Origin of the sequence: Micromonospora echinospora (genome assembly GCF_014203425.1) — a bacterium.
Lineage (GTDB): Bacteria > Actinomycetota > Actinomycetes > Mycobacteriales > Micromonosporaceae > Micromonospora > Micromonospora echinospora_A.
In genome coordinates, this window is sequence record NZ_JACHJC010000001.1 from 6385702 (window position 1) to 6443372 (window position 57671).

General features: G+C 72.6%; 48 protein-coding genes and 1 pseudogene (1 of these 49 running past the window's edge). 20 read left to right on the forward strand and 29 right to left on the reverse strand.

The features are described 5' to 3' along the window. Positions 1-333, reverse strand: partial view of a PucR family transcriptional regulator gene (locus FHU28_RS28735; protein WP_184687919.1) — the beginning only. Its footprint begins 1311 nt before the window's first position; 333 of the gene's 1644 nt are visible here — the first part of the coding sequence; its start codon is at positions 331-333; its stop codon lies beyond the left edge, outside the window. Between the two features lie 106 nt (positions 334-439). Here FHU28_RS28735 and FHU28_RS28740 point away from each other — a divergent pair, with 106 nt between their 5' ends. The 5 genes and pseudogenes from FHU28_RS28740 (at position 440) to FHU28_RS28760 (ending at position 6885) form a co-directional block, all read left to right on the forward strand. Then, positions 440-1972 carry a CoA-acylating methylmalonate-semialdehyde dehydrogenase gene (locus FHU28_RS28740; RefSeq protein ID WP_376700844.1) on the forward strand — a complete coding sequence of 511 codons (1533 nt, stop codon included), beginning with the start codon at positions 440-442 and terminating at the stop codon, positions 1970-1972. A 16-nt stretch (positions 1973-1988) separates the two neighbouring features. Further along, positions 1989-3323 (forward strand): annotated as a pseudogene (locus FHU28_RS28745) (aminotransferase class III-fold pyridoxal phosphate-dependent enzyme); the annotation flags it as partial. Positions 3324-3438: 115 nt separating this feature from the next. Further along, positions 3439-4569: a thiamine pyrophosphate-dependent dehydrogenase E1 component subunit alpha gene (locus FHU28_RS28750; protein ID WP_184687925.1), complete on the forward strand. Its 1131-nt coding sequence runs from the start codon at positions 3439-3441 to the stop codon at positions 4567-4569. A 28-nt stretch (positions 4570-4597) separates the two neighbouring features. After that, positions 4598-5572, forward strand: coding sequence for an alpha-ketoacid dehydrogenase subunit beta (locus tag FHU28_RS28755; protein ID WP_184687927.1), 975 nt, complete (start codon positions 4598-4600; stop codon positions 5570-5572). 14 nt (positions 5573-5586) lie between these two features. Next, positions 5587-6885: a dihydrolipoamide acetyltransferase family protein gene (locus tag FHU28_RS28760; RefSeq protein ID WP_184687929.1), complete on the forward strand. Its 1299-nt coding sequence runs from the start codon at positions 5587-5589 to the stop codon at positions 6883-6885. Between the two features lie 75 nt (positions 6886-6960). Here FHU28_RS28760 and FHU28_RS28765 read toward each other — a convergent pair whose 3' ends face one another. From FHU28_RS28765 to pdxR, 9 genes are read right to left on the reverse strand one after another with little or no spacing between them, the layout of a single operon-like run. After that, on the reverse strand, positions 6961-9261 hold the full coding sequence (locus FHU28_RS28765) for an arylsulfatase (RefSeq protein ID WP_184687931.1): 2301 nt from the start codon (positions 9259-9261) through the stop codon (positions 6961-6963). An 8-nt stretch (positions 9262-9269) separates the two neighbouring features. Continuing rightward, entirely contained in the window at positions 9270-10025 is a 756-nt protein-coding gene (locus FHU28_RS28770) for an SDR family NAD(P)-dependent oxidoreductase (RefSeq protein ID WP_184687933.1), read from the reverse strand. Further along, positions 10022-10846 carry an ATP-binding cassette domain-containing protein gene (locus FHU28_RS28775; RefSeq protein WP_184687935.1) on the reverse strand — a complete coding sequence of 275 codons (825 nt, stop codon included), beginning with the start codon at positions 10844-10846 and terminating at the stop codon, positions 10022-10024. Before FHU28_RS28775 ends, FHU28_RS28770 begins: the two co-directional genes overlap by 4 nt. Then, positions 10843-11829, reverse strand: a complete 987-nt coding sequence (locus tag FHU28_RS28780) for an ABC transporter ATP-binding protein (RefSeq protein ID WP_311773671.1) — start codon at positions 11827-11829, stop codon at positions 10843-10845. The genes FHU28_RS28775 and FHU28_RS28780 overlap by 4 nt, the downstream gene beginning before the upstream one ends. Before the next feature lie 5 nt (positions 11830-11834). Further along, positions 11835-12719 carry an ABC transporter permease gene (locus FHU28_RS28785; protein WP_184687939.1) on the reverse strand — a complete coding sequence of 295 codons (885 nt, stop codon included), beginning with the start codon at positions 12717-12719 and terminating at the stop codon, positions 11835-11837. Beyond that, positions 12716-13660, reverse strand: coding sequence for an ABC transporter permease (locus FHU28_RS28790; protein WP_073830544.1), 945 nt, complete (start codon positions 13658-13660; stop codon positions 12716-12718). Before FHU28_RS28790 ends, FHU28_RS28785 begins: the two co-directional genes overlap by 4 nt. A 22-nt stretch (positions 13661-13682) precedes the next feature. After that, positions 13683-15125 (reverse strand): aldehyde dehydrogenase family protein, encoded by a 1443-nt coding sequence (locus FHU28_RS28795; RefSeq protein ID WP_184687941.1) that lies wholly within the window; start codon positions 15123-15125, stop codon positions 13683-13685. Next, positions 15122-16366 carry a M20 family metallopeptidase gene (locus tag FHU28_RS28800; protein WP_184687943.1) on the reverse strand — a complete coding sequence of 415 codons (1245 nt, stop codon included), beginning with the start codon at positions 16364-16366 and terminating at the stop codon, positions 15122-15124. The genes FHU28_RS28795 and FHU28_RS28800 overlap by 4 nt, the downstream gene beginning before the upstream one ends. Before the next feature lie 11 nt (positions 16367-16377). Further along, positions 16378-17904: a MocR-like pyridoxine biosynthesis transcription factor PdxR gene (pdxR, locus tag FHU28_RS28805; RefSeq protein ID WP_184687945.1), complete on the reverse strand. Its 1527-nt coding sequence runs from the start codon at positions 17902-17904 to the stop codon at positions 16378-16380. 186 nt (positions 17905-18090) lie between these two features. Here pdxR and FHU28_RS28810 point away from each other — a divergent pair, with 186 nt between their 5' ends. The 3 genes from FHU28_RS28810 to FHU28_RS28820 all read left to right on the forward strand — a co-directional run bounded on the left by FHU28_RS28810 (position 18091) and on the right by FHU28_RS28820 (position 21785). Next, positions 18091-19179: a 3-isopropylmalate dehydrogenase gene (locus FHU28_RS28810; protein WP_184687947.1), complete on the forward strand. Its 1089-nt coding sequence runs from the start codon at positions 18091-18093 to the stop codon at positions 19177-19179. A gap of 7 nt (positions 19180-19186) precedes the next feature. Then, positions 19187-20140 (forward strand): formylglycine-generating enzyme family protein, encoded by a 954-nt coding sequence (locus tag FHU28_RS28815; RefSeq protein ID WP_184687949.1) that lies wholly within the window; start codon positions 19187-19189, stop codon positions 20138-20140. A gap of 124 nt (positions 20141-20264) precedes the next feature. Beyond that, positions 20265-21785: an ABC transporter substrate-binding protein gene (locus FHU28_RS28820; RefSeq protein ID WP_184687951.1), complete on the forward strand. Its 1521-nt coding sequence runs from the start codon at positions 20265-20267 to the stop codon at positions 21783-21785. 642 nt (positions 21786-22427) lie between these two features. On the opposite strand, the gene FHU28_RS28825 is transcribed toward FHU28_RS28820, so the two are convergent. From FHU28_RS28825 to FHU28_RS28840, 4 genes are all read right to left on the reverse strand, one after another. Beyond that, positions 22428-23882: a P1 family peptidase gene (locus FHU28_RS28825; RefSeq protein WP_184687953.1), complete on the reverse strand. Its 1455-nt coding sequence runs from the start codon at positions 23880-23882 to the stop codon at positions 22428-22430. Between the two features lie 191 nt (positions 23883-24073). Beyond that, entirely contained in the window at positions 24074-24790 is a 717-nt protein-coding gene (locus FHU28_RS28830; protein WP_311773672.1) for a FadR/GntR family transcriptional regulator, read from the reverse strand. Positions 24791-24904: 114 nt separating this feature from the next. Then, positions 24905-25315, reverse strand: coding sequence for an Asp23/Gls24 family envelope stress response protein (locus FHU28_RS28835; RefSeq protein ID WP_184687957.1), 411 nt, complete (start codon positions 25313-25315; stop codon positions 24905-24907). Positions 25316-25407: 92 nt separating this feature from the next. Next, positions 25408-27546, reverse strand: a complete 2139-nt coding sequence (locus tag FHU28_RS28840) for an ABC transporter permease (RefSeq protein ID WP_221453320.1) — start codon at positions 27544-27546, stop codon at positions 25408-25410. Positions 27547-27692: 146 nt separating this feature from the next. On the opposite strand from FHU28_RS28840, the gene FHU28_RS28845 reads away from it, so the two are divergent. Further along, a complete protein-coding gene (locus FHU28_RS28845) occupies positions 27693-28337 on the forward strand; it encodes a TetR/AcrR family transcriptional regulator (protein WP_184687959.1) in 645 nt (214 codons plus the stop codon). A 39-nt stretch (positions 28338-28376) separates the two neighbouring features. Here the strand turns inward: FHU28_RS28845 and meaB are convergent, their stop codons facing one another. After that, positions 28377-29312 (reverse strand): methylmalonyl Co-A mutase-associated GTPase MeaB, encoded by a 936-nt coding sequence (meaB, locus tag FHU28_RS28850; RefSeq protein ID WP_260413690.1) that lies wholly within the window; start codon positions 29310-29312, stop codon positions 28377-28379. 78 nt (positions 29313-29390) lie between these two features. Next, positions 29391-30584, reverse strand: coding sequence for an acetyl-CoA C-acetyltransferase (locus FHU28_RS28855; protein WP_184687963.1), 1194 nt, complete (start codon positions 30582-30584; stop codon positions 29391-29393). A gap of 61 nt (positions 30585-30645) precedes the next feature. On the opposite strand from FHU28_RS28855, the gene mce reads away from it, so the two are divergent. From mce to FHU28_RS28880, 5 genes are all read left to right on the forward strand, one after another. Further along, positions 30646-31110: a methylmalonyl-CoA epimerase gene (mce, locus tag FHU28_RS28860; RefSeq protein ID WP_184687966.1), complete on the forward strand. Its 465-nt coding sequence runs from the start codon at positions 30646-30648 to the stop codon at positions 31108-31110. A gap of 300 nt (positions 31111-31410) precedes the next feature. Then, positions 31411-32766 carry a crotonyl-CoA carboxylase/reductase gene (gene ccrA, locus FHU28_RS28865; RefSeq protein WP_184687968.1) on the forward strand — a complete coding sequence of 452 codons (1356 nt, stop codon included), beginning with the start codon at positions 31411-31413 and terminating at the stop codon, positions 32764-32766. 263 nt (positions 32767-33029) lie between these two features. Further along, a complete protein-coding gene (locus FHU28_RS28870) occupies positions 33030-34280 on the forward strand; it encodes a DivIVA domain-containing protein (RefSeq protein WP_184687969.1) in 1251 nt (416 codons plus the stop codon). A 172-nt stretch (positions 34281-34452) separates the two neighbouring features. After that, entirely contained in the window at positions 34453-36552 is a 2100-nt protein-coding gene (locus tag FHU28_RS28875; RefSeq protein WP_184687973.1) for a coiled-coil domain-containing protein, read from the forward strand. 303 nt (positions 36553-36855) lie between these two features. Then, the gene (locus FHU28_RS28880) at positions 36856-38100 is read left to right on the forward strand and encodes an AI-2E family transporter (RefSeq protein WP_184687975.1); all 1245 of its coding nucleotides are present in this window, start codon (positions 36856-36858) and stop codon (positions 38098-38100) included. A gap of 4 nt (positions 38101-38104) precedes the next feature. Here FHU28_RS28880 and FHU28_RS28885 read toward each other — a convergent pair whose 3' ends face one another. The 7 genes from FHU28_RS28885 to FHU28_RS28915 form a co-directional block, all read right to left on the reverse strand. Then, positions 38105-38914, reverse strand: a complete 810-nt coding sequence (locus FHU28_RS28885; RefSeq protein WP_184687978.1) for an alpha/beta hydrolase — start codon at positions 38912-38914, stop codon at positions 38105-38107. 67 nt (positions 38915-38981) lie between these two features. Continuing rightward, positions 38982-39314 (reverse strand): hypothetical protein, encoded by a 333-nt coding sequence (locus tag FHU28_RS28890; protein WP_184687980.1) that lies wholly within the window; start codon positions 39312-39314, stop codon positions 38982-38984. Between the two features lie 57 nt (positions 39315-39371). Beyond that, entirely contained in the window at positions 39372-40448 is a 1077-nt protein-coding gene (locus FHU28_RS28895; protein ID WP_184687982.1) for a hypothetical protein, read from the reverse strand. After that, complete coding sequence (locus tag FHU28_RS28900) at positions 40445-40939, reverse strand: SigE family RNA polymerase sigma factor (RefSeq protein WP_184687985.1); 495 nt, start codon at positions 40937-40939, stop codon at positions 40445-40447. Before FHU28_RS28900 ends, FHU28_RS28895 begins: the two co-directional genes overlap by 4 nt. Positions 40940-40980: 41 nt before the next feature. Next, positions 40981-42771, reverse strand: coding sequence for a 3-hydroxyacyl-CoA dehydrogenase family protein (locus tag FHU28_RS28905; protein WP_184687989.1), 1791 nt, complete (start codon positions 42769-42771; stop codon positions 40981-40983). Between the two features lie 123 nt (positions 42772-42894). After that, positions 42895-43959, reverse strand: a complete 1065-nt coding sequence (locus FHU28_RS28910; RefSeq protein WP_184687992.1) for an alpha/beta fold hydrolase — start codon at positions 43957-43959, stop codon at positions 42895-42897. Positions 43960-44162: 203 nt separating this feature from the next. Then, a complete protein-coding gene (locus FHU28_RS28915; RefSeq protein WP_184687994.1) occupies positions 44163-44609 on the reverse strand; it encodes an FHA domain-containing protein in 447 nt (148 codons plus the stop codon). 218 nt (positions 44610-44827) lie between these two features. Between FHU28_RS28915 and FHU28_RS28920 the strand changes: the two genes are divergently transcribed. Beyond that, positions 44828-46330 (forward strand): aldehyde dehydrogenase family protein, encoded by a 1503-nt coding sequence (locus tag FHU28_RS28920; RefSeq protein ID WP_184687997.1) that lies wholly within the window; start codon positions 44828-44830, stop codon positions 46328-46330. Positions 46331-46339: 9 nt separating this feature from the next. Here FHU28_RS28920 and nucS read toward each other — a convergent pair whose 3' ends face one another. After that, entirely contained in the window at positions 46340-46999 is a 660-nt protein-coding gene (gene nucS, locus FHU28_RS28925; protein ID WP_116511659.1) for an endonuclease NucS, read from the reverse strand. Positions 47000-47070: 71 nt separating this feature from the next. Between nucS and FHU28_RS28930 the strand changes: the two genes are divergently transcribed. Both FHU28_RS28930 and FHU28_RS28935 read left to right on the forward strand, forming a co-directional pair. Next, the gene (locus FHU28_RS28930) at positions 47071-47688 is read left to right on the forward strand and encodes a DUF4126 domain-containing protein (RefSeq protein WP_073830519.1); all 618 of its coding nucleotides are present in this window, start codon (positions 47071-47073) and stop codon (positions 47686-47688) included. A gap of 60 nt (positions 47689-47748) precedes the next feature. Next, complete coding sequence (locus FHU28_RS28935; protein ID WP_043328704.1) at positions 47749-48045, forward strand: DUF1540 domain-containing protein; 297 nt, start codon at positions 47749-47751, stop codon at positions 48043-48045. Between the two features lie 96 nt (positions 48046-48141). Here the strand turns inward: FHU28_RS28935 and FHU28_RS28940 are convergent, their stop codons facing one another. From FHU28_RS28940 to FHU28_RS28955, 4 genes are all read right to left on the reverse strand, one after another. After that, the gene (locus FHU28_RS28940; RefSeq protein ID WP_184687999.1) at positions 48142-50145 is read right to left on the reverse strand and encodes a protein meaA; all 2004 of its coding nucleotides are present in this window, start codon (positions 50143-50145) and stop codon (positions 48142-48144) included. A 101-nt stretch (positions 50146-50246) separates the two neighbouring features. Further along, positions 50247-52400: an FtsX-like permease family protein gene (locus FHU28_RS28945; protein ID WP_184688002.1), complete on the reverse strand. Its 2154-nt coding sequence runs from the start codon at positions 52398-52400 to the stop codon at positions 50247-50249. Beyond that, positions 52397-53077 (reverse strand): ABC transporter ATP-binding protein, encoded by a 681-nt coding sequence (locus FHU28_RS28950; RefSeq protein WP_184688004.1) that lies wholly within the window; start codon positions 53075-53077, stop codon positions 52397-52399. The genes FHU28_RS28945 and FHU28_RS28950 overlap by 4 nt, the downstream gene beginning before the upstream one ends. Next, positions 53074-53598, reverse strand: a complete 525-nt coding sequence (locus FHU28_RS28955; protein ID WP_184688007.1) for a PadR family transcriptional regulator — start codon at positions 53596-53598, stop codon at positions 53074-53076. Before FHU28_RS28955 ends, FHU28_RS28950 begins: the two co-directional genes overlap by 4 nt. A gap of 86 nt (positions 53599-53684) precedes the next feature. Here FHU28_RS28955 and FHU28_RS28960 point away from each other — a divergent pair, with 86 nt between their 5' ends. Further along, positions 53685-54533 (forward strand): ABC transporter ATP-binding protein, encoded by an 849-nt coding sequence (locus FHU28_RS28960; protein WP_184688008.1) that lies wholly within the window; start codon positions 53685-53687, stop codon positions 54531-54533. Continuing rightward, positions 54530-55375 carry an ABC transporter permease gene (locus FHU28_RS28965; RefSeq protein WP_116508288.1) on the forward strand — a complete coding sequence of 282 codons (846 nt, stop codon included), beginning with the start codon at positions 54530-54532 and terminating at the stop codon, positions 55373-55375. Before FHU28_RS28960 ends, FHU28_RS28965 begins: the two co-directional genes overlap by 4 nt. An 18-nt stretch (positions 55376-55393) precedes the next feature. Here FHU28_RS28965 and FHU28_RS33155 read toward each other — a convergent pair whose 3' ends face one another. Continuing rightward, complete coding sequence (locus FHU28_RS33155) at positions 55394-56287, reverse strand: ArsR/SmtB family transcription factor (protein WP_221453323.1); 894 nt, start codon at positions 56285-56287, stop codon at positions 55394-55396. A gap of 118 nt (positions 56288-56405) precedes the next feature. Between FHU28_RS33155 and FHU28_RS28975 the strand changes: the two genes are divergently transcribed. After that, positions 56406-57623 carry an MFS transporter gene (locus FHU28_RS28975; RefSeq protein WP_184688012.1) on the forward strand — a complete coding sequence of 406 codons (1218 nt, stop codon included), beginning with the start codon at positions 56406-56408 and terminating at the stop codon, positions 57621-57623. Positions 57624-57671: the final 48 nt, after the last annotated feature.

Here is a 57671-nt window from a genome sequence, read left to right on the forward strand (position 1 = left end):
CGCGACGAGCGGCAGGTTCCGGCTGCGGGCCTGCTCGACGAGCGCGGCCGGCAGCGTCCCGCCGAACCGGCGGCCCAGCTCGACCACGACCCCGGCCGCGCCGACCGCCGCCAGGCCGTCGATCCACCGGCGCAGCCCGTCGTCGTCCGGCGGCAGGCCGATACCCGTGGTCAGCACCAGCTCCCCGCCTCGGAGCAGGTCGGCGATCTCCGGGATCTCGGCGACGTGCACCCAACGCACCGGCGCGTCCAGACGGTCCCGCCCGGCCATGACACGCGGCCCGGCCTGCTGCAACGCCGGCAGTTCGAGCACGTCACGAACCGTCATCGGCATCAGACCGTCTCCCTCCTCGCTCCGGCGCACAGTATGTGTGCTTCTCCAGGGCGGGAACGACACAGTGCCCATTGTCCGGGCCTGGGGAAGCGCAGATGATCCGGGCATGACCCAGACAGCACCCGGCACCGCGCCCGCTCCCATTCCGCTGGAGCGGGTGACCCACTGGATCGACGGCAAGCCGTTCGCCGGCGTCACCGAGCGTACGGCCCCAGTCTACGATCCGGCGCTGGGCACGGTCCGGACGGAGGTGCCGCTGGCTTCCGTCGACGAGGTGGACCAGGCCGTCGCCTCCGCCGCCGCCGCGTTCGCCTCCTGGCGGGCGTCGTCGCTGACCAAGCGCACCCAGGTGCTGTTCGCGTTCCGGGAGCTGGTGAACCAGCACAAGCAGGAACTGGCCGAGCTGATCACGGCCGAGCACGGCAAGGTCGTCTCGGACGCCCTGGGCGAGGTCACCCGCGGTCTGGAGGTCGTCGAGTTCGCCTGCGGTATCCCGCACCTGCTCAAGGGCGGCCATTCCGAGGGCGTGTCCACGAACGTCGACGTCTACTCCATCCGGCAGCCGGTCGGCGTGTGCGCCGTCATCTCCCCGTTCAACTTCCCGGTGATGGTCCCGATGTGGTTCGTGCCCATCGCCATCGCGGCCGGCAACACCGTCGTCCTCAAGCCCAGCGAGAAGGACCCGTCCGCGTCGCTGCTCGTCGCCCGGCTCTGGGAGCAGGCCGGCCTGCCCGCGGGCGTGTTCAACGTGGTGCACGGCGACAAGGTGGCAGTCGACCGGCTGCTGGAGCACCCCGAGGTCAAGGCGGTGTCGTTCGTCGGCTCCACCCCGATCGCCAGGTACGTGTACGAGACCGGCACCCGCAACGGCAAGCGCGTACAGGCCCTCGGCGGCGCGAAGAACCACATGGTGGTGCTGCCGGACGCCGACCTCGACCTGGCCGCCGACGCGGCGGTCAACGCCGGGTTCGGCTCGGCCGGCGAGCGGTGCATGGCGATCTCCGCCCTGGTGGTCGTCGAGCCCGTCGCCGACGACCTGGTGTCGCGCATCCGCGAGCGCATCGCCGGCCTGAAGATCGGTGACGGCCGCCGCTCCTGCGACATGGGACCGCTCGTCACCAGGGAGCACCGCGACCGGGTCGCGTCGTACCTCGACGCGGGCGTCGAGGCGGGCGCCGAGCTGGTGGTGGACGGCCGGCAGGTGCAGGTCGACGGCGACGAGGCCGGGTTCTGGCTCGGGCCGAGCCTGCTGGACCGGGTCTCGCCGGAGATGAGCGTCTACACCGACGAGATCTTCGGGCCGGTGCTGTCGGTGGTGCGGGTCGGCAGCTACGACGAGGCGCTCAAGCTGGTGAACTCCAACCCCTACGGCAACGGGACCGCCATCTTCACGAACGACGGCGGCGCGGCCCGCCGGTACCAGAACGAGGTCGAGGTCGGCATGGTCGGCATCAACGTGCCGATCCCGGTGCCGATGGCCTACTACTCGTTCGGCGGCTGGAAGGACAGCCTCTTCGGCGACTCCCACGCCCACGGCGCCGAGGGCGTGCACTTCTTCACCCGCGGCAAGGTGGTCACCTCCCGCTGGCTCGACCCGAGCCACGGCGGGATCAACCTCGGCTTCCCCGAGAACGACTGAGCAGCGGAGAGAGGCCACCATGAGCACCAGCGCACGCCGCACCTACGAACTCGACCGCGCCCACGTCTTCCACTCCTGGTCCGCCCAGTCCCTGCTCGACCCGATGGTGGTCGAGCGCGCCGAGGGCTCGTACTTCTGGGACGGCGACGGGAACCGCTACCTGGACTTCTCCTCCCAGCTCGTCAACACCAACATCGGCCACCAGCACCCGGCGGTGGTCGCGGCGATCCAGGAGCAGGCCGCCAAGCTGTGCACCATCGCGCCGTCGTACGCCAACGACGCCCGCAGCGAGGCGGCCCGGCTGATCGCCGAACGGGCGCCGGCGGGCCTGGAGAAGGTGTTCTTCACGAACGGCGGCGCGGACGCGATCGAGCACGCCGTCCGGATGGCCCGGCTGCACACCGGCCGGCCCAAGGTGCTGTCCCAGTACCGCAGTTACCACGGCGGCACCCAGACCGCGGTGAACCTCACCGGCGACCCGCGTCGCTGGCCCAGCGACAACGGCACCGCCGGGGTCGTGCACTTCTTCGGCCCGTTCCTGTACCGGTCGGAGTTCGGCGCCACGACCGAGGAGGAGGAGAGCGCGCTCGCGCTGCGCCACCTCGAACGCGTGGTGGAGATGGAGGGACCGTCCACCATCGCCGCGATCGTGCTGGAGACCGTGCCGGGCACCGCCGGCATCATGCCGCCGCCGCCGGGCTTCCTGGCCGGCGTACGCGAGCTGTGCGACAGGCACGGCATCCTCTACATCGCCGACGAGGTGATGGCGGGGTTCGGGCGTACCGGCGCCTGGTTCGCCATTGACCACTACGGCGTGACGCCCGACCTGATCACCTTCGCCAAGGGCGTGAACTCCGGTTACGTCCCGCTCGGCGGTGTGGTGATCGCCGACCACGTCGCCGACACGTTCGCCACCCGCCCCTACCCCGGCGGGCTGACCTACTCCGGTCACCCGCTGGCCACCGCCGCCGCCGTCGCGACCATCAACGCGATGCGGGACGAGGGCATCGTCGAGAACGCCGCCCGGATCGGCGAGGACGTGCTCGGCCCGGGGCTGCGGGAGATCGCCGAGCGGCACCCGAGCGTCGGGGACGTACGCGGGCTCGGCGTCTTCTGGGCGCTGGAACTGGTCCGCGACCGCGAGACCCGGGAACCGCTGGCGCCGTACGGGTCCTCGTCGCCGGAGATGAACGACGTGCTGGCCGAGTGCAAGCGCAACGGCCTGGTCGTGTTCGCCAACTTCAACCGGATCCACGTGGTGCCGCCCTGCACCGTGTCGGAGACGGAGGCCAAGGCGGGACTGGCGGTCCTCGACGAGGCGCTGACACTCGCCGACCGGCACACGGTCTAGACGTACACCCATCACCGCCCGCCGGGTCCACCCCGGCGGGCGGTCCCATATCCGAGATCCGCGAGACGGCCGGCGACCCCGGCGACGCGGAGACCCCGCACCCAGAAGGTGACGAATGACTACCGTAGATCTCGCCGACCCACCGGTCACCAACCCCTTCACCGGCACCACCGACCTTCCGCGCGCCGCCGAGGGCTGGACCCAGCTCGTCACCCCGGACGGACGCCTGCACCCGGACGTGGACGTCGACCGCGACGCCCTCGGCCACCTCACCCGCGACCTGTACCGGGGGATGCGGCTCGCCCGCCGCCTCGACGACGAGGCGTTCGCGTTGCAGCGGCAGGGCGAGCTGGGCCTGTGGTTGCAGTGCCGCGGACAGGAGGCCGCACAGGTCGGCTCCGTCGCGGCGGTACGCGCCGACGACTACGTCTTCCCGAGCTACCGCGAGCACGCCGCGGCGCTGTGGCGCGGCATCGGCCCGGCCGACCTGCTCCGGCAGTGGCGGGGCGTCGCGCACAGCGGCTGGGACCCGGAGCCGTACTCGTTCCACATCTACACGCTGGTCCTGGCGGCCCAGCTGCTGCACGCCACCGGGTACGCCCTCGGGGTGCAGCGCGACGGCAGCGACATGGTCGTCGTGACGTACTTCGGGGACGGGGCCGCCAGCGAGGGCGACGCGAGCGAGGCCATGAACATCGCCGCCGTCAACAACGCCCCGATGGTGTTCTTCTGCCAGAACAACCAGTGGGCCATCTCCACGCCGGCGGCGTCGCAGACCCGCACGCCGATCCACCGGCGCGGCGCCGGATTCGGCCTGCGCAGCGAATGGGTCGACGGCAACGACGTGCTCGCGGTGTACGCGGTGACGTCCGCGGTGACCGAGCACGCCCGTGCAGGCTCCGGCCCCGCGATCGTCGAGGCCACCACGTACCGGATGGGCGGGCACAGCACGTCGGACGACCCGACCCGGTACCGCACGGACGACGAGCTGGAGGCGTGGCGGGCGCGGGACCCGCTGGCCCGGGTCGAGGCGCTGATGCGCGCCGAGGGCTGGAGCGACGAGGCGTTCCTCGGCCAGATCCAGGCCGAGGCGGACGAACTCGCCGACCGGACCCGCCGGGAGTGCCTGGCCCTGGCGGCGCCGGACCTCGCGGACGCCTTCGCCACGGTGCTGTCCGACGTGCCCCAGCTTCTGCGGGAGGAGCGCGACGCGTTCGTCGCCTACCGCGCCTCCTTCCTCGACTGACGCCAGCCCCGATCGGAGAACTCGTTTCATGCTCACTCTCTGTCAGGCACTGAACAGCGGCCTGCGCCGCGCCATGGAGGACGACGACAAGGTCCTCCTGATGGGCGAGGACGTCGGCCGCCTCGGCGGCGTCTTCCGGGTCACCGACGGTCTCCAGAAGGACTTCGGCGAAGCCCGGGTGGTGGACACGACCCTCGCCGAGTCCGGGATCATCGGCACCGCCATCGGCCTGGCGCTGCGCGGGTACCGCCCGGTCTGCGAGATCCAGTTCGACGGCTTCGTCTACCCCGCGTTCAACCAGATCGTCTCGCAGCTGGCCAAGATGCGGGCCCGCACCGGCGGCCGGACCAGCCTGCCGGTGGTCGTGCGGATCCCGGTCGGCGGCGGCATCGGCGCGGTGGAGCACCACAGCGAGTCGAACGAGGCGTACTTCGCGCACACCGCCGGGCTGCGGGTCGTCTACTGCGCCAGCCCGGACGACGCGCACTGGATGATCCGGCAGGCCGTCGCCGGTGACGACCCGGTGATCTTCTACGAGCCGAAGCGCCGCTACTGGGTCAAGGGCGAGGTGACACCGGAGGACGCCGGGCCGCCGCTGCCGCTGGACCGCGCCCGGGTCGTGCGCCCCGGCGCCGACGTGACGCTGCTGACGTACGGCGGCACTGTCGCCACCTGCGTCGCCGCCGCCGAGGCCGCCGCACAGGAGGGACGTGACATCGAGGTGATCGACCTGCGGTCCATCTCCCCGCTCGACGTGGCGACAGTCGAGGAGTCCGTCCGCCGTACCGGGCGGGCGGTGGTGGTCCACGAGGCCCCCACGTTCGCCGGATTCGGCGCCGAGGTCGTCGCGCAGGTGACGAGCCGGTGCTTCTACTCGCTGGAGGCGCCGGTCGAGCGGGTCGGCGGCTTCAACCTGCCGTACCCGCCGGCCAAGGTCGAGGAGGAGTACCTGCCCGACCTGGACCGGATCCTCGACGCCGTCGACCGCGTCCTCGCCGCCTGAAGGGAGAGGTACCCGTGACCGTTCAGCAGTTCCGCCTTCCCGACGTCGGCGAAGGGCTCACCGAGGCCGAGATCGTCACCTGGCGGGTGGCACCGGGCGACCCGGTCCGCCTCAACGACATCCTGGTGGACATCGAGACCGCCAAGGCCGTCGTCGAGCTGCCCAGCCCGTACGCCGGTGTGGTGGACCGCCTCCTCGCCGAGGAGGGCCAGACCGTCGACGTCGGTTCGCCGATCATCGCGATCCGGGTGGCGGGCGACGGCCCGGCGGCCACGCCCGCCGACGAGCCCGCCGCCGAGCCGCCGACCGGCGACGAACCGACCGCCGACGAGCCGGCGGCGGAGCGCACCGCGGTGCTCGTGGGCTACGGGGTGTCCGCCCAGGCGCGGACCCGCCGGCCACGCCGCGCCACGCCGTCCGTCCGCCCGGCCGAGCCGGCCCGCGGGCCGCACACGTCCCGGCCGCCGGTGCTCACCAAGCCTCCGCTGCGCAAGCTCGCGAAGGACCTCGGTGTGGAACTGGCCGACGTCCGCGGCAGCGGCCCCGGCGGTCTCATCACGCGCCAGGACCTGCTCGACCACACCACCGTCCGGACGCCGGTGGCCGACCACCGGCGCGACGAGCGCCTGCCCGTACGCGGAGTGCGCAAGGCGACGGCGGCCGCCATGGTCGCCAGCGCGTTCACCGCGCCGCACGTCACGGAGTTCCTCACCGTCGACATGACCGGCACCGTCGAGTTCGTGGCCCGGCTGAAGCAGGACCCGGCCTTCCAGGGCGTGAAGGTCAGCCCGCTGCTCGTGGCGTCGCTCGCAGTGCTGGACGCGATCCGCCGGTACCCCGACGTCAACGCCCGGTGGGACGAGGAGAACCAGGAGATCGTCCGGTTCGCCGACGTCAACCTCGGTATCGCCGCCGCGACGCCGCGCGGCCTGCTGGTGCCGAACGTCAAGGCCGCGCAGAACCTGGCCGTACGGGATCTCGCGGTCGCTCTGAACGAGCTGGCGGGCACCGCGCGGGAGGGCCGCACCCGTCCCGCCGACCTGTCCGGCGGCACCATCACGATCACCAACATCGGTGTGTTCGGGGTGGACGCCGGCACCCCGATCCTCAACCCCGGTGAGGCGTCGATCCTCTGTCTCGGCGCGCTGCGCCGCATGCCGTGGGTCGTCGACGAGCAGGTCGTTCCCCGGTGGACGGTGCAGTTGTCGCTGTCCTTCGACCACCGGCTCGTGGACGGGGAGCTGGGCAGCCGGGTGCTCGCACACGTCGGGCGGTTCCTGGAGGACCCGCTGTGGGGCCTGGCCCTGCGCTGAGGCCCCGGCAGACAGACGGCGCGTGGACGGACAACGAGGTCCGTCCACGCGCCGTCGCCGTACGCGCCGCGCGCGTCAGTCCACGACTTCGAACCCGACTCCGGCCGACGGCCGCGGCGCGACGTCGTCCGCCGTCGCGATGGGCTCGCCGACCTCCTCGGACGCGGCCAGCCGGAACCGCACGTACTCCAGTTCGCCGGAGAACTCGTGCCGGGCCGGGTAGCTCGGCGACACCGGCGAGTGGATGCTGCGCCCGACGTCCATGCCCGCGAACCCGTGGAAGAACGGCAGCAGCTGCGGGAACAGCGCCTCGCCCGCCGCCTCGCCGTCCACGTACAGCCGGCCGACGCCCTGGCAGTCGGCGGTCTTCGTCAGCTCGAAGGTCAGCTCCACCGGCCCCAGCGGCAGCTCACCCTCGGACCGCAGCACGTGGTGTGCGCCGAGGTGGTTGTACTCGTACACCAGGTGGTTGTCCTTGATGTGCAGCACGTACCCGCCGCTGACGTTGCCGAGCACCACGATCACGCCGCCCTGCGCCGCGTCGGTGCGGCGCACCCGCGCGGTGATCGCGTGCGAGCGGTTCATCGTCGGCGGCACCGCCGCGCCGGAGACCGTCGGTACGCCCGCCAGGTAGGTGAAGATCAGCCGGTCCCGCACCGACCCGGGGCGTGGCACCCGGGCCCGGATCGCGAATCCCCTGTCGTCCAGCGGCAGCACGTCGTAGCGGGCCGCCTCGATCCAGAACTCCTCGACGAGACGCCGCAGCACCTCCGGGTGCTCGGCGGCGAGGTCACGGCTCTCGGTCGGGTCCTCGTCGATCCGGTACAACTCCCAGCGGTCCTCGTCCCACGAGGTGCCGCGCTCGTGGAACGCGACAGCCTTCCAGCCCTGGTGGTAGATGCCTCGGTGGCCGAACATCTCGAAGTACTGGCGGTCCCGCGACGGCGGCGCCGCCGGATCACGCAGCCCGTCGCGGAAGCTGCGGCCGTGCAGCGGCATCTGCGGTACGCCCCGGCGCACCGCTGGCGGCCGCACCCCGACGAGGTCGAGCACCGTCGCGGTGACGTCGATGCTGTGCTGGAACTGCGTCCGCACCTGCCCGCCGGGCACGTCACCGGCCGGCCAGCTCAGCACGAACGGCACCCGGACCCCGCCCTCGTGGGTGTGCTGCTTGTAGCGGCGGAACGGGGTGTTGCTGACCTGCGCCCAGCCCAGCGGATAGTTGCTCTGCGCCCGCGGGCCGCCGATCTCGTCGATCCGGTCCAGGCTGTCCTGGAGGTTCTCCGGCACCCGGTTCTGGAAGGCGGTGGGGTTGAGCGTGCCGAGCGGCGTGCCCTCGGGGCTCGCCCCGTTGTCCGACATGACCACGAAGATCGTGTTGTCGAGGCGGCCGATGCGCTCCAGGAAGTCGACCAGGCGCCCGAGCTGGGCGTCGGTGTGGTCGACCATCGCCGCGTACGCCTCCTGCATCCGGGCGAACAGGCGCCGCTGCTCCGGCGGCACGTCGTCCCACGGCACGACGCCGGGGTTGTGCGGTGGCAGCGGCGCGTCCGGCGGGATGATGCCCAGCCCGATCTGCCGCCGGTGCCGGTCCGCGCGGATGACGTCCCAGCCCTTGTCGTAGCGGCCCCGGTACTTCGCCAGGTACTCCGGCGGCGCCTGGTGCGGCGCGTGCGCGGCGGCGTACGCCAGATAGAGGAAGAACGGCTTCTCCGGCGTGAACGAGGTCTGGTCCCGGACGAACCCGATGGCCCGGTCGGTCAGGTCCTCGGTGAGGTGGTAGCCCTCCTCCGGGGTGGCCGGCGGGTCCACCTGGTGGTTGTCGTAGACCAGCTCCGGATAGAAGTTGTCGGTCTCGGCCTCCAGGAAGCCGTAGTACCGCTCGAAGCCGCGGCCCAGCGGCCACTGGTCGTACGGCCCGGACGGCGTGGTGTGCTCCAGCGGCGCGACGTGCCACTTGCCGACCGCCATGGTGTTGAACCCGGCGTCGGCGAGCATCTCGGCGACGGTGGCGGCGGCGTGGGTGATCCGGCCCCGTCCACTGGGGAAGCCGCTGTCGAAGTTGGACAGCATGCGCATGCCGACGCTGTGGTGGTTGCGGCCGGTGAGCACGCTGGCCCGGGTCGGCGAGCACAGCGGCGAGGTGTGGAAGTTGGTGTACCGCAGCCCGGACGCCGCCAGCCGGTCGATCGTCGGAGTGTCGATCTCGGCGCCGAAGCAGCCGAAGTCGGCGAACCCGACGTCGTCCAGCAGCACGTACACCACGTTCGGGGTGCCCGCGGCGGCCGACGGCGGCGCGCTCCAGTGCTCCGTCGACTCGTGGTAGGTGCGTCCGATCGTGCCCTCGTACGGAGGGTCCGCCAGCGAACTGGTCACGGTACGCCTCAGCCGGCCGTCGTGCCGCCGTCGAGGACGAGCGTGTGGCCCGTCACCATCCGCGCCTCGTCGCTGGCGAGGAACACCACCGCGTCGGCGGAGTCGCGCGGCGTCGCCATGCGTCCCAGCGGGATCGACGCCCGGAAGTTCTCCCGGGCGCTGTCCGGCACGTCGCCCATGCCGCCCAGGAACGCCGAGAGCATCGGCGTCTCGGTCGCCGCCGGGGCGATCGCGTTGACCCGGATGCCGTGCGGCGCCAGTTCCAGCGCCAGCGCCTTCATCAGGCCGATGACGCCGTGCTTGGCGGCGGTGTACGGCGCGTACCGGGGGCGGGCGATGACGGCCTGAAGGGACGCGGTGAACACGATCGAGCCGCCGCCGGCCTCGATCAGCGCGGGCGCGGCGGCCTGCGCGGTCCAGAACGCGCCCTTGAGGTTGACGTCGACCACGCGGTCCAGCGTCGCCTGGTCCACCTCGTCCAGCGGGCCGGTGAACGGCGTACCCGCGTTGGCGTGCATGAGGTCGAGCCGCCCGAACCGCTCGACGGCGGTCTCGACGGCGGCGCGGCAGTCCTCGGCCCGGGTGACGTCGCAGGCCACGCCGACGACGGCGGACCCGAAGCCGGCGGCCGCCTCGGCGGCGCGGTCGCCGTCGAGGTCGGCGATGACGACGCGCGCGCCCTCCTCGACGAGCCGGCCGACGGTCGCCAGTCCGATGCCGCTGGCGCCTCCGGTGACGACGGCGACGCGGTCAACCAACCTCATGTGCTGCTCCTGTTGAATCGGTCCAGGAGGTCGCCGCTCAGGGTGGGCACCGCGGACAGCAGCCTCTGGGTGTAGGGGTGCTGGGGGTCGGAGTAGATCGATTCGGTGTCACCCGTCTCGACGATCCGGCCCTGGTTCATCACCGCGATCCGGTCGCAGAGGTACCGGACCACGGACAGGTCGTGGGAGACCAGGATCAGGGTCAGCTTGAACTGCTCGGCCAGGTCGGTGAGCAGGTTGAGGATCTGCGCGCGCACCGACACGTCGAGCGCGCTGACCGGCTCGTCCCCCACGATGACCTTCGGCCCGGCCGCGAGGGCGCGGGCGATCGCGATGCGCTGCCGCTGGCCGCCGGAGAACTGGTGCGGGTAGCGGGTCACCGCCTCTTCGGGCAGGCCGACGGAGTGCATCAGCTCGGCCACGCGGGCCCGGTGGTCGCCCGGCAGGCGCAGGGCACGCATCGGCTCCGCGATGATGTCCGCGACGCGCATCCGTGGGTTCAGCGACGACATCGGGTCCTGGAGCACCATCTGCACGTCGCGCCGCAGGAACGCGAGCCGCCGCTCCGGTACGCCACTGATGCGCTGGCCGTTGTAGAACGCGGTGCCCGACGTCGGCCGGTCGAGAGCCATGAGGATGCGCGACAGCGTGGACTTGCCGGAGCCGCTCTCCCCCACGATCCCGAACGCCTCGCCCTCGTGGACCTGCACGCTCACGCCGTCCAGTGCGCGGATCGGCTGCCCGGGCGTCCGCAGGGATCGCCGGGGGGACCGGTACTCGCGCACCACGTCGACGGCTTCCAGCAACGGGGTCGTGGTCATGCGCTGGCCTTCCCGCTTCCTAGGGGCTGGTCGCTCTCGATCGGGTGGTGGCACGCGGCCCGCTGCGTGCTGCCGGGCGGCGCCGTCAGCAGCGGCACGGTGCGGCAGACGTCGTCGGCGCGCGGGCAGCGGTTGCGGTACACGCAGCCGCCGGGGAAGGACCCGAGCGACGGGACCCGGCCCGGGATGGTCGACAGCCGGCCGCTGCCGTCGGTGCTCTCCAGCACGGTGGACGCCCGCAGGCCCGCCGTGTACGGGTGCCGGGGCGAGTCGAAGACGGTGGCCACGTCGCCGTGCTCGACGATCGAGCCGCCGTACATGACGAGCAGTTCCTGGCAGATGCTGGCGACCACCGGCAGGTCGTGCGTGATGAGCAGCAGGGACGCGCCCTCCTCCCGCACCAGCGTGTCCATCAGCCGCAGCATCTCCGCCTGCACGGTGACGTCGAGCGCCGTGGTGGGCTCGTCCGCGACCAGCACGGCGGGGTCGCACGCCAGCGCGATGGCCAGCACGACGCGCTGCCGCTGGCCGCCGGAGAGCTGGTGCGGGTACTTGCGCGCGGTGCGGTCGGGCTCGGGCAGCTGGACCCGTTCGAGCAGTTCGACGGCGCGTGCGGAGGCCGCCGCGCGGCTCATCCCCTTGTGCAGCCGCAGCGACTCGGCGACCTGGTTGCCGACCCGCATCAGCGGGTTCAGCGCCGTCATCGGCTCCTGGAACACCATGGCGATGTCGTTGCCGCGGACCGCGCACATCTGCCTGTCGGACAGGTCGAGCAGGTTCCGGCCGTTGAGCAGCACCCGCCCGGACGCCGTGACGCCGTGCGGCAGCAGGCCCATCAGGGCGAGCGCGGTCAGCGACTTGCCGCAGCCGGACTCGCCGATGAGCCCCATCCGGCGGCCCCGCCCGATCTCGAACGAGACGCCCTTGACGGCCTGGATGTCGTGGACCTTGACGACGAGGTCCTCCACCACGAGCCCGCTCACGCCGGTCACCGTCCTCTCAGCCGCGGGTCGAGGGCGTCGCGCAGCCCGTCGCCCATGAGGTTGAAACCGAGCACCGACAGGGCGATGGCCAGGCCGGGCCAGACGGCGAGCATCGGCTGCACGACGAAGTAGTTCTGGGCCTCCTGGAGCATCCGGCCCCAGGTGGGGGTCGGCGGCGGGGTGCCGTACCCGAGGTAGGACAGCGCCGCCTCCGCGAGCACCGCGTGCGCGAACGACACCGACGCCTGGACGATCAGCAGCGCCGCGATGTTGGGCAGCACGTACCGCACCATGAGCACCACGCCCCGGCGGCCGTAGCTGCGCGCGGCCAGCACGAAGTCACTCTGCAGCACCTGCATCGCGCCGGCCCGGGTGAGGCGGCCGAACACCGGGACGTTGGCGACGCCGATCGCGATCATGCCGGTGAGCGTGGAGGCGCCGAAGCCGGCCGCCAGGATGATCGCCAGCAGGATGGCCGGGAAGGCGAAGACGATGTCCAGCGCCCGCATCACCGGCTCGCTGAGCCAGCGGTGCCCGGCGGCGGCGAGCAGACCCAGCGGTACGCCGACCGCCGCGGCGATCGCGACGGCGACCACACCGACGAACAGTGTGGTCCGCGCGCCGACGAGGAGCTGGCTGACGATGTCCCGGCCGAAGTGGTCGGTGCCGAGCCAGTGCTCGCCGCCCGGGGAGAGCAGCGTCTGCGACGGGTCGACCCGGGTGGGGTCGTACGGCGTCCAGAAGAACGACACCAGCGCGGTGAGGACGACCAGGCCCACCAGGCCGGCGCCGATCACCAGCGTGAGGTTCCAGCGGCGGCGCGGCTTACCGGGGCCGGCCGCGACGACGTCGGCGGTGGCGTCCGGTGGGGCGTCGGCGACTGATGTCATGCCTTGCTCCTCAGCCTGGGGTCGACCGCGTGGTAGACCACGTCGACGACGAAGTTGATCAGAAGCACCGCGGCCGTCAGCACCATCACCGTGCCCTGCACCTTCAGCAGGTCACGGTTGCCGACGTCCTGCAGCAGCATCCGGCCGAGACCGGGCAGGCCGAAGACGTTCTCGATCACGACGGTGCCGATGAGCAGCGTCGCCAGTTGCAGACCGAGGACGGTGATGACCGGGATGGCCGCGTTGCGCAGCGCGTGCCGGGTCAGCGCCTGCGAGCGGCTGAGACCCTTGGCCCGCGCGGTCTGGATGAAGTCCTCCTGCATGACCTCGACCACCGCGGACCGGACATAGCGCATCAGGATCGCGCCCTGCGCCACGCCGAGGACCAGCGCCGGCATCAGCAGGGCCCGCACGGCGCCGCCGAAGTCGTCCCACCCGGTGAACCCGCCGGCGGGCAGCCACTGCAGCTTCACCGCGAACACGGTGATGAGCAGGATGCCGAGCCAGAACGACGGAACGGCGATGCCGACCTGGCTCAGCGCCGACAGCGCCGTCCCGATCGCGGTGCGGCTCTTCACCGCGGCGAGGATGCCCAGCGGTACGGCGATGAGCAGCGCCAGCGTCATCCCGGCCAGGATGAGCGGCACGGTGACGCCGAGCTTGTCGGAGATCTCCGAGCCGACCGACACCCCGCTGAGCGGCGAGATCCCGAAGTCACCGCGGATCAGGCCGCCGGCCCACTCCATGTACCGCTCGGTGAACGGCCGGTTCGTCCCGAACTGCTCCCGCAGCGCCTCCAGCGCCTCCGGGGTGGCGTTGACGCCGAGCATCGCCTGCGCCTGGTCGCCCGGCAGCAGCGACAGCATCGTGAAGACGAGGATCGACGCGGCGAACAGCGACACCGCGAGGATGGCCAGCCGCCGGACGAAGTAGATCACCATGCGTGTGTGCTCCCACTCCGAGTCATGGCCTGATCATCACCATCTTGGTCACGGTCAGCTCCTCCATGGCGAAGCGCGGTCCCTCCCGGCCGATGCCGGAGTCCTTGACGCCGCCGTACGGCATGTTGTCGGCACGGAAGCCGGGCACCTCGTTGACCAGCACGCCACCCACGTCGAGGCGGCGTACGACGTCGAGGGCCACCGCCAGGTCGCGGGTGAAGACGGCGGCCTGGAGCCCGTAGCGGGACCGGTTGACCAGCTCGACGGCCGCGTCCATGTCCGGCACCGACCGGACGCACACCACCGGCCCGAAGATCTCCTCCGCCCAGCACTCGGCGTCCTCGGGGACGTCGACGAGCACAGTCGGTTGCAGCACCCGGCCCTGCGCCGTACCGCCGGCCAGGCAGCGCGCGCCGCCCGCGACCGCGCGGTCCACCCACGAGTGGACCCGCTCGGTGGACGCCTCGTCCACCAGGGCGGACACACGGGTGTCGGCGGACCGGGGGTCGCCGGTGGTGACCGTCTTCAGCAGCGGCTCGAGACGCTCCAGCAGCGCCTCGCGGACCGGCTCCTCGACGATCACCCGCTGGACGCTGATGCACGCCTGGCCGGAGGCGTAGAACCCGCCCCGTACGACTGCTTCCGCGGCCCGGTCGAGGTCGGCGTCGCGGCCGACGATGAGCGCCGCGTTGGACCCGAGTTCCAGCAGCACCTTGCGCGGGGCCGCGGCGCGGGCGATCTGGTGGCCGACGTGCGCCGACCCGGTGAACGACACGGCGGCGACGCGCGGGTGGGTGGTCAGGAGCTTGCCGACCTCGACGCCGCCGGTGACGAGCTGGACGCCGGCGGCCGGGCAGCCCGCCTTGCGGAACAGGTCGATCAGCACCAGCGTGGCCAGCGGCGTGTTCGGTGCCGGCTTGACGATCACCGGGCAGCCCGCCGCCACCGACGGCGCGACCTTGTGCGCGGCCAGGAGCAGCGGGTAGTTGAACCCGGTGATGCCGACGACGACACCGACCGGGCGGCGCACCCAGAAGCCGAGCATGCCCTCGCCGGCCGGCTGCATGTCCAGCGCCACCGTCTCGCCGGTGAGGTGGCCCACCTCCTCGGCCGCCGTCTCCAGCGTGACGAGCGTGCGGGCGACCTCGACCCGGCAGTCGACAAGCGGCTTGCCGGTCTCCAGGACGAGCAGTTCGGCGAGGTCGTCGGCGCGGGCGCGGAGCTCGGCGGCGACGGTCGTCAGGATGGCGCGCCGCCGGTGGCCGGGCAGGCCGGCCATCTCCGCGGCGACCTCGTGCGCGGCCTCGACAGCCGCTTCCGCGTCGGCGGGGTCACCCCAGGGCGCCTGGGTCACGGTGCTGCCGTCGTACGGGAAGCGCACCGGCGCGGTCTGCGCGGTGGTGGCCCAGCCGGCGCCGATCGGCAGTCCGGCGGGCAACGCGGCCAGCAGCTCCTGCGCGGTCACGACGCCTCGCCCGCCCGCGCGCCGGTGGCGCCGGTCAGGAAGGCCAGCGCCGCCTCGGCGTAGACCCTGGTCTTGCGGACGATGTCGTCGACCTCGACGTACTCGTCGGGCTGGTGGGCGATCCACTTCGGGCCGGGGCCGTACACCACGTTCGGGATGCCGCTGTCGCGCCACAGGATGGTGCCGTCGGTCGCGCCGGGCACGCCGCCGAAGACCGGCGCCGTACCGGTGACGGCGCTGTGCGCCCGCGCCACGGCGAGCGAGATCGGGTGGTCCTCCGGGGTGACCGCGCACGGCCGGTCGTCGACGACCTCGACGGCGAAGCTGACACCGTGCCGGGCGCCGATGGCGTCGGCGTCGGAGCGCACGCGCGCGGCGAGGGCGGCATGGTCGACACCGGGGACGGTCCGGCAGTCCACGCCGAGCACGGCGCGGCCGGGGATGACGTTGAGCTGGTCGGCGGAGCCGGCGTCCAGGACCGTGGGGGTCAGGAACGTCAGGCCGAGGTGCTCGTGCTCACCCGGGTCGGCCTGCAGCTCCTTCTGGAACCGGCCGAGCGCGGCGACCAGCTCGGCCACGGCGGGAACGGGGTTGCGGCCGTGCTGCGGCATCGCGCCGTGCGCCATCTTGCCCGTGCAGGTGACCAGCAGGCGGACCGCGCCCTTGGCGACCGCGCAGATCTCCTCGGCCTCCGGCTCGCAAATGATCGCGGCGTCCACCTCGCGGGCCAGGGCCGTGGTGGTGAAGTGCTTCGCGCCGAGCATCTGGCCCTCCTCGTCCACCAGGGCCGCCACCACGATCCGGCCCGGGAACGGCCCGGCCAGCTCGACGGCCCGGGTCGCGTGGATCATCGCGGCGACACCGGCCTTCATGTCGGCGGAGCCGCGACCGTACAGGCGCCCGTCGACGATGTCCCCGCCGAACGGGTCGACCGTCCACTCCTCGGGAGAACCTTCGGTGACGACGTCGGTGTGCCCCTCGAACATCAGCGTCGGTCCGGGCAGGCCGCCGTCCACCACCGCGACGACGTTGGGCCGCCCGGGGACGACCTCGGTGACCTCCGGCCGCCAGCCGAAGCCCCGCATGACCTGCGCGACGAGTTCCGCCACGGGCTGCTCGCTCCGCCCCTGCGCGGTGTCCCAGGTCGAGGGGATGCGGACCAGGTCCTGGGTGAGCGACACGACGGCTTGCTCGTCCACGAGATGGCCGGCGCGGAGGGAGGCGTGGGTGTCCGACGTCATGGCGTCGGAGGTTACGAACTCCGACCCCGGAGGGGAACGTCCAGTTTCCGGGCCGGTGGGGGTACCAGTCGTGGCCGGACCTGGTCTTCTACCGCCGCCGCGACCCGCCGGACCCCCTCGTCGATCCGGTCCAGCGGCATCACCTGGTATCCAAGCCGCAAGTGGTGACGCGGGGTGGGGCGGGTGGTCCAGTACGGCTCGCCGGGGTCGAGCAGGACGCCCTGGCGGCGCAGGTCGACGGCGAGCTGCCCGGCGTCCAGCCCCGGCGGGCCGGTGATCCACCGGGCCAGGCCGCCGCGCGGCACCGGCTGCGGCCCCCAGCGCACGTGCCGCTCGATCGCGGCCGCCATCTCCTCGTACAGCCCCTGGTAGTGAGCGCGGATACGCCGCACGTGGCGGGCGAGGTCCCGGCTGGCGATCATCCGGGCGAGGGCGCGTTGCATGGGTCCGGGCGGGTGGCGCAGCACGTAGCGGGAGCGGGCCCGCATGGCCTCCACCAGCGCCGGGGACGCCACCACGTAGCCGAGCCGCAGGCCCGGCGCCAGCAGCTTGCTGAAGCTGCCGAGGTAGACGACACGGTCCTCGTCGTCCAGCGCCCGCACCGCCACCGCGGGCATCCCCCGGAACGTCATCTCCGGGTCGTAGTCGTCCTCGATCACCACCGCGTCCGCCGCGCCGGCCCGGCGCAGCAGCTCCTCACGCCGGGATGCCGACATCGTCGCGCCGGTCGGGTACTGGTGGCTCGGCGTGACGTACACAAGCTCCGCGCCGTGCAGGTCGGCCGGCAGGTCCTCGACGACGAGGCCGTCCTCGTCCACCCGGCCGGGCACCACGTCGGCGCCCGCCATCTGCATGATCGTCCGCGCGTCGGGGTAGCCCGGGTCCTCCACCAGCACGACGCTGCCCGGCCGGACCAGGACGCTCGCCAGCAGGTGCAGCGCGTGCGTCGAGCCCAGCGTGATCATCACCTGGTTCGGCTCGGCCGAGATGCCACGCGACGGCAGCACGTGCTCACAGAGCTGGCGGACGAGCTGCGGGTCGTCGGCCTGGCCGGCGTCCCCGATCACCCGGGACAGCCCGTCCTGCCGCAGCGCCTCACGCTGCGCCCGTTCCCACGCGCCGGTGGGGAACATGCCGGGGTCCGGCTGGCCGACGACGAACGGGAACGGCGCCCGCGACCACGCCGGGTCCCGGTGCACGGGGGTGGGCGGCGGCTCGGGCAGCCGCGCCTGCCAGTCGATGGGCCGCGTCGCGGAGCGGGAGGTCCGCCGCGCGGCCCGCATCCGGACCACCGCCTCGGAGGAGACGTAGAGGCCGCGCCGGGGAACGGTCGCGATCAGGCCCTGCTCCATGAGGCGGTCGTACGCGGTCAGCACCGTGTTCCGGGAGACGCCCAGCGCCTCGGCCAGACGGCGCGTGCTCGGCAGCGGGCCGTCGTCGTACTGCCCGGCGAGGATGGCGTCCTCGAGCCCCGTGATGATCTGCTCGTAGAGCGGAACCGTGCTCTGCGGGTTGACCGGCAGCAGAAAATCCGCCATCTCGACCTCCCCACCTCTCGCGGGGATCTCGCCTCGTCCCGTCGTCGCACTCCTGTGCACACCATCCGCGTCCCGCTGGTACTAGCCTAGCCGGAGACCTGGACCTGTTGCGGAGGGCCCGATCCCGCCACTCTTGGCCGGGCGATGGCAGGTGACGGTCTCCTGCACGCGGACAGGGGTGGACTAATGAGCGCCCAGCGAATCGCGCTGGTGCCCGGCGACGGCATCGGGCCCGAGGTCACCGCGCAGGCGGTCAAGGCGTGCGACGCCGCCGCCCAACGGTTCGGGCTGGACCTGGTGTGGGAAGACTACGAACTCGGCGCGGACTACTGGCGGATCACCGGCCAGGTCGTGCCGCCGGACGTGGAGCAGGAACTGGCCAAGGCGGACGCCATTCTCTTCGGCGCCGTCGGCGACCCGTCGGTGCCACCCGGCGTGCTCGAACGCGGCCTGGTCATCCACCTGCGGACCGCCTTCGACCAGTACGTCAACCTGCGGCCGGTCAAGCTGCTGCCCGGCGTGCCCTCGCCCATCGGCGGGCTGCGTCCCGAGCAGTGCGACCTGGTGATCCTGCGGGAGAACACCGAGGGCGCCTACGTCGGCGCCGGCGGCTTCATCCACCGGGGCAGCCCGGACGAGATCGCCACCCAGGAATCGGTCAACACGCGCAAGGGGGTCGAACGCCTCATCCGGCACGGTTTCCGGCTGGCCCTGACCCGCCGCAAGCACGTGACACTTGTGCACAAGGCGAACATCCTCACCTACGCCGGTGACCTGTGGCAGCGGACCTTCGAGGAGGTCGCGGCGGAGTACCCGGAGATCGCGGTGGACTACGTGCACGTCGACGCGATGTGCCTCTACCTGGTCACCCAGCCGGAGCGGTTCGACGTGGTGGTCACCGACAACCTGTTCGGCGACATCATCACCGACCTCGGCGCGGCCGTGCAGGGCGGTCTCGGCCTGGCCGCGAGCGGCAACCTCAACCCGACCGGGTCGGCGCCGAGCATGTTCGAGCCGGTGCACGGCTCCGCGCCCGACATCGCGGGCCGGGGCTGGGCCAACCCCGCCGGCTCGATCCTCAGCGCCGCGCTGATGCTGGAGCACCTGGGCCACCCGGAGGCGGCCCGCAGCCTGGAGGACGGGGTGAAGGCGGTGCTGCCGCGCCTGGGCGCCATGCGCGGGCCGGAGATGGGCATGTCGACGGAGGACTTCGGGGACGCCGTCGCCGCCGCCATCAGCGAGGACGCGTACCAGGCGGACGCCCTGCCGGCGTAACACGGATGTGAGCGCCGAATCGGCTGAACCGGACGACGGCGGGGGCCTCACCCCGCCGTCGCCGTGTTGCGCGCCCAAACGCCCGCCCGCTCCCGGCACCGGCGCGCCCTCGGGTGCGAGCGCCGTCCGCTCGGGGGGTACGGACGGCCTCATCGCGCTGCCCGGCGGCGCCTTCCTCATGGGCACCGACGATCCGGAGGGCTTCCCGGATGACCTGGAGGGGCCGGTCCGCCCGGTGACGGTGGCCCCGTTCGAGATCGCCGCGACACCCGTGACGAACCGGCAGTTCGCCCGCTTCGTCGAGTCGGCCGGCTACCGCACCGACGCGGAACGGTACGGCTGGTCCTTCGTCTTCCACCTGCTGCTGGCGCCGTCCGCACGCCCGTACGTGCTCGACGCCACAGTGCCGGGGGCGCCCTGGTGGCTGGCGGTCGAGGGCGCGCACTGGGCGGCCCCGGACGGGCCCGGCTCGGACCTGTCGGGACGCGAGCAGCATCCGGTCGTCCATGTCTCCCACCGGGACGCCGAGGCGTACTGCGCGTGGTCCGGGACGCGGCTGCCGGCCGAGGCCGAGTGGGAGTACGCGGCACGCGGCGGGCTGTCCCAGGCGCGCTTCGCCTGGGGCGACGAGCTGACTCCGGACGGGCGGCACCGGTGCAACATCTGGCAGGGCGCCTTCCCTGCCGTCAACACCGCGGACGACGGTTTCGTGGGCACCTCTCCGGTGATCGCGTTTCCGCCGAACGGCTACGGGTTGTACGACGTCGCGGGCAACGTTTGGGAACTCACGGCCGAACCCTGGCGCGACCGCCGAGGACGCATCTCACCAGGTGAGAGCGTCATCCGGGGCGGTTCGTACCTCTGCCACGACTCCTACTGCAACCGTTACCGCGTGGCCGCACGGAGTCGGACCACCGTTGACTCCTCAAGTGGCAACACCGGATTCCGGGTGGCACGGTAGCCAGACACCGATTGGTACCTGCCGACCCCGCTGAACTGGCCCTTTTGCATTGGGTACCACGCTCCTAGTGTCCCGCCTCACAGGCTACGAGCGCCCTTGGCGTTCTTCGCGATGGGACACACGAATGAATCGGCTGAAGATAACGCTGCCCGCCGTGCTGCTCGCCACGGCGCTGGCTCTGACCGCGTGCAGTAGCGATGGTGACTCCGAGACCACGACCGGCGGTGGCGGTTCCGGCAACGGTACGGTCACCCTCGGTGCCTACCTCGAGCCGGTGAGCCTCGACCTGACCGCCGAGGCCGGCGCCGCGATCCCGCAGGTCCTGCTCTACAACGTGTACGAGGGCCTGGTGCGCCAGAACGCGGACACCGGTGAGGTGGAGCCGCTGCTGGCCAGCGAATGGAAGATGTCCGACGACGGCACCAAGTACACGTTCAAGCTCCGCGACGGCGTGACCTTCCACGACGGCCAGAAGCTGACCGCGCAGGACGTGGTGTGGAGCTTCAAGCGGGTGACCGCGGAGGGCTCGACGAACCCGTTCAAGTCGCAGATGACGGTCGTGAAGACCGTCGAGTCGCCGGACGCCTCCACGGTGGAGGTGACGCTGTCGCGGCCGAGCCAGAGCTGGCTGTTCGACGTCGCCGGCCGCGTCGGCGTGGTGCTCAAGGAGAACGCCACCGACCTGGGGACGAAGCCGAACGGCACCGGCCCCTTCAAGTTCGACAAGTGGAACCGGGGCGACAGCATCACCCTGGTGCGCAACGACGGCTACTGGGGTGACAAGGCGAAGGTCGCCACCGCCGTCTTCCGGTACATCACCGACGCCAACGCGCTGAACAACGCGATGCTCTCCGGCCAGCTCGACATCGTGGCGAACATCCAGGCGCCGCAGCTGCTCGAGGTGTTCAAGGGCAACAAGCAGTTCGAGGTGGTCGAGGGCAAGACGACCGGTGAGGTCGTCCTGGCGATGAACAACGGCAAGGGCCCGCTGGCCGACGTCCGGGTGCGCCAGGCCATCCGCCACGCGATCGACCACGACGCGCTCATCAAGACCGTCTGGTCCGGGTACGGGACGAAGATCGGCAGCATGGTGCCGCCGAGCGACCCGTGGTACGAGGACCGCAACGGCGACTTCCCGCACGACCCCGCCAAGGCCAAGCAGCTGCTCGCCGACGCCGGTCACGCCAACGGGCTCACCCTGACCATGGACGTCCCGCCGCCGGGGTACGCCCGCGCGTCGGCGCAGTTCGTCGCCTCGCAGCTCGCCGAGGTCGGCATCAAGGTGACCCAGAACAACGTCGAGATGCCGCAGTGGCTCGACAAGGTGCTCAGCAAGGCCAACTACGACCTGTCGATCATCGCGCACGTCGAGCCCCGTGACCTGGTTCGCTACGGCCAGCCGGAGTACTACTACCGCTACAAGAACCCGGCCGTCACGCAGCTCATGAACGAGGCCGACACGGCCCTGGACGCGGCGACCCGGGACAAGAAGTTCGCCGAGGCCGCGAAGGTCATCTCGCAGGAGGCCGCCAGCGACTGGCTCTTCCTGCTGCCGAACCTGGCGGTGATCCGCGACGGCGTCGAGGGCTACCCGAAGGACGCGGTGACCCAGTCCTTCGACGTCACCAAGGTGTCGAAGAAGTAATCCAGCTCCACGCACCACAGAAGGACCTGGTTGGGCCCCGGCCCACCAGGTCCTTCTTCATGTCCCGCCACCCCTCGGGCCTCGGGCCCTGCCCCGCGCCCCCCGGGCCGGCCCGGCCCCCGCGATCTTGCAGTTGCGGCCCTCGGTGCGGGCGATCCACCCCTTTCGTCGGGGCGCGAAGTGCAAGATCGCCGAGTGTGGACGGCGACTGTGGATCCCTGAGGCTCGGGAGCGGCTCGCACTGCCGGACGGGGCGTTGGCCGTCGTGGTGCGAAGTACGGGTCGGTGGCGCCGTCGGGCGAGGTCGAGCGGTCTCCTCCGGCGCGGCGTCCGGCCATGTCACACGGCGTGGAAGACCGCGTCCGCCGGCCAGGGCGGCCCCTCCATGGCAGCAGTCCCGGACTGCAGGCCACGTAAGGCGGAGGCGCCTCTGGAGCCTGGAGGGTTTCCTCAGCTCCGCACAGGAACTGCGCTCCCCCGCCGACGACAGCGGCAGCGGCGGGACGCGGTCCGGAGAGCTGTCTGCTGGGGACGAAAGGCAAAGCGAACGCAGCGAGGCGGGTCCCGTCCGGTGTGGACGGAACCCGCCTCGATCGTTCACGCGCGCCTAGCTACCGGCGCGACGGTGAGACAGGGTGCGTGTCAGGCGAGCCGGTCGGAAGCCTGCCCCCGGCGGCGACCCCGCAGGTGCATGCCCAGCAGGCCGACGCCCAGGATGCCCGCGGCCAGCAGGCCCGTGGTCACGCCGGTCGGGACGCTGGGGCCACCGGCGTTACCGGAGGCGAGAACCATGCCGTTCTGCGAGTCCTGCTGAGTGGTGTTGCCCGCCGGAGCAGCCTTCGGCTTCGGCTTGGGCTTGCCGTTGTCGGCAGCGGGCGGCGCGGGGACCGGGGTCTGCGCCAGCGCCTGCGACGCCTGGGCGAAGGTCTCCGGGGTCACGGTCGGGGCGTTGCCCTGGGTACGCCACTGCTTCAGCTGCTTCATGCCCTTGCAGGCCGAGGGGTAGCGGTCGCAGTAGCTGGTGGTGTTGCCGATGCTCTCGGACGAGAGGACGGCCTTGGCGATGGCACGGGCCAGCGTGCTGGCGCCGGCGTTGAAGATGGCGTTCAGCTGACGGGTGTCGGCCGGGTCGTTGATCTGCAGCGCCTCGCCCTTGCCGGTGGAGACGGCGAAGACGGTGTCACCGTCGCCCAGGGTGTGGATCGGGCTGATCGCGCGGGCCATGCCGTCGTGCGCGTTGCCGGACATCCGCTGGGCGGCGGCCTTCTCCAGCGGCGCGTTGGTGGCGACCACGGCGATAGTGGTGTTCGCCGGCTGCTGGGCGGCGGTGCTCGGCGGGTTGCACTCCTTCTTCTTGGGAGCCTTGTAGCCGGCGAACTCGTTGCCGATGCCGAACTTGACGCCGTACAGGGTGCAGTCGGCCGGGTCGACCGGGGAGCCGGCCGGGTTGACGATCACCATGGCGCCGACGTAGATGCCGTCACCGAGGTGAACGCTGGCGGTGCCGACGCCGCCGCGCAGGCCGCCGCCGCGGGCGCCGGTGCCGCCGCCGACGCCGCCCTGACGAACCGGACCGTCCGAAGTGGCCTGCGCCGCGAGGTAACCCCACTCGGCGGAGGTACGCGCCTTCGGGTCACCGCCGCGGCCGAGGTCGAAGATGTCCGCAGCCGGGACGATCGGGGCCACGCCGCCGGCGCCGACGCGTACGCCCTCGCCACGGTCCTCGAGCCAGCGGATGATGCCGTTGGTGGCGGACAGCCCGTACATGCTGCTGCCGCCGAGCTGGATCGCGTTGACGCCCGGGTTCGAGTTGAGCGGGCTGAGGAGGTCGGTCTCCTTGGTGGCGGGGGCACCGCCACGCTGGTCCACGCTGGCCACCGACATCTGCGGCATGTACACGACCGAGGTGCCGGTCAGGTACGGGGCGATGTCGGACTGAACCTGGCCGACCTGGATTCCGGGAACGTCGGTGATGGCGTTGTGGGCACCCGGCGCGCCGGCGGCGGGATTGGCCGACGCGGGCGAGCCGCTGACGAGCACGAGTCCCGGACAGACCAGGGCAGCCGCGGCGAGCGCGGCAAATCTGGACGACTTCATGGAGCTTCTCCCATGCGAAGCACTGCGACTCCCGCCCAGCTTGGGACGGTCGCGGCATTGGTCAACTGCGGAGTCCCCCGTGTACACCTCGGTGATGTGGGGGAGGCTACTGGTCAGACCAGTTGAAGGGAAGGGCTGCTCAGTTAATGGCCGATCTTGCATCATCCGAGGTCAGGCCACATCGGGCTGTTTCAGAGCAATACGTCCACCATCGAGCGCCGGGGCTCCGGCACGTACTCGGCGTAGTAGCGGTGCAGCTCCTCGCGGGTCAGCCGGGCGACCTCGTCGGCCTCGCCGGCCCGCATCGCGTCGAGGACGCGACGGTGATGGGCGAGCGTGCGCTCCATCAGCGCCTCGCGGTCCGGAGCCTCGGCGAGCTTCGTGGAGATGAGGTCCAGCACCATGCTGCGGACCGCGTCGAGGCAGAGCACGAGCAGCTCGTTGCCCGACAGGCGGGCGACGTGCTCGTGGAAGCGGACGTCCGCGGCGCTGAAGGCCTCGTAACCGTCGGCCATGGCGTCCCTCATCCCGGCCAGCGCCTGCTCCAGCTCGTCCAGCTCGGGCGGGGACGCCAGCCGGGCCGCGACGGAACCGGCAGCCGACTCGATGATCATCCGGAACTGGAGCAGCTCCGCCACGCCCAGCCGCCGGCTGTCCACGACCCGGGCGAACAGCTTGCGCATCGCCGAGGCGGTCGACGCGATCACCTGGGGCCCGAGCGGGTCACCCGGGCGGGAACGGATCAGGCCGCTGCTCTCCAGCACGCGCAGCGCCTCGCGCACGGTGGACCTGCTGACGTCGAACTGGGTCGTCAGCTCGCGCTCGCTGGGCAGCCGGTCCCCCGGCCGCAGGTCCCCGGCGGCGATCCGCTCCTCGACCTGCCGGACGATCCCCTCGTACGCCCTCACGGTGCGCACTGGAGCGAACGAGACACCCTTCGGCATGGCGAACCTCCCGACGCACGGCGGCCTCGCGCCGCTAAGAACAACGGTACGGGTCGTTGGCCCGTCGGGCGGGGAGGGTCAGGCCGCGGGAGGCGGCGAGCCCATCGACACGTCGTCGACCTTGATGTTGATCTCATCGACCCGCAGCCCGTACGCCTCGACGGCGGACACGACAGCGGCCCGTACCGCGTCGGTCACCTGCGGAACCGGGTGACCGGCCTCGATCACGAGAACCAGATTGATCACCGCCGCGCCGTTCGTGACATGGGCCGAGCAGCCCCGGCGGGCGTCGCCGACCTGGTCGAGCCCGACCCGGTCGAGCACCGCGTTGAAGAACCGGGCCACGTCACCGCCCAGCTCGGCCACCCCGGGCACCCCGCGGGTGGCGGCCACCGCGATCTTCTCCACCACCTCGTCGGAGACATGCGTGGTCCCGCCCGCCACCGCGTCCGGCGTGATCGACAGTTCCTGGGTCGCCTCGTCAGCCATGCTCTCCCACCCGTCGCACCGCCCCGCGCCGACGGCGTGGGGCGGTGCGAGCGTACTGGACGGAGGCGGTCCGCAGTGGACGGCCGCGCGGTTCAGCGCGCCCCGGCCGACTCCAGCTCGCCGACCCCGTCCAGCCCGCCGGAGGCGCCCGGCACCGGGTGCGGCCCGGCGTCACCCGCTGCCTGCTCGCGGTGCCGCAACCACCGGTCGACGCCGAGGTTGAGCAGCAGGCCGACCGCGGCCCAGACCGCCACGACGGCCAGGTTCCGCCCGACGCCGACCCCGCCGAAGTAGACGAGCGACCGGGCCGTGTCCACAGCGGCGGGCAGCGGTAGGACGCCCTGGAGCGTCCGGAAGAACTCCGGCACCATGTAGACCGACAGGCCGCCGCCGGACGCGGGCACCCCGGCCATCATCAGCACCACCATCATCGGGATGATCGCGGCGAGGCCGAAGGTACGGGTGAACACGGCGGTCACCAGCGACACGGCGAAGATGGTGAGCGCGCCGAAGCCGATCATCTCCGGGGCGTGCCCGTTGACCGCGCCGATGATCACGTCGAACAGCAGCCACAGCCAGGCGGACATGCCGATCGCCCATCCGCCGAGGATCGGCAGGAACTGGCGCAGCCGCCGGATGTGCGGCGCTCCGCCGCGGAGCACTGCCAGCATCAGGAAGCCAGACATGATCCAGGACATGCCGACGTACAGGCTGTTGCTGCCCATCGTGTCGGTCCTGCTGAGCGGCGCCACGTCGGTGACCGCCAGCGGCGTCTGCTGCCCGGCGGCGACCTGGCGGAACATGGTCTGCACCATCATGTGCTGGCTGGACCCGGCGGCCGACGACGAGTACAGGGTGGCCTCGCCGCCCGGCGTCGCGGGCAGCACGTACGCGGCGACCAGGTCCTGGGCGAGGATGCGCTCCCTCGCCTCGTCCACCGACGCGGCCACGGAGATGTCGGCGACCCCGCCGAGACCGGCCCGCAGGCCGGCGGCGACCTGCTCCGCCTGCTCGGGGACCGCGGCGACCACCGCCACCGGGATGTCGTGCGGCTCGGGCTTGTGCATGGAGAAGCTCATCAGGCCCACCACGGCGACCAGGATGCTCAGCGGGAACGCCGCCACCGTCACGTACCGGAACCGCTTGGACCGCGGCGGGCCGCCGGCGAGCGCGGGCAGCGGCGTGTCCGGACCATCGACCTGCGGCGCCTGCGGGATCGGCGCCCCGCCGCGCTCCTTGAGCAGGCAGAGCAGCACGGCGGCGACGATCCAGGCGGCGAGCGTCAGCAGGTGGACGCCGATGCCCCGACCGTCGAAGTAGAGCGCCGACCGCAGCGCCTCACCCGCCGCCGGCAGGGGCAGCACCCCGTGCAGGAACTGGAAGAAACCAGGCATCGTGTCGACCGGCAGCGCCAGGTTCGACGCGGGCATGCCCAGCACGACGAAGAACAGCATTCCGAGCAGGACCGCCAGCGGCCCCATCACCTTGGTGAAGAGCAGCTGGGCGAGACCGACGGCACCGGTCGTGAGCATGCCGACGCCGAGGAACGTGAGGTAGTGGCCGTCGACCGCGCCCACACCGGGTCCGAGGATCAACCAGATGACCGTGCTGGTCAGCGCCGACCAGCCGGCCGCCAGCGGAACGAACCGCCGCAGGCGCAGCAGGTGCGGGGTGGCCATCAGGAGCATGCTCAGCGGTACGTAGCCGGCGAGCATCATGCCCATCGCGGCGAACAGCACCGAGATCCCGGCCCGGTCGTCGTCGGGCAGCGGCGCGACGTCCTCGGTCGTGGACGCCCACTGCTGCTGCATGGCGACCGGGGCGAGGAGCTGTTGCGCGGTGGCAGCGCGGGAGGCGCCGGCCGCCGACGCGGTGATGATCGTCGCCTGGTCCGACCCCGCGGCCGGGAGCTGCAACGCCCCGCTGATCTCCCGGTCCCGCAGGAGTTCCACGGCGGCGTCCCGGGACGCGACCAGCCGGGCCTCGACCGGATCGCCGGTAGTGGCGTTGAGCGCGTCCACGACGCCCTGCGCCTGGGCGCCGCTGCCGACCACCGCCACCGGCATCTGCCGGGGGTGCGGCGAGTGCATCGTCGCCATGTAGGTCGCGAACATCATCGTGACCATGAGGAACGGCATGACGAAGAGGGCGACCGAGCGGACGATCCGCTCCTTGCGGTCGGCGGCGTTCGGCTCGGCGGTCGCCGGGTCGGTGGTGGGCTGCACAGGCATGCTCCGGAGTGGTTCGCGGCTGCGTCGGCAGCCAGTTGTAAGTCAGATGACTTACGTAGTGTAGGTGACGCCGGCGCCGGACCACGAAACGACTAGGTTTGGCCTGCGCCACAGTCGGCGCGCGAGCCACGAGGAGAGGTGCGTTCATGGCACGGTCGGAGGCAGCCCGCGCCGCCCTGCTCGACGCCGCGGAACGCCTGTTCGCCGAGGAGGGGATCGCTCAGATCTCCGACCGCCGGGTGGCCGAGGTGGCGGGCAACACCAACCACTCCGCGGTGCGCTACTACTTCGGCGGGCGGGAGGGTCTACTGCGGGCACTGGTCGCCCGGCACGTGGACGCCCTCGCCGAACCCCGCCGGGCGATGCCCGAGCAGCCCGACTCCGTCCTCGGCGACGTACGCAGTCTCGTGCAGCCGTCCATGGCTGTGCTCGCGAGCCTGCCCAGGCCGAGCTGGCGGGCCCGCTTCCTCGCCCAGGCCCTGCACGACCCGACGCTGCGGGTGCTGATGCGCGAGGCGTTCGAGTCGGCCTTCGTCGACCTGCCGGCCCGCGCGTCGCTGGCGTCGCGCCTGGCGCACCTCGACCGTGGGGTGGTGGCCGGCCGGTCGGCGCTGATCGCCCGCATCGTCATGACCGCCACCGCCGAGGTCGAGGCCCGGGCCGAGCAGGAGGGGCAGGACCCGCACTGGCTGGACGTCGGCGACTTCCTCGCCGACGCCATCGCCGGCATGCTGGCGGCTCCGGTCAGCCGACCCGGAGCCGCCAATCCGCTCACCGACGCGGAGCTCTGAGCCCGGAGGCGGACCGGCGGAACCCGGCGGCCCGAGCCTTCAGGAGCCGAGCTGCGCGAGCAGGTCCTCGGCTGCGGCGTACGGGTCCAGGGCACCCTCGGCCACCTTGGCGGCGAGCGTCGGGAGCTGCGTACCGTCGCGCAGCGAGCCGATCCGGGCGCGCAGCACGCCCAGCGCGATCGCCTCGATCTCGGCGGCGGCCCGCGTCTCCCGGCGGCGGCGCAGTTCGCCGTGGCGCTCCAGCCAGTCGCGGTGCTTGTCGATCGCGGCGGCGATGTCGTCGATGCCCTCGGCGCGGGCGGCGATCGACCGCACCACCTGCGGACGCCACTCCCCCGGCCCGCGCTCGCCGAGCGCGATCATGCCCTGGATGTCGCGGACCGTGGCGTCGGCGCCGTCCCGGTCGGCCTTGTTGACCACGAAGACATCGGCGATCTCCAGGATGCCGGCCTTGACGGCCTGGATCGCGTCACCCATGCCCGGCGCGAGCAGCACCAGCGTGGTGTCGGCGAGCGAGGCCACCTCCACCTCGGCCTGCCCGACGCCGACGGTCTCGACGAGCACCACGTCGCAGCCCGCGCCCTCCAGCACCCGCACCGCCTGCGGCGTGGCGGCGGAGAGCCCGCCCAGGTGGCCCCGGCTGGACATCGAGCGGATGTAGACGCCCGGGTCCGTCGCGTGGTCCTGCATCCGGACCCGGTCGCCGAGGATGGCCCCGCCGGTGAACGGGCTGGACGGGTCGATCGCCAGCACGCCGACCCGGTGACCGCGCGCCCGCAGCGCCCGGACCAGCTCGTTGGTGGTGGTCGACTTGCCCACCCCGGGCGAGCCGGTCAGGCCGACGACCTGGGCCTGCCCGCCGTACGGCGCGAGCGCCGCCGCGACCTGCGGCAACACCTCGTCGCCGGACTCGACCAGGGTGATCAGCCGGGCCACCGCGCGGGGGTCACCCGCGCGGGCCCGCTCGACAAGCATGGGTACGTCCCGGCTGCGGCGCACCGGGCCGGTGGCCGCCGCCGGGGCGTTCTGTACGTCACTCACAGGTATCAGCTATCAGCTCTCGTCGCCGTTCGGCACATGGATGATCAGCGCGTCGCCCTGCCCGCCACCGCCGCAGAGCGCCGCCGCGCCGGTGCCACCGCCCCGGCGCTTCAGCTCCATCGCCAGCGTGAGCACGAGCCGGGCGCCGGACATGCCGATCGGGTGGCCGAGCGCGATCGCGCCGCCGTTGACGTTCACCTTGTCGGTGCCGACCCCGAGGTCACGGGCGGACTGGATGCCGACTGCCGCGAACGCCTCGTTGATCTCGATGAGGTCGAGGTCGTCGACGCTCAGGCCGCCCTTCTTCAGGGCGTGGTTGATCGCGTTGGACGGCTGCGAGTGCAGGGAGTTGTCGGGGCCGGCCACGTTGCCGTGGGCGCCGATCTCGGCCAGCCAGGTGAGCCCCAGCTCCTTGGCCTTGGCCTTGCTCATGACCACGACGGCGGCGGCGCCGTCGGAGATCGGCGAGGAGCTGCCGGCGGTGATGGTCCCGTCCTTGGCGAAGGCGGGGCGCAGCTTCCCGAGCGACTCGGTGGTGGTGTCCGGCCGGATGCCCTCGTCCTCGCTGATCACCAGCGGCTCGCCCTTGCGCTGCGGAATGACCACCGGGGTGATCTCGTCGGCGAAGTGCCCGTTCTTCTGCGCGGCGGCGGCGCGCTGGTGGCTGGCCGCGGCGAACGCGTCCTGCTCCTCACGGGTGATGCCGTGCTTCGCGCCGTGCCGCTCGGTGGACTCGCCCATCGAGCAGCAGTCCCAGGCGTCGGTGAGGCCGTCCAGGGCCATGTGGTCCTTGACCGCCACGTCGCCGTACTTGTAGCCCGAACGCTGGCCGAGCAGCAGGTGCGGGGCGTTTGTCATCGACTCCATGCCGCCGGCCACCACGACGTCGAACTCGCCGGCCCGGATGAGCTGGTCGGCCAGCGCGATCGCGTCCAGCCCGGAGAGGCAGACCTTGTTGATGGTCAGCGCCGGGGTGGACATCGGGATGCCGGCCTCGACGGCGGCCTGCCGGGCCGGGATCTGTCCGGCGCCGGCCTGGAGCACCTGCCCCATGATCACGTACTGGACCTGCTCGGGCGCGACGCCGGCGCGCTCCAGGGCCGCCTTGATCGCGATGCCACCGAGCCTGGTCGCGGGGAGGTCCTTGAGGTTGCCCAGCAGGCGCCCCATCGGGGTCCGCGCGCCGCTGACGATCACCGAAGCCATTGCCTGCCTCCGAGGGGTGCCGACCTGTACGCCTTAACGATTGTTCGGTCAGACTAGCGTCATGGCTGAGAACTCCCCCGTCGAGCCCGCTGCCGAGTTTGTCACAGACATCGGCCTGCGCCGCATCGACCACGTCGGGATCGCCGTTGGCGACCTGGACGCCGCGATCGACTTCTACCAGCGCACGTTCGGCATGCGCTGCGTGCACACCGAGACCAACGCCGAGCAGGGCGTACGCGAGGCGATGCTGGCGGTCGGGCCGGACGCCTCCGGCGGCATGGTGCAGTTGCTCGCGCCGCTGTCCCCGGACACCACGATCGGCAAGTTCCTGGACAAGCGCGGCCCGGGCATCCAGCAGGTCGCGTACACGGTGGCGGACATCGACGCGGCCTGCGCGGCGCTGCGCGAGCGCGGCGTGCGGCTGCTGTACGACGCCCCCCGGCGCGGCACGTCGAACTCCCGGGTCAACTTCGTGCACCCGAAGGACGCCGGCGGCGTGCTGATCGAACTGGTCCAGCCCGCCTGAGGCGCAAGGAAGGGCCCCTTCTTAACAGACGTCTGTTAAGAAGGGGCCCTTCCTAACCAGTGGGAACGCGCGCGGCAGTGCGCGCTTGCGCGTTCCCACGGACACCTCCACTCATCGGCCGATGCAGTTTTTCACAGAGGGCTTCCCGCTTTAGCTACCGTTAAGTAACGTCCGCCCGAACAGCAGCGGCGACCGGTGCCGAATGTGTCGATTGCCGACATGGCGGTCCCGTCGCACCGGCGCCGACGATGGCAGCACCCCTGCCCGCGGTGTGCGGGTGCGGACTAACGGGAGGTCACCGTGCAGGACATCCTCGAAGCGATCATGGCGGCGGAGGGTTCGTCGCAGCCGGAGCGGGAGCTCGCCAGGCTCGCCGGCCTGCCCGTGCCGGAGAGCTACCGGGGCGTGGTGGTGCGCGCCGAGGACACCCGCATGTTCGACGGCATGGCCACCCGCGACAAGGACCCGCGCAAGGCGCTGCACGTCCAGGAGGTGCCCACCCCGGAGCTGGGCCCGGGTGAGGCCCTGGTCGCGGTGATGGCCAGCGCGATCAACTACAACACGGTGTGGACCAGCATCTTCGAGCCGCTGCCCACGTTCAAGTTCCTCCAGCGCTACGGCCGGCTCTCCGAGCTGACCCGCCGCCACGACCTGCCGTACCACGTGGTCGGCTCGGACGCCGCCGGCGTGGTGCTGCGTACCGGGCCGGGCGTGACCAAGTGGAAGGCCGGCGACGAGGTGGTCGCGCACTGCCTCTCGGTCGAGCTGGAGGACTCCGCCGGCCACGACGACACGATGCTCGACCCGCAGCAGCGGATCTGGGGCTTCGAGACCAACTTCGGCGGCCTGGCCGAGCTGGCGATCGTCAAGGCCAACCAGCTGATGCCGAAGCCGCGCCACCTGAGCTGGGAGGAGGCGGCCAGCCCAGGGCTGGTCAACTCCACCGCGTACCGGCAGCTCGTCTCGCACCACGGCGCGAACATGAAGCAGGGTGACGTGGTGCTGATCTGGGGCGCCTCCGGCGGCCTCGGCGGCTACGCCACCCAGATGGCGCTCAACGGCGGCGCGATCCCGGTCTGCGTGGTCTCCTCCCCCGAGAAGGCCGAGCTGTGCCGCAAGATGGGCGCCGAGCTGGTCATCGACCGCACCGCCGAGGGGTTCAAGTTCTGGTCCGACGAGCACACCCAGGACCAGGACGAGTGGCGCCGCTTCGGTGAGCGCATCCGCCAGCTGACCGGCGGCGAGGACCCGGACATCGTCTTCGAGCACCCGGGCCGGGAGACGTTCGGCGCCAGCGTCTACGTCGCCAAGAAGGGCGGCACGATCGTCACCTGCGCCTCCACCAGCGGCTACATGCACCAGTACGACAACCGCTACCTGTGGATGCACCTCAAGCGGATCGTCGGCAGCCACTTCGCCAACTACCACGAGGCGTGGCAGGCCAACCGGCTGGTCGCGCTCGGCAAGGTGCACCCGACCGTGTCGAAGACGTACGCGCTGGAGCAGACCGGCCAGGCCGCGTACGAGGTGCACCGCAACGCGCACCAGGGCAAGGTCGGCGTCCGGTGCCTGGCCCCCACCGACGGGCTCGGCGTCCGCGACACCGAGATGCGCTCGCGGCATGAAAGCGCGATCAACCGCTTCCGCGGTCACTGACCGTACGGTCGTCCCGGATTGCCTTTCCGGCCGACCCGGGCGCCATTCGACCGGCGTACGCACAAAGGGCCGCGGGTACCGACCCGCGGCCCTTTTCGCGCCGCCTTCCCCGGAGAAGCCCGACCCGCCCGACCCGCCCGGGAGCTGCCAAGATCGCCAATTGGTCCGGTCCCACCGGCCGACCGAGTTGACCATGTAAACAGGACGCGAAAGGTGCCGACCGCTCTTGCGAACCACCCTGGGGCGTCTGCCAGTATGTCCCAATGCCCCAGCAGCAGTCCTCCCCTCTTGCGTTCTTCGATAACGCGAACTCGCAGCCCGATTTCACCGTCGGCCTGCGCGGTTACAACACCAACCAGGTCGACGACTTCATCGGCCGCCTCACCGCCGCCCTGAGCCAGTCCGAGCAGGCCCGCGCCGAGGCCGAGCAGCGGATGAACGACGCTCAGCGCCGGCTGCGGCAGGCCGAGCAGCGCCAGAGCGCGCTCGAGCAGAAGCTCACCGAGACCAACAAGCAGCTCGAGGAGAACAGCCGGCCGACCCTGTCCGGCCTGGGCACTCGCGTCGAGCAGATCCTGCGGCTGGCCGAGGAGCAGGCCAACGACCACCGCAACGAGGCCAAGCGCGAGTCGGAGGGCATCCTCTCCGCCGCCCGCCTCGAAGCGCGGGAGATCACCGACAAGGCACGCGCCGAGGCGGCCGCCATGAAGGCCACCGCCGAGCGCGAGGCCGGCAGCGTCCGTACCGCCGCCGAGCGGGAGGCCGCCGAGGTCCGGGTGCAGGCCCGCCGCGAGGCCGACACGCTGCGCGCCGACGCCGACCGGGAGACCAAGCAGCTGCGTACGGTCACCGCGCACGAGGTGGCTGAGCTGAAGTCGACAGTCGAGCGGGAGGTCGCCACGCTGCGCGCCACCGCCGAGCGGGAGATCACCCAGCAGCGGGCCAAGGCTGGCCGGGAGGCCGAGGAGAAGCGCGCCGAGGCGACGAAGCTGCTCACCGACGCCCGCGACAAGCGCGACAAGGACCTGCAGGCGCTGGAGCTCCAGCTCGCCGAGCGGCGGGAGAAGGCCGAGCGCGAGGAGTCGGAGCGGCACGCCGCCCAGGTCTCGCAGACCCAGAAGCTGGTGAACGAGGCCGAGCAGCGGGCGCGCGCCGCGCAGGAGCGGGCCAAGGAGATCGAGCAGCGGGCCGAGGCCCGCCGGGTCGAGTCCGAGCGCACCGCCAACGAGACCGTCGACAAGGCCAAGGCGCTGGCCGACAAGACGCTCAACGAGGCGCGTGCCGAGGCGCAGCGGGTGCTCAACGAGGCCCGTACCGAGGCCGAGCTGACCACGCAGGCGGCGCGCCGCGAGGTCGACGACCTCACCCGCCAGAAGGACGCGGTCACCTCGCAGCTCGGGCAGATGCTGTCCGGCCTGGCCGGCATCGTGCCGGGCGTCCCGGCCGCCGGCAAGAGCGAGACCCCGAAGGCCGACGCCTCCGGGCAGAAGGTGACGGCCGAGTCGGCCGGCTGATCGATTCACCCGCTGTCGGGGGCATGAGCCACGGCGCGGGGTGACGCCGGGTGACCGGTGTCGCCTCGCGCCGTCATGCTGTGCGGGCCCGTTTCGCCAGGAGGGTGAAGTAGCTCCCAGAAGGGGCGTCCGTATCGCCCCAGCAGAACCGGATGCGTGTGAGGATGGGGTCATGTCGCACGGCGAGGAACTGTTCGCGCTCGGCGGGGACGTGACGACGGAGCCCAGCTTCGAGTCCGCCCTGCGGGGGTACGAGAAACGACAGGTCGACCGCTACGTCGCTCGCGCGGAGCACGAGATCGCGGCGCTGACCACCGAGCGGGAACAGGCGTATACGCAGATCCACAAACTGGCCGGTCAGGTCGAGGTGCTCCAGCGCGACCTGGCCCAGGTGCGTAAGCAGGCGGCGGTGGTGGACCGGGCGTCGTTCCGGCACCTGGGTCCGCGTGTCGAGCAGATCCTCACCATGGCCGAGGAGCAGGCCGACGAGATCCTCGCCGCCGCCAACGAGGAGATCGAGGCCCGCCGGGCCGCCGCCGAGCACATCGTCGAGGAGGCCCGGGAGCAGGCCGCCCAGGCGCTGAAGGACTTCGAGATCGCGCTGGCCGCCCGCCGGTCCGAGGAGGAGCGGCACACCGCCGCCCGCAAGGCCGAGGCCGAGGCCACGCTCAAGGCCGCCAAGGACGAGTCGGCGACGCTGCGCAAGAGCGCGCAGGACGAGTCGGAGAAGCTGCGCGCCGCCGCCCAGGACGAGGCCGAGAAGCTGCGCCGGACCGCCCAGGACGCGCTGGCGAAGGCCCAGCAGGAGGCCACCCAGCTGCGCGACACCGCCAAGGAGATCCACTCCCGGGCCCAGCAGGAGGCCGCCCGGCTGCGCGAGACGGCCAAGGAGGCGCTGGCCAAGGCCCAGCAGGAGGCGAGCCAGCTCCGCGAGGCGGCCAAGGAGGTGCACGCCAAGGGCCAGCAGGAGGCCAAGCGGCTCACCGACGCCGCCGCCGAGGCCGGCCGGGCCTCGCACGCCAAGGCGCTGGCCGAGGCCAAGAAGATCGTGGACGACGCGGAGGAGGCCGCCAAGGCCACCCGCGGCCGGGCGCGCACGGAGGCCAACCGGCTCACCAGCGAGGCCGCCGAGGCGGGCAAGCGCAACCGCGCCGAGGTCGAGGCGTACGTGCAGCGCATGCGCACCGAGACCGAGACGTACGTGCAGCAGTCCCGCGCCCAGACCCAGCAGGAGCTGGGCGCCTGGCGAGCCGGGGTGGAGAAGGAGGTCGCCGAGCTGCGGGACAGCGCCGGGCGTGAGCTGGCCCAGCGCCGGGCCGCCGCCGAGCAGGAGTTCGCCAAGCGCCGCGACGAGCTGGACAAGCAGCACGCCAAGCGGCAGGAGGAGCTGGAGCAGGCGTACACGACCCGCCGCGACGAGATCGAGCGCACCGCCGCCGAGGTCCGGCAGGCCGCCGAGGCCGACGCGTTGAGCATGCGGCAGCAGGCCGAGCTGGAGGCCGCCGAGCTGCTGCGCCGGGCCGAGGAGGACGCCACCGCGCAGCGCCGCAAGGCCGACGAGCACGTCGCGGCCTCGCGCCGCCAGTTCGAGGAGTACGCGGCCACTACCCAGCAGCACCTCGCCACCACCCAGCAGCACCTGGCCGCGACCCAGCAGGAGGTGGCCGCCGGCCGGCAGCAGCTCGCCGGCGTGATGCTGGAGATCGCCAAGGCGCAGCAGGAGCTGGCCGACCTGCGCACCGAGACGTGGAAGTCCCGGCAGGAGTCCGACGACCTGGAGCGGCAGCTCACGGACCTGCGGCGCGAGGCCGGCTCGGCCGGCATCACGGCCACCCCGGTCGACCCGGACGACCTAGCCACCGCCGCCTCCACCGGCCGGTCCACTGACGAAGGCAAGCCGGCGGGCGAGGGCACGCCGGTCGGCAGCGGCGCGGAGACCGTCGGCGACACCCCGGCCGGCGGCGGTGCGGCGGTGGCCGCGAAGGGCACCGCCACCGCCGTCCCCAACGGCGCCGGGCCGACCAAGGGTGACGGCGAGCCAGTCGATGCGGGCAAGGCGAAGCCGGTCGGCGAGCCGGTGACCACCATGGACTCCCCGGCCGGCGCGGGCGTCGACGGAGAGCCCACGGTGGCCGCCGTACCGGGTGAGGGCGGGCGCGGCGCCACCCCCACGAAGATCACCAGCACCGGTGAGAACGGCAAGCGCCCGACCAAGCCGACCACCGACGAGCGCAGCGCCAAGCCCAGCACGGTGACTGTCGACAAGGACTGACCCACCCGCCTCCGCCGCGCCACCTCGGGGAAGTGGTGCCATCCGCCGACCCGGACCACGCCACTTCCCCGAACTGGCGGGCCCAGCGCCACGTCGGCGAAGTGGCGGCATCCCACCCACCCGGACCACACCACCTCCCCGAACTGGCGGGCGACCCGCGCCAGGGCGGCCCGCCGGGACGGCCGGCGGGTGGCGGGTGATGGGATGGCCGGGGCCGGGCGGTGGCGACTACCCTGCGGGCAGACGGCCGCGCGGCGGTCGCGGACGTCAACGGCGGGCGAGCAGGGCAGCGGGGAGGCACGGGTGTCACAGGAGGGTTCCGCCGCCCGGGACGACGAGGCCGCTAACGTGAACACCTCCGGGTTCCCCGTCGGCGACGCGAAGCCCGCAAGCGACACCACGGGCACCGCGGGTGAGACCACGCGCACCGCGGAGCACGCGCGGACCGGCACGAGCGGCGGACGGCCCGTCGACGTCGACCCGGGCGAGTTCGAGCCGAGCGGCCGGTTCGGCGTGCCGGGGCGTCCACTACGGCGCAGCGCATTCCTGATCGGCTTCACCGGCGCGCTCGGCGTGCTGCTGGCGTACGCGCTGTTCCTGGGCGTGCGCAACGCCGCCGGCATCCTGGTGCTCGTGGTGATCGCGCTGTTCCTCGCGGTCGGCCTGCACCCGGCGGTGGTCCGGTTGCGCCGCTGGGGCATGCCGCGCGGGCTGGCGGTGGCGGTGGTGACACTCACCCTGCTGCTGCTGATCGTCGCCGGCCTGCTGGCCCTGGTGCCGCCGGTGGTGACCCAGTCCGGCCAGTTCGTGCAGCAGTTGCCCGGCTACGTCGAGGAGCTGCGGCGCAATGAAACTGTCAACGACCTCGTGGTCCGCTACGACGTGATGGAACGGGTCCAGGCGGCGGCGAACGCGGACAACGTCGAGCGGGCCCTCGGCGGTGTGCTCGGCGGGGCGCAACTGATCTTCGGCACGCTGTTCCGCCTGCTGACCGTGCTGGTGCTGACGATCTACTTCCTGGCGTACTTCGACAAGCTGCGCGAACTCGGGTACGCGCTGGTGCCGCGCACCCGCCGGGAGCGGGTCCAGCTGATCGGCGACGAGATCCTGACCCGGGTCGGCGCGTACATGGTCGGCGCGCTCGCCATCGCGGTGATGGCCGGGGTGAGCACGTTCGTGTTCGCGCTCGCGGTCGGCCTGCCGTACCCGTTCGCGCTCGCCGTGGTGGTCGCGGTGACCGACCTGATCCCGCAGATCGGGGCGACGCTGGGCGCGGTGGTGGTGACGCTCGTCGGGCTCGCCACCGACCTGCCGGTGGGCATCGCCTGCCTGGTGTTCTTCGTGATCTACCAGCAGATCGAGAACTACCTGATCTACCCGAAGATCATGCGCCGGGCGGTGTCGGTGAACGAGGTGGCCGCGTTGCTCGCCGCGCTGCTCGGGGTGTCACTGCTGGGCGTGGTGGGCGCGCTCATCGCGATTCCCACGGTGGCCGCGTTGCAGCTGATCCTGCGCGAGGTGGTGATACCCCGCCAGGACGCCCGCTGAGCGGCTACTCGGCGCTCCGCTGGGCCGGGCCGGGCACCGGGGTGTCGGCGAACGCGGCGACAGTGCGGTCCGCGTACGCGCTGACGTCGCCGGTCTCCATCGGGCCGTCCCAGGTGGTCGGCAGCGGCAGCGGTACGCCGGGGGCGACCCGCCGGACGATCTCGTCCAGCACCTTCTCCGCGTCGCCGACCCAGAGGTGCTTGGCGCCGTCCACGCCCACCACCTCGGCCTGCGGCACGGCGGCGAACCGCTCCCGGGCCTCCTCCGGCCGCAGGTAGTCGTCGAACTCGGGGACCAGCGCGGTGAGCGGCTTGCCCGACTCGGCCCAGACCGCCAGGTCCTCCGGGGCGGAGAAACGCAGCGGCGGGGAGAGCAGGATCGCGCCGGCCACCGCCGGGTCACAGCCGTACTTCAACGCCAGGTCGGTGCCGAACGACCACCCGACCAGCCAGATGTTCGGCAGCTCGTGGAACTCGGCGTACTCGATCGCGGCGGCCACGTCGAACCGCTCGCCCACCGCACCGTCGAAGGCGCCCTCGCTGGTGCCGCGGACGCTGCTGGTCCCACGGGTGTTGAACCGGAGCACTGCCAGGTCGGCGAGCGCGGGCAGCCGCCAGGCCGCCTTGCGGAACACGTGGCTGTCCATCATCCCGCCGTGGGTGGGCAGCGGGTGCAGGCAGACCAGGGTGGCGGACGGCTCGCCCTCCAGCGGCCGGGCCAGCTCACCGACGAGCGTCAGCCCGTCGGCGGTGTGCAGCTCGATGTCCTCCCGGCGGCCGGGCAGGATCGACGACGCGCGAATCGGAGTGCTCACGCCTGCCAGTCTCCCGTGTCGGCGGTCCTACCGCCCAGTGGGACGGGAACCGGGTGATCCAGATCGCTCAGCCGTAGCGCGGCGCGCCCCGGCCGCGCTGGAGGTTGGGGCCGCGCCGGTCCCGGGCCCGCCAGCAGCCGGAGTGCCAGTGCCGGCGGTCGGTCAGGTCACCCCGGTCGTCGGCCGGCCAGGCCACCAGGTGCGCCACCCCCGGCCGAATCTCCTGGTCACAGCCGGGACAACGGTACGTCTTGACTGATGCGCCGCCGCTGATCGCGCGTATCTGCCAGTCGCCGTCGCGCCACTGCTGCACGGTCGGCACGCCGTGGCGGGCACGCTCGGCGTCCACGGCGGCGATCTCGTCCCGGCGGGGGCGGTTGCGACGAGGGCTCACGGTCACCAAGCGTACGGGCCGCCGGCCGGACCGGCCCGGGTCGGGCGGCCCGGCCGACGGGCGTCAGCGCCAGGTCTCCGGGTCGGTCAGGTCCTGCGCCACCCGTGTCCCGGCCAGCACGCTCGCCGCCTCCGTCTCGGTGAAGTCGATCTGCCCCTTGGGCGGGGCCTCCGGCCACTGCCAGCCGAACGTGGCGGTCAGGTGCGCCTTCGGGATGCCGAGCAGTTCGAGCTGGTGTCCGTCCGGATAGAGGTAGGCGGGACGACCGCCCACCGTCCGGTCGGCCCGGGTGACGTCCCGGGCGATCTGCGCCCCGTAGACCAGTCTCACCTCCATCGTCGCCGCCGGCGACCGCACGAACGTGAGCACGACGGTGAGGCCGCCTGGGAAGGCGCCGGCTTCGACCTCGCAGGTTGCCACCCGGGCGTCCTGCGGCACGGCGCCCAACCGCAGGGGCGCGTCGCACCGGCGTGCCTCGTTCCAGCGGATGGCGCGCACCGCCTCGGCCAGCGCGTTCCGGTCGCCGCCGAGCATGCTCGCCCGGGCGTACAGGCCGGGAACCGGCTGCCATGCCCGGACCACGCCGCCGGCCCCGACCCGGAACTCCCGGACCTTGCCGTCGAACGTCACCGGGATCGCTCCCTCGGCGCCGGGAAGGCCGTCGAGCAGGAGTTCGTCCACCGCCCGGGCGTCCGGGCTCACCTCGACGAGCACCGGTTTCCCGCCACCGACGCGGTACCGGATCGACTCGGTCCGGTTCGAGCCGAAGACGGCCCACCGCAGGTAGCGGGCCCGGCTGGTGTCCACCCCCAGGTGCAGCACCTGCGGGTCGGTGCCGACGAGTTCGGGACGCTGGTCGGCGCCCGGCACCCCGTCGGCCTTCGGCGGCACCGGCGCGCCGGCTGTCGGCGTCGCGGCCGTCCAGGGCATCCGCCCGGCCAGCCCGCCCACGTCAGCGCGGATCGCGCCGGTGAAGCCGAGCACGCCGACCAGGGCGAGCGCGGTGCCGGCGACGGCCCGGCGGCGTACCTGCCGGCGTCTGCCGAGCGCGCGCGAGCCGCGCAGCAGGCGTCCGGTGTCGATCTCCCCCTCGGCCTGCTCCCGCAGCACCGAGGCGATCCGCTGGTCGAGGTCGGTCACGGCCGGCTCCCCTTTGTCGTCGGGACGCCGCAGCGCTCCCGGAGGTGGGCGAGCGCCCGCATCGCGTGGGTGCGGACGGTGACCGGGGAGCAGTCGAGGATCTGGGCGATCGTGGCGTCGTCCAGGTCCTCGTAGTAGCGCAGCACCAGCACGGCGCGCTGACGGTCGGGCAGGGCGCGGATCAGCCGCCACATCTCGTCCCGGTCCGCCGCCTCGCCACCGAGGTCGCCGCGCTGGGGCCGGTCGGCGAACGTGTCCACCGCCAGCTCGCGGCTGGACCGGCGCCGCCACCAGGACGTATTCGCGTTGACCAACATCCGGCGCACGTACACGTCGGGCCGGTCGACCCGGGCGATCTTCCGCCAGTGCACGTACGCGCGGGCCAGCACGTCCTGCGTGAGGTCCTCGGCCCGGTGCGCGTCGCCGGTGAGCAGCCGGGCCAGGCGCAACAGCGCCGGGCCGCGGCTGCCGACGTACTCCTCGAATGTCACACCCGGAAGACGCCGTCACCGCCGCCGGGCGTTGACCGGGATCAGCGCCGGGTGTGGTCGCGGAAGCCGCGGCCGGTCTTGCGGCCCAGGTAGCCGGCCGTGACCAGGTGCTCCAGCAGCGGCGCCGGGGCGAAGCCGGGCTCGCGCAGCTCCAGGTACAGCTCCCGCTGGATGGCCAGCGAGACGTCCAGGCCGACCACGTCGAGCAGCTCGAACGGGCCCATCGGGTAGCCGCAGCCGAGCTTCATCGCGTAGTCGATGTCGTCGGCGGTCGAGTAGCTGGCCTCCAGCATCTTCACCGCGTCGTTCAGGTACGGGAAGAGCAGCGCGTTGACGATGAAGCCGGACCGGTCGCCGCAGACGACGCCGGTCTTGCCGAGCTTCGCGCAGACCGCGCGAGCGGTGGCCGACGTCTCGGCGGAGGTGCGGATGGTCTGCACGATCTCCACCAGCGGCATGATCGGCGCCGGGTTGAAGAAGTGCAGGCCGATCACGTCGGCCGGACGCTGGGTCGCCATCGCCACGTCGATCACCGGCAGCGACGAGGTGGTGGTGGCGAGCACGACGCCCGGCTTGCAGATCTCGTCGAGGCTGGCGAACAGCGCCTTCTTGACGCTCAACTCCTCGATCACGGCCTCGACCACCAGGTCGACGTCGGCCAGGTGATCCAGCGTCGCGGACCAGGTGATCCGGCCGAGCGCGGCGTCCCGGTCGGTCTCGCTGAGCTTGCCCCGCACCACGCCCTTGTTGAGCGAGGTCTTGACCGCCTCGCAGACCTTCGCGGACTTCTCCGCGCCCCGGGTCACCGAGATGATCTCGTAGCCGGCCTTCGCGAAGACCTCGATGATGCCGGTGGCCATGGTTCCGGAGCCGACCACGCCGACCTTCGCGATGCCCCGGGCACCGTCCGCGAGCGCGGCGTCCCCGGCCGGCGGCGTGTACTCGTCGGGTACGACCTTCGGCGAGCCCGGCCGCTCGTAGGTGTAGAAACCGCGACCGGACTTCCGGCCGAGCAGCCCGGCGGTGACCATCTGCTTGAGCAGCGGGGCCGGGGCGTGCCGGCGGTCCCGGCCGCCGCGCCGGTACATCGTGTCGAGGATCTCGTACGCGGTGTCCAGGCCGATCAGGTCCATCAGCGCCAGCGGGCCCATCGGCAGGCCGCAGCCGAGCTTCATGGCGGCGTCGATGTCCTCGCGGGTGGCGTAGCGGGCCTCGAACATGCCGACCGCGTGGTTCAGGTAGCCGAACAGCAGCGCGTTGGCGATGAATCCGGCCCGGTCGCTGATCGTCACGTCGACCTTGCCGAGCCGCTCGCAGAGCGCCTCCACGTCGGCGACCACGTCGGCGGAGGTGACCACCGTGCGGACCACCTCGACCAGCTTCATCACCGGCGCCGGGTTGAAGAAGTGGATGCCGATGACCTGGTTGGGCCGGGTGGTGGCGACGGAGATCTCGGTGACGCTCAGCGAGGACGTGTTGGTGGCGAGGATCGCCTCGGGCTTGCAGACCCGGTCCAGCTCGGCGAAGATCCGCTGCTTGAGGTCCAGGTGCTCGGGCACCGCCTCGATCACCAGGTCCACGTCGTGCAGCGCGTCCAGCCCGACCCGGAAGTCGACCCGCGCGAGCAGCGCGTCCCGCTCGGCCTCGGCGAGCTTGCCCTTGGCGACGGCCCGGTCCGTGGAGCCGGTGAGCGTGACCCGGCCCCGCTCCACCGCGGCCTCGGAGATCTCCACAGCTGTGACGTCCAGGCCGTTGCGGGCGAACACCTCCACGATGCCGGCACCCATGGTGCCCAGACCCACCACGCCTACCCTGGTGAACTCCCGCGCCACGACCGGCCTCCCCTGGCTCGACTCCGCCGTCCGCGACATGAACGGCCGCTAAGGTTATGGGCCGGAGTCTGCCACGTGACGCTGTGTTGTCGAGACGCCGTGGGATATTTCACGCACCGCGCCTCAGCCGGTGGCGTTCTCCCCGGTCAGCGCCAGCAGTTCGGCGACGAATTCCGCCGGCCGCTCCAGGTGCGGGCTGTGCCCGCAGTCCGGCAGCACCACCTCCCGGTACGTCCCGCCGGCCGCCGCGTACCGCTCCAGCACCGCGCGGGTCTGCCCGACCATCGGCTGCGGCGGGCACTCCTGCGCGCCCGGCCAGCCGGGCACCACACCGAGCTGGCCGAGGTACGCCAGGTCGAACAGTGAGGTGTCCGAGACGATCACGTCGACGTCGCCGCGTACCCAGGTCACCGGCGGCCTGACCGGCGCGGCGACCAGCTCGTCGGCGAGCCGGAAGTGGGCCGGGGCCAGCGCGTTGAGCACGCCGCGCCGCCCGGCGGCGGTCCCCGGCCAGTGATCCGACGCGACAGCGGTGCCCGGATAGTTGTCGTCCCCGGTGGCGGTGGTCAGCATGCTCTCCAGCAGCAGGTCCTCGTGCTCGCCCAGCGTGGCCGGGTCGGCCACGTACGCGGCACGCAGCACCGCGCGCGGGCTGGTCGGGCCGTCCGCGCCCCGGTCACCGGCGGCGAGCCGGGCCACGAAGTCGGGGTTCGCGCCCCCGGCGCCGGTGCCGGCGAAGTCGGGCGTGGTCGGGGTGCCGTCGAGGTCCCGGGTGCCGCCGAAGCCGTACGGGGACACCGGCGCCTCCAGCAGCAGCCCGGACACCCGCTCGGGGTGGCCGACGAGCAGCCGCATCGCCACCCCGCCGCCGAGCGAGTGCCCGACCACCACCGGCCGGGCGCCGGGCGGGAACAGCCCTGGCGTGTCCAGCAGCGCGGCCACGTCGTCGGCGAAGTCGTCGAGCCCTCGGGTGGCGTCGACGGGCGCGGTGTCCGTCTCGCCGTAGCCGCGCAGGTCGGGGGCGACCACCCGCAGCGTCTCCGGCAGGCGGGCCAGCAGCGGTTCCCAGAAGGCGGAGGAGGAGACGTTGCCGTGCACCAGCAGGACCGGTACGCCGTCCGGTGGACCGGCCACGCGGACCGCCTGGGTGATGCCGTTGGCCTGGACCGTCTGCCGTGCGCTGCGCATCCGCGCATGCTGGCACGCGCGGGTGGGCCCGGTCCATGTGGCCGGCCGACACTTCGGACCGCCGGAGCGTGGCGCACGCCCTATTGCCGCGTCGATCATGACGTTGGCGGCGACAAATCAGACGCACAACGCCGCCAACGTCATGATCGACGGGGGGCCGAGCGCCGGGGGCGCGTGCCGGAGGGCGGCGGGGTGACGGGGGTCTAGCGGGCGTCGGCCGGCTGCGTCTCGCGCGCCTCGATCGGCTGGCGGGGCGCCGGGACCGGCAGCGGCAGGGTCGGGCGCTGGTCGCGGCGCATCGCGCCGAAGCTCATCCCGACCGGGTCGGTCCGGGCCACGCCCGGGTCGTAGAGGCGCAGGTCGGTGCGGCCCAGCCGGACCACGTCCCCGTCGGCGATCGGCACGCTGCCGGTGATCCGGGTGTCGTTGAGCCAGGTGCCGTTCGTCGAGCCGAGGTCGGTGAGCAGCACCCCCTCGGGCGTGGCCCGGACGGTGGCGTGCCGACGGCTCAGGTGCGGATCGGCGAGCACGATGTCGGCGGTCGGCGCGCGGCCGATCACCTGCGCGTCCCGGCCGACCCTGAAGGTGAGCCCTCGCATCGCCCCGCCGGACACCGTCAGCAACGGCATCAGCTCCGGATGCTCCTCCATGGACAGTCGACCTCCACCCCACATCGCCCCGCGGCGTCAGCCTGCCACCTCACCGTAGTGGCTTGCACCACCGCGCGGTCACCCCCGCGACCCCGGCCGGTCATCTCCCGTTCGCCGTTTCGGACGGCACCTCCGTCGATGCGACGGGCTGATCGTCCGCGCAGCGTACGGGCCGTCCGCACCTACCGGCGAGTAATGTTCGGGTCTAGACTTCGGCCATGACCGCAGTGCATGTGCCGGGCGCCCCGCTCATCTCCGAGGGTCGACTGGTGTCGACCAGCCCGGCCACCGGCGCTGAGGCCGGTCGATTCCCGCTGGCGGCCGAGGCGGACGTGCGTGCCGCCGTCGACCGCGCCCGGGAGGCCGGCAACTGGTGGGCCGGGCTCGGCTTCGCCGGCCGGCGGGACCGGCTCCAGCGCTGGCGCGGCGTGCTCGCCCGGCGGATCGAGGAACTGGCCGACCTGATGCACACCGAGGGCGGCAAGCCGGTCGGTGATGCAGTCGTGGAGATCCTCACCGCGCTGGAGCACATCGACTGGGCGGCCCGCAACGCGCAGCGGGTGCTCGGACCGCGCCGGGTCCGCTCCCGCCTGGTCCTCGCCGAGTTCACCGGTCACCTGGAATACCAGCCGTACGGCGTGGTGGGCGTGATCGGCCCGTGGAACTACCCGGTCTTCACACCGATCGGCTCCGCCGCGTACGCGCTCGCGGCCGGCAACGCCGTGGTGTTCAAGCCGAGCGAGTACACCCCGGCGGTCGGTCAGTGGCTGGTCGACCGGTTCGCCGAGGTGGTGCCGGAGCAGCCGGTGTTCCAGGCGGTGCACGGCTTCGGCGCGGTCGGCGCGGCGCTGTGCCGCTCCGGCGTCGGCAAGGTGGCCTTCACCGGCTCCACCGCCACCGCGAAGCGGGTGATGGCCGCCTGCGCGGAGACGCTCACCCCGGTGCTGCTGGAGGCCGGCGGCAAGGACGCCATGATCGTGGACACCGACGCCGACCTGGACGCCGCGGCGGAGGCGTGCGTCTGGGGCGGGATGACGAACGCCGGTCAGACCTGCATCGGCATCGAGCGGGTCTACGCGGTCGACCAGGTCTTCGACGCCTTCGTGGAGAAGGTGGTGGCGAAGGCCGGACGGCTCACGGTCGGCGCCGACGGGACCGACCTCGGCCCGATCACCATGCCGTCGCAGATCGACATCATCCGCCGGCACATCGACGACGCGCTGAGCCGGGGCGGCCGGGCGGTGCTCGGCGGCCCGGAGGCGGTCCAGCCGCCGTACGTGCACCCGACGGTGCTCGTCGACGTGCCGGAGGACTCGGCCGCCGTGCAGGAGGAGACGTTCGGCCCGACGCTCGTCGTGAACCGGGTCCGCGACGTGGACGAGGCGGTCGAGCGGGCCAACGCGCTGCCGTACGGGCTCGGGGGTTCGGTCTTCGGCCGGGCGCGGGCGGTGGCGGTCGCGCGGCGGCTGCGCTCCGGCATGGCCTCGGTCAACTCGGCGCTGACCTTCGCCGGCATGTCGACGCTGCCGTTCGGCGGCACCGGCGAGTCCGGCTTCGGCCGCATCCACGGCGAGGAGGGGCTGCGCGAGTTCGGCCGCCCGAAGTCGGTCACCCGCCGCCGGGCCCGCTCGCTGCTGCCGGCGATGACGTTCGAGCGCACCCCGGCCGACATCGCCCGCATCGTCAAGATCGCCAAGCTGATGTACGGCCGGGGCCGCTGAGGCAGCGCCTCAGAACAGCGTCAGCTCGTCGCGCTCGATGCCGCGCAGCTTGTCGTAGTCGACCACCACGCAGCGGATGCCCCGGTCGGTGGCGAGCACCCGCGCCTGCGGCTTGATCTCCTGCGCGGCGAACACGCCGGCCACCGGCGCGAGCAGCGGATCGCGGTTCATCAGCTCCAGGTAGCGGGTGAGCTGCTCCACGCCGTCGATCTCGCCGCGCCGCTTCACCTCGACCGCCACCGCGCCGCCGGTCGCGTCCCGGCAGAGCAGGTCGACCGGCCCGATCGCGGTCATGTACTCCCGCCGGACCAGCGTGTAGCCCTCCCCCAGCGTCTCCGGGTTCGCGGCCAGCAGTTCCTGCAGGTGCGCCTCGACGCCGTCCTTGCGCAGGCCCGGGTCCACGCCCAGCTCGTACGACGTGTCCTGGAAGATCTCCTCCAGGGTGATGCGCAGCTCCTCGCCGGCCTTGTTGACCACCCGCCACACGCCGGGCGCCTCCTCCAGCCGGCAGGGCGGGCTCATCCAGTTCAACGGCTTGTACGCCCGGTCGTCCGCGTGGATCGACACCGAGCCGTCCGCCTTCACCATGAGCAACCGGGTGGCCGGCGGCAGGTGAGCCGAGAGCCGTCCGACGTAGTCCACAGAGCACTTCGCAATCACCAACCGCACCCGACGAGGGTAGCCGAGCCCTCGGCGGACGCCGACGAGCGCCACTGGCGTACCGGTGCCATATTGAGATCGTGCTCGAAGTCCTCACCGGTTCCGGTCTCGCCGCCTCGGCGGGCCTGAACGCCTACATCCCCCTCCTGCTGATGGGTCTGCTGTCCCGCTACACCGACCTGGTCGAGCTGCCCAGCGGCTGGCAGTGGCTCGGCAACGGCTGGGTGGTGCTGATCCTCGCCGTCCTGCTCGTGGTCGAGACGGTGGCCGACAAGGTGCCGGTGGTCGACCACGTCAACGACGTGGTGCAGACGGTGGTCCGGCCGACCGCCGGCGGGCTCGCGTTCGGCGCGGGCGCCGGCTCGGAGACGGTCACCGTCAGCGACCCGGACACGTTCTTCTCCACGCACCAGTGGGTGCCGGTGGTGGTCGGCGTGCTCATCGCGCTCGGCGTGCACCTGCTCAAGGCCGCCGCCCGGCCGGTCATCAACGCGACCACGGCCGGGGTGGGCGCGCCGGTGGCCAGCACCGCCGAGGACGCGACGAGCGTGGTCATGTCGGTGGTGGCGCTGCTGCTGCCGGTGCTGGTGCTGGTGTTCCTGCTCGGCCTGGTGTTCTTCGTACCCTGGCTGTTCCGCCGCCGCCGGGAGCGGCGACGGGAGCGCGCCGCCGCCCGGGCGGCCGGCTTCCGCGTCTGACCCGCGCCGGCTCCCGAAACCTCTAAAATCAGGGCAAGACACCCAAGGAGGTACGGGAACATGACCGCGTCGTTGGAGATGCCCCGGGTCCAGGAGTGCGCCGTCCGATCCTGCGCCTACAACCACACGAACGACTGCCACGCCTTCGCCATCACGATCGGCAGCAGCGACCACGCCCACTGCCACACGTTCGTGGAGATGCCGGTGCGCGGCGGCCTCGACCAGTTGGTCGCCCAGGTGGGGGCGTGTTCGCGCGCCGACTGCCGGCACAACGCCGACCTGGAGTGTCACGCCCCGGCCATCACCGTCGGCCCCGACATGGACATGGCCGACTGCATGACCTACCAGAGCCGCTGACCCACCCGCGCCACGCGCTGGCGAGGCGCTGCTTCCGCGCCGGCGTTAAGAAGGGGCCCCTTCTCTACCGGAGGCGTTAAGAAGGGGCCCTTCCTTTCACCCCAGCGCGTTGGCCTCGCGGATCACCGTGACCAGCTCGTCGATGATGCCGGTGAGCGCGAAGTCCTTCGGCGTGAACACCCGGGCCACCCCGGCCGCCCGCAGTGTCTCGGCGTCGGCGGCCGGGATGATCCCGCCCACCACCACCGGCAGGTCGCCCCGCCCGGCCGCACGCAGCCCGTCCAGCACCGCCGGCACGGCGGCCAGGTGCGAGCCGGAGAGCACGGAGAGCCCGACGAGGTCGACGTCCTCCTCCACGGCGGCCGCCACGATCTGCCCGGCGGTCAGCCGGATGCCCTGGTAGACCACCTCGAACCCGGCGTCGCGGGCGCGTACCGCGATCTGCTCCGCGCCGTTGGAGTGCCCGTCCAGCCCCGGCTTGCCGACCAGCAGCCGCAGCCGGCCGCTGCCCAGCTCCCGGGCGGTCGCGGCGACCCGCTCGCGGACCCCGGCGAGGGTCGCGTCACCGGCTGCGCCGGCTGCCCCGGCCAGGCCGGTCGGCGCGCGGTACTCGCCGTACACCTGGCGCAGCGCGCCCGCCCACTCGCCGGTGGTGACGCCGGCCCGGACGCATCCGAGCGTCGCCGGCATCAGGTTCGCCGTGGTGGCGGCGTCCGCGCGCAGCTTCGCCAGCGCCTCCTCCACCGCCGCCGCGTCCCGGCCGGCCCGCCATTCGCGTACGCCCGCGGTGGCCGCCTCCTCGACGGCCGGGTCCACCTGCTCGATCGCCTCGGCGCCCGCTGCGGTGAGCGGGGACGACTCGGTCTCGGTGAACCGGTTGACGCCGACCACCACGTCCGAGCCGGACTCCATCCGGCGGCGCCGGTCGGCGAGCGAGGCCACCAGCGCGCTCTTGAGGTAGCCGGACTCGACGGCGGTGACCACGCCGCCCATCTCCAGCACCTTCTCCAGCTCGACGCGGGCGCCGGAGACGATGTCCTCGACCAGCGCGGTCATCACGTGCGAGCCGGCGAACAGGTCCGGGTACTCCAGCAGGTCCGACTCGTACGCCAGCACCTGCTGCATGCGCAGCGACCACTGCTGGTCCCACGGGCGGGGCAGGCCCAGCGCCTCGTTCCAGGCGGGCAGCTGCACGGCGCGGGCGCGGGCGTCGCGGGACAGCGTGACGCCGAGCATCTCCAGCACGATCCGCTGGATGTTGTTCTCCGGCTGCGCCTCGGTCAGGCCCAGCGAGTTGACCTGGACGCCGTAGCGGAACCGGCGCTGCTTCTCCTCGGTCACGCCGTAGCGGTCGCGGGTGATCTCGTCCCAGAGCGCGCTGAACGCGCGCATCTTGGCGATCTCCTCGACGAACCGCACCCCGGCGTTGACGAAGAACGAGATCCGCTGGACCACGTCGCCCATCCGCTCGGGCGGCACCTGGCCGGAGTCGCGCACGGTGTCCAGCACGGCGACGGCGGTGGCCAGCGCGAAGCCGACCTCCTGCACCGGCGTGGCGCCGGCCTCCTGGAGGTGGTACGAGCAGATGTTCACCGGGTTCCACCGGGGCATCTCGCGCAGCGTGTACGCGATCACGTCGGCGGTCAGCCGCAGCGACGCCGCCGGCGGGAAGATGTACGTCCCCCGGGACAGGTACTCCTTGATGATGTCGTTCTGGGTGGTGCCGGCGCAGCGGCTCAGCTCGGCGCCCTGCTCGGCGGCGACGGTGCCGTACAGGCCGAGCAGCCACATGGCCGGGGCGTTGATGGTCATCGAGGTGTTCATCTCGGCGAGCGGGATGCCCTCGAACAGCGCCCGCATGTCGCCCAGGTGCGCCACCGGCACGCCGACCCGGCCCACCTCGCCGGAGGCCAGCTCGTGGTCCGGGTCGTACCCCGTCTGGGTGGGCAGGTCGAAGGCGACCGACAGGCCGGTCTGCCCCTTCGCCAGGTTGCGGCGGAAGAGCGCGTTGGTGGCCGCGGCGGAGGAGTGCCCGGCGTACGTGCGCATCACCCACGGGCGGTCCCGCTCGGGCAGCCGTCCCGGCATCGCGTCGTCCATGGCCGGAGTTTAAGTTACCGTTCAGTAAAAGAGAGTGTGGAAAACCACACAACCCGAGGCCCGCGACGGTGGGCCGACGTGCGGCCGGCCCACCGTAGGGGTCACTCGCTGCGGGCGGTCTCCGGGCCGGTGATCCGTTCCAGCAGCGGCAGGGTGGCGGCGACGACGGCCAGGCAGCCCAGGACGCCGAGCGCCACCACCGCCGCGAACCCGGCCCCCGGCATGCGCAGGTCGTAGTGCATCTGCGCGCGCAGGAACAGGTGCGCGGTGACCAGTCCCATCCCGACCGCCACCACGGCGACGGTCAGCAGCGGCACCACGCTCTCCAGGGCCACCACCCGGCGCAGCAGCCGTACCGGGGCGCCACTGAGCCGCAGCAGGCTGAACGGCCGTTTCCGTTCGCTGAGGCCGGCCGCCACCGCCACGGCCAGGCTGCACCCGGCGAGCACGAGACCGGCCACCACGACGATGTCGGCCAGCCGCTGCCAGCCCCGCATCGTGTCGGCGAAGTCGGCCTCGAAGTCGCCCGGCACGTTCGGCGCCACGAAGAAGCCCGGGAAGGCGGCTTCGAGGATCGTGCGGGCGCGCTCGACAGCGGCCGGGTCCTCCGCCTCGACCGCCACCGACCCCGCCGGCAGCCTTGGGAGGGCGGCCGGGTCCACCGGGGACGACGGCCAGATCCGGTCGGCCGAGGCGGACTCCCGCCAGGGGATCAGGTCCGGCGGCACCTCGGCGACGCTCGCCCCGGCTGCGCACCGCCCGTAGGCGGGCGGGATGTCCGCGCAGGCGATCACACCGGAGTCGCGGCCGTCACCGCGTACCGGGTTCTCCCGGACGAGCACCGGGTTGCGTACGCCGGGGACGGCGGCGAGGTCGGCCAGCAGCGTGCCCGGCGCCGGGGCGTCGTCCGTCAGCACCATCGACAACCGGCCGGCCTCCAGGGAACCCCGGGGCGCGGGACCACGCTCGTACGTGATCGTCCCCATCACGCCGACCGCCACCGTCGTGACGAACAGCGCGAGCATCACCCCGCCCACCGCGCGGAACCCGGCGGCCGGATTGTCGGCGAGCCGGCGCGCGGCGATGAGCGCGGCAGGCCGGCTGGCGCGAGCGGCCATCGCCCGGGCGCCGACCATGGTCAGCCACGGGCCACCCGTGATCAGCCCGACCATGACCAGCAGCAGCGCGGGCAGGAACAGCGCGGTCTGACCGTCCGACGTGGGGGGCCGGTACACCAGGGCGAAGCCCAGCCCGGCCAGGCCGAGCGCGAGCGGGATCAGCCGGTACACCCGGGGCGGCCGGGGCGTGACCCGGCGGGTGACGCCGAGCGGGGAGATCCGGACCCGGCGCAGCGCGAGCCAGGCCGCGGCCGCCGCGCCCGCCGGCACGCCGAGCGCCACCAGGGCGGCCTCCGGCACGCCGAGGGCCATGTCGCCGGGGAAGAACGGCATGCCGGTGAGCGGGATGCCGGCGAGCTGCCCACGGAACGCGAAGAACAAGGCGAAGCCGGCCGCCGCGCCGGCCGCCGCCGCGAGCGCGGCCTCGACGGCCGCGACCGCCGAGATCTGCCGGGGCGTGGCCCCGACCAGCCGCATCGCGGCGAACCGTTGCTCCCGGCGGGCGGCGCCGAGCCGGGTCGCCGTGCCGATGAAGACGAGTACGGGGAACAGCAGCCCGCCCGCGACCACGCCGAGGATGAGGTCCACAGCCGCCCCCGGCAGCGAGGCGACGTTGCCGTCGAGCCGGGTGATTTTCCGGACCTGGTCCAGCCTCCCGACCTGCTCCGGGGTGCCGCCGACCAGGACGAGCAGCGTGTCCGGCGAGGTGAGCGCCGCCGGCCCGACCTCGCCGAGGTCCCGGCCCGGGTAGCGGTCGGCGAGCTGGTCGGCGGGGGCGGTCGCCAGCAGCTTCCGCAGCGCCGGGGAGGCGTAGAACTCGCCCGGCCCCGGGACGCGGGGAACGCCGATCGGGGTGGGCGCGTCCGGGCCGGTCGCGGCGACGTCGACGCGGATGATCTGATCGCCCCGGAAGTAGTCGGTCCGGGTGGACCAGAGCAGCGGGTCGGCGGACCCGTCGGCCGTCTCCTGCGGGTACATCGACGCGTACCGGGTGAGCTGGGCGTCGGCGGCGTGCACACCGGCGAGCGTGGTGAGCAGCAGCCCGGTGCCGACCGCGACGGCGGCGGCGATGGCGACCAGCCGGAGCAGCGCCTCCCGGCCACCGGCGACGGCGAGCCGGAGCGCCAGCCCGATCACGAGAGGACCCCGGCGGGCGCGTTGACCCGGCCGTCCCGCACCATGACCTCCCGGTCGGCGTACGCGGCGATGCGCGCCTCGTGAGTGACCAGGACGACAGTGGTGCCGCGCTCGCGGGCGGCGTCCATCAGCAGCGCCATCACCTCCTCGCCGGTGAGCGAGTCGAGCGCGCCGGTGGGCTCGTCGGCGAACAGCACCCGCGGCTCGGCCACCAGGCCGCGAGCCAGCGCGACCCGCTGGGCCTGCCCGCCGGACAGCTCGCCGGAGCGGCGGTGCTCCAGGCCGGCCAGCCCGAGGCGCTCGAACCAGCCCTGCGCCGCGCGCAGCGCCGGGGTGCGGCGGACGCCGCGCAGCAGCAGCGGCAACGCCACGTTCTCGGCCGCGGTGAGTTCCGGCACGAGCTGGCCGAACTGGAAGACGAAGCCGAAGCTGTCCCGGCGCAACGTGCTCCGGTCGGCCTCGCCGAGCGTGTCGATCCGGGTGCCGTCGAACCGGATCTCACCGGAGTCGGGGCGCAGGATGCCGGCCAGGCAGTGCAGCAACGTCGACTTGCCGGAGCCGCTCGGTCCCATCACGGCGACGACCTCACCGGCCGCCACGGCGAGGCTCGCGCCGCGCAGGGCGGGTGTCTCGCCGAACGCGTACGTGACGTCGCGTGCCTCGATCATCGGGCTCATGGCCGTACCGCCTTTCCCAGGGCGTCCAGTCGGGCGCCTGTCGTCTCGATCCACCGCAGGTCCGCCTCCAGGTGGTAGAGGCCGTGGTCGGCGAGCATCACGTCGACGAGTTCGCCGTTGCGTTTGATCTCGGTGAGTTCGCGCATCCGGCGCAGGTGGGCGGCGCGCTGGGTGTCCAGGTACTCCTCGGCCGGGCGGTCGAGCATCAGCGCGAGCACGACCTTGGTGAACAGCAGGGTCTGCAGGTGCGGTTCCGGCTCGACCGGCTCGGTCAGCCAGTGCTCCACCTCGGTGGCGCCCAGGTCGGTGATGACGTAGCGCTTGCGGTCCGGCCCCGCGCCGGGAGCGACGTCGCCGACCACCACCTTGCCGTCGCGGGCCAGCCGGCTCAGCGTCGAGTAGACCTGCCCGTACGGCAGCGGCTTGCCGCGCCCGAAGAAGGTGTCGTAGTCGCGCTTGAGGTCGTAGCCGTGGCTCGGTTCGCGTTCGAGCAGCCCGAGCAGGGTCAGGGGAACCGTCATGACCGGAGACTACACCGGGTGTATACCTCGCGTATATAGCTGACCCGGCAGTGGAACGGGCGACCGCACGACGCACACTTGACGGCATGGAGAACGAGCTCGCGATTTCCGTGCGAGGGCTGCGCAAGGCGTACGGCGACAACGTCGCCGTGGCCGGGGTGGACCTGGACGTCCACCGGGGCGAGGTGTTCGCCCTGCTCGGCCCGAACGGCGCCGGCAAGACCACCACGGTCGAGATCCTGGAGGGCTACCGGCAGCGCGACGCCGGCGAGGTACGCGTCCTCGGCGCCGACCCCGCCCACCCCGACGCCGGCTGGCGCTCCCGGGTCGGCATCGTGCTCCAGGGCACCGGCGAGTTCGACGAGCTCAGCGTCATCGAGGTGGTCCGCCACTTCTCCGGCTTCTACCCGGGCGCCGACGACCCGGACAAGGTGGTCGAGCGGGTCGGGCTGGGCGCCAAGGCCAGGGCGCGTACGCACACGCTCTCCGGCGGGCAGAAGCGCCGCCTCGACGTGGCGCTGGGCATCATCGGCCGCCCCGAGCTGCTCTTCCTCGACGAGCCGACCACCGGCTTCGACCCGGAGGCCCGGCGCGAGTTCTGGGAGCTGATCCGGGACCTGTCCGCCGCCGGCACCACGATCGTGCTCACCACCCACTACCTGGACGAGGCCGAGGCGCTCGCCGACCGGGTCGGCGTGATCGCCGCCGGCCGGGTGATCGAGGTCGCGCCGCCGAACCGGCTGGGCAACCGGCAGGAGTCGCTGGCGACCGTCTCCTGGCGTACCCCGGACGGAACGCCGGCCTCGGCGGAGACCGCGACGCCGACGGCGCTGGTGGCCGACCTGGCCGCGCGCTTCGGCGGCGAGGTACCCGGCCTCACCGTGACCCGGCCGACCCTGGAAGACGTCTACCTGCGGATGATCGGACACTCATGACCACCACGACGAACCCCGCGGCGCCGGTCACCGCCGCCGCGGCCCGGCGGCCCGGCGCCGGCGCGCTGGCGCTGCGCCAGGGGCGGCTGGAAATCACCCAGTTCCTGCGCAGCCGGGAGTCCGTCGTGTTCACGATGGGCTTCCCGATCATCATGATCCTGATCTTCGCGGCGATCTTCAGCGACGAGATCGCGCCCGGGGTCAGCTACACGCAGTACTTCATCACCGGCATGATCGCGACGGGCCTGATGACCGTCAGCTTCCAGAACCTCGGCATCTGGATCCCGATCGAGCGGGACCGGGGCGTACTCAAGCGCTACCGCGGTACGCCGATGCCGAAGTGGGTCTGGTTCGCCGGCAAGGTGATCATGGTGGTGGCCATCGGCATCGCCGAGACCGTGCTGCTGCTCGCCGTCTCGGTGGCGATGTTCGACCTGGACCTGCCGCAGACCACCGCCAAGTGGCTGACGTTCGCCTGGGTCTCAGTCCTCGGCGTCACCGCCTGCACGCTCTGCGGCATCGCCATCTCGTCGCTGGCCCGCACCGCCCGCAGCGGCTCGGCAGTGGTCACCCCGGTCGCGCTGGTGCTTCAGTTCATCTCCGGCGTGTTCTTCGTCTTCACCAGCCTGCCCACCTGGATGCAGCAGGTCGCGGCGATCTTCCCGCTCAAGTGGATGTGCCAGGGGCTGCGCTCGGTCTTCCTGCCGGACAGCTTCGGCGCGCGGGAGCCGGGCGGCTCGTTCGAGCTGGGCACCGTCGCGCTGGTGCTGGGCGCCTGGTGCGTCATCGGCCTGGTGCTCTGCCTGACCACGTTCCGCTGGACCACCAAGCGCGACGGCTGACCACCGGGCCGCCCTCGCTCATCCGCCGTCGACCAGCGCCGCACCCAGCGGCGTACGCCAGTAGAGCACCTCGCGCCCGGACCGCCGCTTGCCGACCGCGCCCGCATCGAGCAGCACGCGCAGGTGATCGCTGACAGTGCCGAGGGACAGCCCGGTCACCACCACGAGCTGCGACGTGCTCAACGGCGCGTCCAGCCGGGCCAGGATCTCCGCCCGGTTCGCGCCGATCAGCCGGGCCAGGCCGTCCGGCGCCGGTGAGGTCGGGTCGACCAGGATCCCGCGCGCCGGATAGACCATCCCGAACCGGGTCGGCGCGTCCCAGACCACCCAGCCGCGGCGGCAGTGGGCCGGCACGAACACCAGCTGCTCGGCCGCGTGCAGGGACAGCGGCGGCTCCGGGTAGTCGTTCACCTGGAGGCGGCCGTCGCCCAGCCACCGCACGTTGCGGTTGATGTCGGCGATCGCCCCGGCCAGGCCGCGCGTGCTCAGGGCGGCGGTGCGGGCCACGATGTCCGCCCGCAGCCGGCGTTCCCGCTCCGGCCACTCCGGCGCGACGGTGTGGGCCCAGATCCAGTCGAGGAGTTCCACGACCTGCCCGGTGAGCCCGTCCGCCAGCAGTTCGGCCGCCAGCGGGCCCGGCCGGGTCGCACGCAGGTCGGCCCGGATCCGCTCGTCGGACAACCGCTCGACGGCCGCCAGCTCCTCGGCGAACGTCGGGTCCCCCGAGGCGGGCGCGATGGTGAGGAAGTCCGCGACCCACCTGAGGTTGAACGACGCCGCCACCAGCGCCCGGACCACCGGCCGGGCGGCCAGCATCCGCCGGAACGCGTCCACGTGCGGCCGTCGCCAGGCCTGCTCCCAGGGGACGTGCGGATGGCGCAGCGCCTTCAGCGCGCCGACGGTCTCGGCCATCGGCGACACCGTAAAACGACTCCGCGCGACCAGATCGGACGGCACCTGCCAGACGCCCACGTTTCGCCTCCAGACGTAACTCTAGGGATTCCACCGACGGCCCACCGACCATGCCCGGGTGAGAACGTACGCAGAACTGTTCGCGGTCCGGGAGTTCCGCAACCTGTTCCTGGCGAACTGCGCCGGGATCGCCGCACACACCACGTCGGCGCTCGCCCTGGGCGCCCTGACCTACGCGTCGACCGGCTCGGCGCTGCTCACCGCGCTGAGCATGTTCGGGGCGCCGCTGGCCGGTGTCCTCGGCAGCCTGACGCTGCTGTCCGCCGCGGACAGCGTGCCGCCGCGCCGGGCGATGACGTTCGCCGCCCTGCTCGCCACCGCCGCGGCGGCGCTCCAGGCGATACCCGGACTGCCGCTGTGGGCCCGCTTCGCGATCATCTTCGTCAACGCGTACGTGGGCTCCGTCGCCGGCGGCGCCAAATGGGCGCTGCTCACCGACATCGTGCCGGTGAACGCCTACGTGCTGGCCCGGGCCACCATGAACACGAGCGTCGGCGTCATGCAGATCGCCGGGTTCGGGCTGGCCGGCGTCCTGCTCGTCTGGCTGAGCCCGTACCAGGTGTTCCTGCTCGCCCTGACCCTGCGGGCGGTGTCCGCCGCGGTGGGATGGTTCGGGCTCACCGAGCGTCCGGCCCGGACCACCGAGCGGGTCACTGTCGCGCGCACCCTGCACGTGAACCGGATGCTCTGGGCCCACCCCGGCCGCCGGTCGCTCCTGCTCAACCTCTGGGTACCGGGCGGCCTGATCGTCGGCTGCGAGGCGCTGTTCGTCCCGTACGCGGCCGGCCGCGCCGGCTTCCTGCTCGCCGCTGCCGCCCTCGGCATGCTGGCCGGGGACGTGGTGGTCGGGCGGTTCCTGACCCCGGCCCACCGCGAGCGGTGGCTCCACCCGCTGCGGGTGCTGCTCCCCCTGCCGTACCTGCTCATCCTGCTGTCGCCGCCGCTGCCGGTGGCCATGGCCGTCGCGCTCGTCGCCTCGGTCGGCTACGCCTCCACCCTGCCCATGCAGGAACGGCTGATCGCCCACTCACCGCCCGAGAGCCGGGGCCAGGTGCTCGGCCTGCACGGCAACGGCATGCTCGCCGGGCAGGCGGTGTGCGCCGCGCTCGCCGGGGCGCTCGCCGACCTGACCACCCCGGCGCACGCCGTCGCGTTGCTCGCCGCCGTGGCCCTGGCCGCCACCGTCGCGCTCACCCCCGGACTGCGGCGCACCACCCCGGGTCGTTACGGCGGCGAGCCGAGCAGCAGACCCGCGACGGCCAGCCCGGCCCCGTGAACCGGAGGCGGCGCGCGGCTCCCCGCGGCGCGTACCGGATGGCACACT

Coding starts and splice junctions, on each gene's coding strand:
- FHU28_RS28955 (WP_184688007.1), bottom strand. CDS start 53,598: ATGACGGTTCCCCTGACCCTGCTCGGGCTGCTCGAACGCGAACCGAGC.
- FHU28_RS28920 (WP_184687997.1), top strand. CDS start 44,828: ATGACCGCAGTGCATGTGCCGGGCGCCCCGCTCATCTCCGAGGGTCGA.
- FHU28_RS28775 (WP_184687935.1), bottom strand. CDS start 10,846: ATGACCACGACCCCGTTGCTGGAAGCCGTCGACGTGGTGCGCGAGTAC.
- FHU28_RS28870 (WP_184687969.1), top strand. CDS start 33,030: ATGCCCCAGCAGCAGTCCTCCCCTCTTGCGTTCTTCGATAACGCGAAC.
- FHU28_RS28960 (WP_184688008.1), top strand. CDS start 53,685: ATGGAGAACGAGCTCGCGATTTCCGTGCGAGGGCTGCGCAAGGCGTAC.
- FHU28_RS28785 (WP_184687939.1), bottom strand. CDS start 12,719: ATGACATCAGTCGCCGACGCCCCACCGGACGCCACCGCCGACGTCGTC.
- FHU28_RS28770 (WP_184687933.1), bottom strand. CDS start 10,025: ATGAGGTTGGTTGACCGCGTCGCCGTCGTCACCGGAGGCGCCAGCGGC.
- FHU28_RS28740 (WP_376700844.1), top strand. CDS start 440: ATGACCCAGACAGCACCCGGCACCGCGCCCGCTCCCATTCCGCTGGAG.
- FHU28_RS28855 (WP_184687963.1), bottom strand. CDS start 30,584: ATGGCTTCGGTGATCGTCAGCGGCGCGCGGACCCCGATGGGGCGCCTG.
- FHU28_RS28950 (WP_184688004.1), bottom strand. CDS start 53,077: ATGAGCCCGATGATCGAGGCACGCGACGTCACGTACGCGTTCGGCGAG.
- FHU28_RS28875 (WP_184687973.1), top strand. CDS start 34,453: ATGTCGCACGGCGAGGAACTGTTCGCGCTCGGCGGGGACGTGACGACG.
- FHU28_RS33155 (WP_221453323.1), bottom strand. CDS start 56,287: ATGGCCGAGACCGTCGGCGCGCTGAAGGCGCTGCGCCATCCGCACGTC.
- FHU28_RS28965 (WP_116508288.1), top strand. CDS start 54,530: ATGACCACCACGACGAACCCCGCGGCGCCGGTCACCGCCGCCGCGGCC.
- FHU28_RS28915 (WP_184687994.1), bottom strand. CDS start 44,609: ATGGAGGAGCATCCGGAGCTGATGCCGTTGCTGACGGTGTCCGGCGGG.
- FHU28_RS28750 (WP_184687925.1), top strand. CDS start 3,439: ATGACTACCGTAGATCTCGCCGACCCACCGGTCACCAACCCCTTCACC.
- FHU28_RS28935 (WP_043328704.1), top strand. CDS start 47,749: ATGACCGCGTCGTTGGAGATGCCCCGGGTCCAGGAGTGCGCCGTCCGA.
- mce (WP_184687966.1), top strand. CDS start 30,646: ATGGCTGAGAACTCCCCCGTCGAGCCCGCTGCCGAGTTTGTCACAGAC.
- FHU28_RS28810 (WP_184687947.1), top strand. CDS start 18,091: ATGAGCGCCCAGCGAATCGCGCTGGTGCCCGGCGACGGCATCGGGCCC.
- FHU28_RS28825 (WP_184687953.1), bottom strand. CDS start 23,882: ATGAAGTCGTCCAGATTTGCCGCGCTCGCCGCGGCTGCCCTGGTCTGT.
- meaB (WP_260413690.1), bottom strand. CDS start 29,312: ATGCTTGTCGAGCGGGCCCGCGCGGGTGACCCCCGCGCGGTGGCCCGG.
- FHU28_RS28800 (WP_184687943.1), bottom strand. CDS start 16,366: ATGACGTCGGACACCCACGCCTCCCTCCGCGCCGGCCATCTCGTGGAC.
- pdxR (WP_184687945.1), bottom strand. CDS start 17,904: ATGGCGGATTTTCTGCTGCCGGTCAACCCGCAGAGCACGGTTCCGCTC.
- FHU28_RS28845 (WP_184687959.1), top strand. CDS start 27,693: ATGGCACGGTCGGAGGCAGCCCGCGCCGCCCTGCTCGACGCCGCGGAA.
- FHU28_RS28820 (WP_184687951.1), top strand. CDS start 20,265: ATGAATCGGCTGAAGATAACGCTGCCCGCCGTGCTGCTCGCCACGGCG.
- FHU28_RS28835 (WP_184687957.1), bottom strand. CDS start 25,315: ATGGCTGACGAGGCGACCCAGGAACTGTCGATCACGCCGGACGCGGTG.
- FHU28_RS28940 (WP_184687999.1), bottom strand. CDS start 50,145: ATGGACGACGCGATGCCGGGACGGCTGCCCGAGCGGGACCGCCCGTGG.
- FHU28_RS28910 (WP_184687992.1), bottom strand. CDS start 43,959: ATGCGCAGCGCACGGCAGACGGTCCAGGCCAACGGCATCACCCAGGCG.
- FHU28_RS28840 (WP_221453320.1), bottom strand. CDS start 27,546: ATGCCTGTGCAGCCCACCACCGACCCGGCGACCGCCGAGCCGAACGCC.
- FHU28_RS28755 (WP_184687927.1), top strand. CDS start 4,598: ATGCTCACTCTCTGTCAGGCACTGAACAGCGGCCTGCGCCGCGCCATG.
- FHU28_RS28790 (WP_073830544.1), bottom strand. CDS start 13,660: ATGGTGATCTACTTCGTCCGGCGGCTGGCCATCCTCGCGGTGTCGCTG.